At 72.7% G+C, this 56,330-nt stretch carries 50 protein-coding genes (2 of these 50 running past the window's edge); 14 read left to right on the plus strand and 36 right to left on the minus strand.

What is annotated here, in order from left to right:
- On the minus strand, positions 1-611 hold the 5' portion of the coding sequence (locus OHS17_RS33505; protein ID WP_161209504.1) for an aminotransferase class I/II-fold pyridoxal phosphate-dependent enzyme. It extends 607 nt beyond the left edge of the window; 611 of the gene's 1,218 nt are visible here — the first part of the coding sequence; it begins with the start codon at positions 609-611; its stop codon lies off the left edge, out of view.
- Between the two features lie 378 nt (positions 612-989).
- Between OHS17_RS33505 and OHS17_RS33510 the strand changes: the two genes are divergently transcribed.
- Positions 990-1,847 (plus strand): AfsR/SARP family transcriptional regulator, encoded by an 858-nt coding sequence (locus OHS17_RS33510; protein ID WP_161209503.1) that lies wholly within the window; start codon positions 990-992, stop codon positions 1,845-1,847.
- A gap of 134 nt (positions 1,848-1,981) precedes the next feature.
- Here the strand turns inward: OHS17_RS33510 and OHS17_RS33515 are convergent, their stop codons facing one another.
- Genes OHS17_RS33515 through OHS17_RS33525 form a run of 3 tightly spaced genes read right to left on the minus strand, consistent with a single transcriptional unit; the run spans position 1,982 to position 3,985 of the window.
- Complete coding sequence (locus tag OHS17_RS33515) at positions 1,982-2,737, minus strand: SDR family NAD(P)-dependent oxidoreductase (protein WP_018105945.1); 756 nt, start codon at positions 2,735-2,737, stop codon at positions 1,982-1,984.
- Positions 2,734-3,720 carry a 3-oxoacyl-ACP synthase III family protein gene (locus OHS17_RS33520; RefSeq protein ID WP_330315567.1) on the minus strand — a complete coding sequence of 329 codons (987 nt, stop codon included), beginning with the start codon at positions 3,718-3,720 and terminating at the stop codon, positions 2,734-2,736. The genes OHS17_RS33515 and OHS17_RS33520 overlap by 4 nt, the downstream gene beginning before the upstream one ends.
- Positions 3,721-3,730: 10 nt before the next feature.
- Positions 3,731-3,985, minus strand: coding sequence for a hypothetical protein (locus OHS17_RS33525; protein ID WP_018105947.1), 255 nt, complete (start codon positions 3,983-3,985; stop codon positions 3,731-3,733).
- 193 nt (positions 3,986-4,178) lie between these two features.
- On the opposite strand from OHS17_RS33525, the gene OHS17_RS33530 reads away from it, so the two are divergent.
- From OHS17_RS33530 to OHS17_RS33550, 5 genes are all read left to right on the plus strand, one after another.
- Positions 4,179-5,057 carry a class I SAM-dependent methyltransferase gene (locus OHS17_RS33530; protein ID WP_018105948.1) on the plus strand — a complete coding sequence of 293 codons (879 nt, stop codon included), beginning with the start codon at positions 4,179-4,181 and terminating at the stop codon, positions 5,055-5,057.
- A 9-nt stretch (positions 5,058-5,066) separates the two neighbouring features.
- Positions 5,067-6,623 (plus strand): flavin-containing monooxygenase, encoded by a 1,557-nt coding sequence (locus OHS17_RS33535; RefSeq protein ID WP_018105949.1) that lies wholly within the window; start codon positions 5,067-5,069, stop codon positions 6,621-6,623.
- Positions 6,624-6,642: 19 nt separating this feature from the next.
- Positions 6,643-8,136: an FAD-binding protein gene (locus OHS17_RS33540; protein WP_330315568.1), complete on the plus strand. Its 1,494-nt coding sequence runs from the start codon at positions 6,643-6,645 to the stop codon at positions 8,134-8,136.
- A gap of 71 nt (positions 8,137-8,207) precedes the next feature.
- Complete coding sequence (locus OHS17_RS33545; protein WP_330315569.1) at positions 8,208-8,738, plus strand: SRPBCC family protein; 531 nt, start codon at positions 8,208-8,210, stop codon at positions 8,736-8,738.
- Complete coding sequence (locus OHS17_RS33550; RefSeq protein ID WP_330315570.1) at positions 8,735-9,583, plus strand: alpha/beta fold hydrolase; 849 nt, start codon at positions 8,735-8,737, stop codon at positions 9,581-9,583. The genes OHS17_RS33545 and OHS17_RS33550 overlap by 4 nt, the downstream gene beginning before the upstream one ends.
- A 68-nt stretch (positions 9,584-9,651) precedes the next feature.
- On the opposite strand, the gene OHS17_RS33555 is transcribed toward OHS17_RS33550, so the two are convergent.
- The 15 genes from OHS17_RS33555 to OHS17_RS33625 form a co-directional block, all read right to left on the minus strand.
- Positions 9,652-10,185 carry an anthrone oxygenase family protein gene (locus tag OHS17_RS33555; RefSeq protein ID WP_330315571.1) on the minus strand — a complete coding sequence of 178 codons (534 nt, stop codon included), beginning with the start codon at positions 10,183-10,185 and terminating at the stop codon, positions 9,652-9,654.
- On the minus strand, positions 10,182-10,850 hold the full coding sequence (locus tag OHS17_RS33560; protein ID WP_330315572.1) for a hemerythrin domain-containing protein: 669 nt from the start codon (positions 10,848-10,850) through the stop codon (positions 10,182-10,184). The genes OHS17_RS33555 and OHS17_RS33560 overlap by 4 nt, the downstream gene beginning before the upstream one ends.
- An 84-nt stretch (positions 10,851-10,934) precedes the next feature.
- Positions 10,935-11,744 (minus strand): NmrA family NAD(P)-binding protein, encoded by an 810-nt coding sequence (locus tag OHS17_RS33565; protein WP_330315612.1) that lies wholly within the window; start codon positions 11,742-11,744, stop codon positions 10,935-10,937.
- A gap of 269 nt (positions 11,745-12,013) precedes the next feature.
- Positions 12,014-13,465 (minus strand): adenosylhomocysteinase, encoded by a 1,452-nt coding sequence (ahcY, locus tag OHS17_RS33570; protein WP_330315573.1) that lies wholly within the window; start codon positions 13,463-13,465, stop codon positions 12,014-12,016.
- The gene (gene metF, locus OHS17_RS33575) at positions 13,455-14,330 is read right to left on the minus strand and encodes a methylenetetrahydrofolate reductase [NAD(P)H] (RefSeq protein ID WP_073865789.1); all 876 of its coding nucleotides are present in this window, start codon (positions 14,328-14,330) and stop codon (positions 13,455-13,457) included. The genes ahcY and metF overlap by 11 nt, the downstream gene beginning before the upstream one ends.
- Entirely contained in the window at positions 14,330-17,800 is a 3,471-nt protein-coding gene (gene metH, locus OHS17_RS33580) for a methionine synthase (protein ID WP_330315574.1), read from the minus strand. The genes metF and metH overlap by 1 nt, the downstream gene beginning before the upstream one ends.
- Positions 17,797-18,780 (minus strand): carbohydrate kinase family protein, encoded by a 984-nt coding sequence (locus OHS17_RS33585; protein ID WP_330315575.1) that lies wholly within the window; start codon positions 18,778-18,780, stop codon positions 17,797-17,799. Before OHS17_RS33585 ends, metH begins: the two co-directional genes overlap by 4 nt.
- 39 nt (positions 18,781-18,819) lie before the next feature.
- Positions 18,820-20,031 (minus strand): methionine adenosyltransferase, encoded by a 1,212-nt coding sequence (gene metK / locus OHS17_RS33590; protein ID WP_018106341.1) that lies wholly within the window; start codon positions 20,029-20,031, stop codon positions 18,820-18,822.
- 47 nt (positions 20,032-20,078) lie between these two features.
- Positions 20,079-22,184 carry a condensation domain-containing protein gene (locus OHS17_RS33595; RefSeq protein ID WP_330315576.1) on the minus strand — a complete coding sequence of 702 codons (2,106 nt, stop codon included), beginning with the start codon at positions 22,182-22,184 and terminating at the stop codon, positions 20,079-20,081.
- A 280-nt stretch (positions 22,185-22,464) separates the two neighbouring features.
- The gene (locus tag OHS17_RS33600; RefSeq protein ID WP_330315577.1) at positions 22,465-23,295 is read right to left on the minus strand and encodes a 4'-phosphopantetheinyl transferase family protein; all 831 of its coding nucleotides are present in this window, start codon (positions 23,293-23,295) and stop codon (positions 22,465-22,467) included.
- A complete protein-coding gene (locus tag OHS17_RS33605) occupies positions 23,292-25,061 on the minus strand; it encodes an acyl-CoA dehydrogenase (RefSeq protein ID WP_330315578.1) in 1,770 nt (589 codons plus the stop codon). Before OHS17_RS33605 ends, OHS17_RS33600 begins: the two co-directional genes overlap by 4 nt.
- Before the next feature lie 131 nt (positions 25,062-25,192).
- Positions 25,193-26,149: an aromatase/cyclase gene (locus OHS17_RS33610; RefSeq protein WP_330315579.1), complete on the minus strand. Its 957-nt coding sequence runs from the start codon at positions 26,147-26,149 to the stop codon at positions 25,193-25,195.
- 61 nt (positions 26,150-26,210) lie between these two features.
- Entirely contained in the window at positions 26,211-27,005 is a 795-nt protein-coding gene (locus tag OHS17_RS33615) for an SDR family NAD(P)-dependent oxidoreductase (RefSeq protein ID WP_330315580.1), read from the minus strand.
- Positions 27,002-28,705 (minus strand): FAD-dependent oxidoreductase, encoded by a 1,704-nt coding sequence (locus OHS17_RS33620; protein ID WP_330315581.1) that lies wholly within the window; start codon positions 28,703-28,705, stop codon positions 27,002-27,004. The genes OHS17_RS33615 and OHS17_RS33620 overlap by 4 nt, the downstream gene beginning before the upstream one ends.
- 43 nt (positions 28,706-28,748) lie before the next feature.
- On the minus strand, positions 28,749-30,332 hold the full coding sequence (locus tag OHS17_RS33625; RefSeq protein ID WP_330315582.1) for a class I adenylate-forming enzyme family protein: 1,584 nt from the start codon (positions 30,330-30,332) through the stop codon (positions 28,749-28,751).
- Positions 30,333-30,489: 157 nt separating this feature from the next.
- On the opposite strand from OHS17_RS33625, the gene OHS17_RS33630 reads away from it, so the two are divergent.
- A complete protein-coding gene (locus OHS17_RS33630) occupies positions 30,490-30,978 on the plus strand; it encodes a nuclear transport factor 2 family protein (RefSeq protein WP_161210568.1) in 489 nt (162 codons plus the stop codon).
- A 16-nt stretch (positions 30,979-30,994) separates the two neighbouring features.
- On the opposite strand, the gene OHS17_RS33635 is transcribed toward OHS17_RS33630, so the two are convergent.
- The 6 genes from OHS17_RS33635 to OHS17_RS33660 form a co-directional block, all read right to left on the minus strand.
- On the minus strand, positions 30,995-31,894 hold the full coding sequence (locus tag OHS17_RS33635; protein WP_330315583.1) for an MBL fold metallo-hydrolase: 900 nt from the start codon (positions 31,892-31,894) through the stop codon (positions 30,995-30,997).
- Entirely contained in the window at positions 31,895-32,158 is a 264-nt protein-coding gene (locus tag OHS17_RS33640) for an acyl carrier protein (RefSeq protein WP_330315584.1), read from the minus strand.
- A gap of 57 nt (positions 32,159-32,215) precedes the next feature.
- Positions 32,216-33,466, minus strand: coding sequence for a beta-ketoacyl synthase N-terminal-like domain-containing protein (locus OHS17_RS33645; RefSeq protein ID WP_330315585.1), 1,251 nt, complete (start codon positions 33,464-33,466; stop codon positions 32,216-32,218).
- Positions 33,463-34,728: a beta-ketoacyl-[acyl-carrier-protein] synthase family protein gene (locus tag OHS17_RS33650; protein WP_330315586.1), complete on the minus strand. Its 1,266-nt coding sequence runs from the start codon at positions 34,726-34,728 to the stop codon at positions 33,463-33,465. Before OHS17_RS33650 ends, OHS17_RS33645 begins: the two co-directional genes overlap by 4 nt.
- Positions 34,725-35,480: a thioesterase II family protein gene (locus OHS17_RS33655; RefSeq protein ID WP_330315587.1), complete on the minus strand. Its 756-nt coding sequence runs from the start codon at positions 35,478-35,480 to the stop codon at positions 34,725-34,727. The genes OHS17_RS33650 and OHS17_RS33655 overlap by 4 nt, the downstream gene beginning before the upstream one ends.
- 94 nt (positions 35,481-35,574) lie before the next feature.
- Complete coding sequence (locus OHS17_RS33660) at positions 35,575-36,396, minus strand: AfsR/SARP family transcriptional regulator (RefSeq protein WP_330315588.1); 822 nt, start codon at positions 36,394-36,396, stop codon at positions 35,575-35,577.
- Between the two features lie 305 nt (positions 36,397-36,701).
- On the opposite strand from OHS17_RS33660, the gene OHS17_RS33665 reads away from it, so the two are divergent.
- Positions 36,702-37,628 carry an AfsR/SARP family transcriptional regulator gene (locus OHS17_RS33665; protein WP_330315589.1) on the plus strand — a complete coding sequence of 309 codons (927 nt, stop codon included), beginning with the start codon at positions 36,702-36,704 and terminating at the stop codon, positions 37,626-37,628.
- A 7-nt stretch (positions 37,629-37,635) separates the two neighbouring features.
- Here the strand turns inward: OHS17_RS33665 and OHS17_RS33670 are convergent, their stop codons facing one another.
- The 8 genes from OHS17_RS33670 to OHS17_RS33705 all read right to left on the minus strand — a co-directional run bounded on the left by OHS17_RS33670 (position 37,636) and on the right by OHS17_RS33705 (position 45,530).
- The gene (locus OHS17_RS33670; RefSeq protein ID WP_330315590.1) at positions 37,636-38,157 is read right to left on the minus strand and encodes an acyl carrier protein; all 522 of its coding nucleotides are present in this window, start codon (positions 38,155-38,157) and stop codon (positions 37,636-37,638) included.
- 1 nt (position 38,158) lies between these two features.
- Positions 38,159-38,797: a ScbR family autoregulator-binding transcription factor gene (locus OHS17_RS33675; RefSeq protein ID WP_330315591.1), complete on the minus strand. Its 639-nt coding sequence runs from the start codon at positions 38,795-38,797 to the stop codon at positions 38,159-38,161.
- A 32-nt stretch (positions 38,798-38,829) separates the two neighbouring features.
- The gene (locus OHS17_RS33680) at positions 38,830-39,663 is read right to left on the minus strand and encodes an AfsR/SARP family transcriptional regulator (protein WP_330315592.1); all 834 of its coding nucleotides are present in this window, start codon (positions 39,661-39,663) and stop codon (positions 38,830-38,832) included.
- A 108-nt stretch (positions 39,664-39,771) separates the two neighbouring features.
- Complete coding sequence (locus tag OHS17_RS33685) at positions 39,772-41,358, minus strand: acyl-CoA carboxylase subunit beta (protein ID WP_330315613.1); 1,587 nt, start codon at positions 41,356-41,358, stop codon at positions 39,772-39,774.
- 40 nt (positions 41,359-41,398) lie between these two features.
- Positions 41,399-41,596, minus strand: coding sequence for an acyl-CoA carboxylase subunit epsilon (locus OHS17_RS33690; protein WP_330315593.1), 198 nt, complete (start codon positions 41,594-41,596; stop codon positions 41,399-41,401).
- Positions 41,597-41,680: 84 nt separating this feature from the next.
- Positions 41,681-43,696: a condensation domain-containing protein gene (locus OHS17_RS33695; protein WP_330315594.1), complete on the minus strand. Its 2,016-nt coding sequence runs from the start codon at positions 43,694-43,696 to the stop codon at positions 41,681-41,683.
- A 62-nt stretch (positions 43,697-43,758) separates the two neighbouring features.
- Positions 43,759-44,565, minus strand: a complete 807-nt coding sequence (locus OHS17_RS33700) for an AfsR/SARP family transcriptional regulator (RefSeq protein ID WP_330315595.1) — start codon at positions 44,563-44,565, stop codon at positions 43,759-43,761.
- Positions 44,566-44,945: 380 nt separating this feature from the next.
- Positions 44,946-45,530, minus strand: coding sequence for a ScbR family autoregulator-binding transcription factor (locus tag OHS17_RS33705; protein ID WP_330315596.1), 585 nt, complete (start codon positions 45,528-45,530; stop codon positions 44,946-44,948).
- A gap of 505 nt (positions 45,531-46,035) precedes the next feature.
- Between OHS17_RS33705 and OHS17_RS33710 the strand changes: the two genes are divergently transcribed.
- The gene (locus OHS17_RS33710) at positions 46,036-46,992 is read left to right on the plus strand and encodes a ScbA/BarX family gamma-butyrolactone biosynthesis protein (protein ID WP_330315597.1); all 957 of its coding nucleotides are present in this window, start codon (positions 46,036-46,038) and stop codon (positions 46,990-46,992) included.
- A 217-nt stretch (positions 46,993-47,209) separates the two neighbouring features.
- On the opposite strand, the gene tpg is transcribed toward OHS17_RS33710, so the two are convergent.
- Together tpg and tap are read right to left on the minus strand one after the other, a co-directional pair.
- A complete protein-coding gene (gene tpg, locus OHS17_RS33715; RefSeq protein WP_161211703.1) occupies positions 47,210-47,764 on the minus strand; it encodes a telomere-protecting terminal protein Tpg in 555 nt (184 codons plus the stop codon).
- Between the two features lie 12 nt (positions 47,765-47,776).
- Positions 47,777-50,014, minus strand: coding sequence for a telomere-associated protein Tap (tap, locus tag OHS17_RS33720; RefSeq protein ID WP_330315598.1), 2,238 nt, complete (start codon positions 50,012-50,014; stop codon positions 47,777-47,779).
- A 682-nt stretch (positions 50,015-50,696) separates the two neighbouring features.
- On the opposite strand from tap, the gene OHS17_RS33725 reads away from it, so the two are divergent.
- The 4 genes from OHS17_RS33725 to OHS17_RS33740 all read left to right on the plus strand — a co-directional run bounded on the left by OHS17_RS33725 (position 50,697) and on the right by OHS17_RS33740 (position 55,168).
- Positions 50,697-51,665 (plus strand): bifunctional DNA primase/polymerase, encoded by a 969-nt coding sequence (locus OHS17_RS33725; RefSeq protein WP_383168657.1) that lies wholly within the window; start codon positions 50,697-50,699, stop codon positions 51,663-51,665.
- A 17-nt stretch (positions 51,666-51,682) separates the two neighbouring features.
- Positions 51,683-53,170: a DNA primase family protein gene (locus OHS17_RS33730; protein WP_018106288.1), complete on the plus strand. Its 1,488-nt coding sequence runs from the start codon at positions 51,683-51,685 to the stop codon at positions 53,168-53,170.
- Entirely contained in the window at positions 53,167-53,559 is a 393-nt protein-coding gene (locus OHS17_RS33735) for a DUF6009 family protein (RefSeq protein ID WP_330315600.1), read from the plus strand. Before OHS17_RS33730 ends, OHS17_RS33735 begins: the two co-directional genes overlap by 4 nt.
- Positions 53,560-53,671: 112 nt before the next feature.
- Positions 53,672-55,168 carry an FAD-dependent monooxygenase gene (locus OHS17_RS33740; protein ID WP_330315601.1) on the plus strand — a complete coding sequence of 499 codons (1,497 nt, stop codon included), beginning with the start codon at positions 53,672-53,674 and terminating at the stop codon, positions 55,166-55,168.
- Between the two features lie 31 nt (positions 55,169-55,199).
- Here OHS17_RS33740 and OHS17_RS33745 read toward each other — a convergent pair whose 3' ends face one another.
- A complete protein-coding gene (locus tag OHS17_RS33745) occupies positions 55,200-55,871 on the minus strand; it encodes a ScbR family autoregulator-binding transcription factor (RefSeq protein WP_330315602.1) in 672 nt (223 codons plus the stop codon).
- Between the two features lie 125 nt (positions 55,872-55,996).
- On the opposite strand from OHS17_RS33745, the gene OHS17_RS33750 reads away from it, so the two are divergent.
- On the plus strand, positions 55,997-56,330 hold the 5' portion of the coding sequence (locus tag OHS17_RS33750) for an NAD(P)H-binding protein (RefSeq protein ID WP_330315603.1). 533 nt of this gene lie beyond the right edge of the window; only the first 334 of its 867 coding nucleotides appear in the window; the start codon lies at positions 55,997-55,999; the stop codon falls past the right edge of the window.

Here is a 56,330-nt window from a genome sequence, read left to right on the forward strand (position 1 = left end):
CGGAGTTCGGGCAGCGGGGCGATGTCGCCGTCCATGGAGTAGACGCTGTCGACGATGACGAGCCGCACCCCGTCGGGCGAGGCGGCGGCCAGGCGCCGGTCGAGGTGGTCGACGTCGTTGTGCCGGAACCGGGTGACGGTGGCGCCGGAGAGCCGGCAGCCGTCCACGATGGAGGCGTGGTCGTACTTGTCGATGAAGACGGTGTCGCCGGCGCCGACGAGTCCGCCGACGGTGCCCACGTTCGCCGCGTAGCCCGAGCTGAAGACCATGGACGCCTCGCGGTCCGCGAAGCTGGCGACCTCGGCCTCCAGCTCCTCGTGCAGCGGGATCGTCCCGGCCAGGGCGCGCACGCCGTGGTTGCCGCTGCCGTAGAGGTCGAGCGCGGCCTTGGCGGCGGCGACGACGCGTTCGTCGCCGCCCAGACCCAGGTAGCTGTAGCCGGACATCATCAGCAGCCGTTGCCCGTCGAGATCGGCGTACGCGCTGTCCCGCTCGACGGTGTAGGAGACGAAACTGTTGCGGCGCTCCGGCTCGGACTCCAGTGCCGCCACGCGCCTGTTCGTGACGGCCAGCTTCGGCGCCAGCCGTTCCCAGCCTCCGGTTGCGTTCACGTGAGTCTCCTCAGACTGATTCAGTCGGCCGGCGAACGGCCTATTCATGACAGGATTTCTACGCCGCGCTCCGCAACGCGGCCGCAACAAGGAAGCCGGAGCCCTTCTCGAATTACGCTCGAAGCCGCTCGGGATTCACTAGAAATCCCCTGGTGAACGCATGGAGAAGGGCGGAAACATGGACCCTCGATTCAGCGGAACTTGGGCTTCCACTCATTCCCCCCGGTATGTTCCCGGGCTCAATTGACACGGCCTGAACGCCCCTGCGAGGGTCACGACGACATCACGGGGAATGGCGAGAACCGAACGGCGCAAAGAGAAAGCAACGGCGCCGTGTTCCCCGCTCGGTTCCTGATCTGCCGCAGGGGGAGTGTCGACGTGTTGATCCGGCTCGTAGGACTTGTCAGCATCGAGCACGAGGCGGAACCGCCCCGGCACCTGTCGAGCGCACAGGCCCAAATCGCCTTCGCCCGGCTCGTCCTGGAGCGTTCCGCGGGCACCAGCCGCGACCAGCTCGCGGACACGCTGTGGCCACAGGGCCTGCCCGACACCTGGGCGTCCGCGCTGCGCAGTGTCGTCAGCCGGGTGCGGTCCTTCGTCACCAGCGCGCACCAGAAGCCCGGCGAGACGCCGCTGGTCGCCCAGAGCGGGCGCTATCTGCTGCATCTGCCGAGCGACGCGCTCACCGATGTGGAGACGGCCGAGGCGTCGGTCTCCGAGGCCCGGCAGGCGTGCCGGGAGGGCGCCCACGCGGTGGCCCTGCAACTGGCCTCCGGCGCGGTCGCCAATCTGCGCGGCGCGTTCCTGCCCGCCCACGAGGGCGAGTGGGTGAACACCACCCGCGAGCGCATCGAGGCGGTACGCCTGAGCGCCCTGGAGCTTTCCAGCGCCTCGGCCGCCGCACTCGGCAACAGCCACCACGCCCTGCGGTACGCCGACGAGGCGGTGCGCAGGGCGCCGTTCCGGGAGAGCGCGCACCGCTGCCGGATGACGGCGCACGCCGCCGCCGGCAACCGGGCCGACGCGCTGCGGGTCTACCAGCAGCTGCGCGAGCTCCTGTCGGACGAGCTCGGCATCGAGCCCGCCCCGTCCACCCAGTCGCTCTATCTGGGCCTGCTCCGCGAGCCCGGCCCGGCCCGCGAGACGGCCCGGGCCATGGCCCCGTACGGCGGCCCGGCGACCATCGACCCGCTCCTGATGAGCGCGTACGAGCCCCTGCTCCCGCCGGCCGCGTAGGCGGCCCTGCCCGGGCAGGGAAACGTCCGCGGAATGCTCCTGCGAAATCCGGTTCGCAGGAGCATTCCGCGGACGTTTCGTGCGGAATTTTTTTCCCCGGGGGGCTTTCTCGGAAAGCCCCCCGGGGGTGGATATCAGGTGATGGTGACGCCGCTGTCGATGCTGATGACCTGGCCGGTCATACAGTCCTGGTCGAGGAAGAGGGCGGAGCTGCGCGCCACCTCTTCCACGGTCACGAAGCGGGGCACCGGTGCCTTCTTCTCCATCGATTCCACCACGTGGTCGGGGAGGGTCTGCGTCATGCCCGTGATCATGAATCCGGGCGAGAGCGCGTTGACCGTGACGCCCCGCCGTCCGCACTCGGCGGCCAGCGTCCGGGTGAAGCCGATCAGGCCGGCCTTGGACGCGGAGTACGCCGTCTGCCCGGCCGTCGCGATCAGACCCGACGGCGAGACCACGTTGATCACCCGGCCCCACCGCTTGCGCAGCATGTGCGGGACGCACACCCGGGCCGTGTGGAAGGAGCCGATGAGGTTGGTCTGGATCACCGCCGCCCAGTCCTCGGGCTTCTGCATCGCCATGACCTGGTCACGGCGGATCGCGCCGTTGTTGACGAGGACGTCGACCGGGCCCAGTTGCTCGGCGATCTGCGCGTGCATCGCCGTGACGGCCTCGTACGAGCCGACGTCGCCGGTCACCAGGACGGAGTCGTTGGAGAGCTTCTCCTGCACCGCGAGCGCGGCGTCCTTGGCGCTGTTGTAGTGGACGGCCACCTTGCAGCCGAGGGCGTCCAGTTCGATCGCCAGCGCCTGGCCGAGCCCGCCGGAGGCGCCCGTCACCAGGGCGACGGGGTGCTCGGGCCGGGTGCCGGCGGGCTTCTGCGTACTCATCGTGTCCCTCCGCGCCATTCGAGGAGCATGGAGCCCCAGGTCATGCCTGCGCCGAAGCCGGCCAACAGGACCAGGTCGCCGTTCTCGATGCGGCCCTCGTCCAGCGCCTCGGCCAGCGCGATCGGGATGGACGCGGACGCCGTGTTCCCGTACTTGTGCAGGTTCGCGACCAGGGCCTCGGGCCGCAGCCCGGTGTGGCTGAGAATCGAGTTGATGATGCGGATGTTGGCCTGGTGCGGGATGACGTGGCGGACGTCGGCCGCCTCGACCTTGGCGTTCTTCAGCGTCTCCCGGACCGTACGGACCGTGTACCGCACGGCGTTCAGATAGATCTCGTTCCCGTTGATCTGCGCGTAGTGCAGACCCTGGCGCACCGTTTCCTCGGTGGTCGGCATACGGCTGCCGCCCGCGAGGACCTTGAGGCTGCCGGTGCAGCTGCCGTCCGCGCCCAGGTTCCAGGCCAGGACGTTGCTGTCGGCCGCGGGGACGAGCACGACGGCTCCCGCGCCGTCCCCGACCAGGATCGACAGGTCCCGGTCGGCGGGGTTCGCGGTCAGCGTGTGGGTGTCGGAGCCGATGAGCAGGATCGGCCGCGGGTCGATCGCGATGAGGGCCATCGCGGAGACGAGCCCGTAGACGAAGCCCGCGCACTCGGAGTTGACGTCGTGCGCGCTGCCGGCGATGCCCAGTTCGTGGTGGACGAACGCGGACGTCGCCGGCGAGGGCTGCTCGGGCGTGGCGGTGGCGACGATCAGATGAGCGATGTCGCCGCCGCTCAGGCCCGCTTTGGCGAGGGCGCGCCGGCCGGCCTCGACGGCCAGCGAGGCAGTCGTCTGGCCGGGCCCGACGGCGCGCCGTTCACTGATCCCGCACCGGCTGGTGATCCAGTGCTCGTCCACGCCGAAGCGCTCGGCGAGCTCCGCACTGGTGACCACCTTTTCGGGGACGGATATGCCCCATCCGGTGATGTCGAAGCCGTTCATGCGCGCCCGCTCAGGCCTGCGCCGGCACGAGTGCCAGGATGCGGTCGTAGACGTGGCGCAGCGTGGTGGTGTCGTCCAGGTCGGCGAAGAGCGACTCGTCGGCCGGGATGTCCGGGTAGGTGTTCTGGAACCCGTACAGCCACTCCATGAGGTCCAGCGAGTCCACGTCCGGGATGTGCTGGAGCGGGTGGTCCGGGTCGACCTTCTGGGCGCCGGACACGGCCTCGAGCTGGCTCGCCAGTTCTTCGATGGTGGGCAGAGACATGGGGTGAGGTCCTTCCTCCGCAGGGCTTGGCCTTTTCGAGACGCATGGAACCCGTACGCACGCAACCGGCGCGCAACAGCCGGCGCCCCGGTCGTGTTGCACGTCTCTTGCGACGCGGGGGTTTTCTTCGTCTCGCGATGACATCGCAGGCACCACGCCATGAGCATGAGCCGGACGGGAGTTGAGGACGAAGATGACCACGGTCGCAAACCAGTCGGTCCCCGAGGTCGACGCGATCAGGCACCACTACGAGGTGAGCAACGACTTCTACCGCCTCCTGCTGGGCCCGACGATGATGTACTCCGGCGGTTACTGGGAGGAGGGCGAGGGTCTCACCGAGGCCCTCGACGAGGCCCAGGAGCGCAAGCTGGACAAGTTCGTCGAGCTGGCCGGAGCGGCGAACGCCCGCCGCGTCCTGGACGTGGGCTGCGGGTGGGGCACCATGCTCAACCGCGTCACCACGGTGCACGGCGTCGAGCAGGCGGTCGGGCTGACGCTCAGCCGCACGCAGGAGCAGTTCATCGCCGGCCTGGACAACCCGCGGATCACCACGCGGGTGGAGTCCTGGGAGGACCACACCACCGACGACCCGTACGACGCGGCGTTCTGCATCAACGCCCTGGAGCACTTCGTCTCCTCGACGCTGCCGCCGCGCGAGCGCACCAAGAAGTACCGGGTGTTCTTCCAGAAGGTCGGCGCCACCCTGAAGCCGGGCGCCCGCTTCGTGCTGCACACCATGACGGCCGAGGCGCTGCCCATGAACCGGCAGCTGCTCGACGACCTGAAGTTCCTGCAGCGCTCGGAGTTCGAGAACTGCCACATCCCGCACCTGCACGAGCTGACGCAGGCCGCCGAGGGCCTGTTCGACGTGGTCGAGGTCGTCAACGAGCGCGAGTCGTTCGCGGTGGCCTGCCGCGCCTGGCTGAAGCTGCTCGCCGAGCGCCGTGACGAGGCCGTCGCCATGGAGGGCGAGGAGGTCGTGGCCCGCTTCGAGCGCTACCTCGACATCTTCGCGTACACGCTCGAGGACAAGTTCTTCAACAACTTCCGCGTCACCATCGCGCGCCGCTAGGAGGCTGACGTGACGAGCACTCTAGAGCCGCCGCGCAGCGACGAGGACAGCCGCCCGGCCGGCGGCGGCGGACCGCAGCGGCATCTGCGCGTCGCCGTCATCGGCAGCGGGTTCTCCGGCCTCGGCATGGCGATCCGGCTGCTGCAGAAGGGCGTGGACGACTTCCTCGTCTTCGAACGCGCCGACGAGGTGGGCGGCACCTGGCGGGACAACTCCTACCCGGGTGCTGCCTGCGACGTGATGTCCCACCTGTACTCGTTCTCGTTCGCGCAGAACCCGGAGTGGAAGTCCACATTCGGCAAGCGCGACGAGCTGTACGCGTACCTGCGGGACACCGCCGACCGGTTCGGGGTGCGTCCGCACATCCGCTTCGGCCACGAACTGCTCGGGGCCCGCTGGGACGAGACGACCCGCCGCTGGCACATCGAGACCTCGCAGGGCGACTACACCGCGCAGGTCCTGGTGAGCGGCACCGGCTATCTCAGCGAGGCGGCGGTCCCCGACATCCCGGGCCTCTCCGACTTCGAGGGCGCCGTCTTCCACTCCTCCCGCTGGCGGCACGACCACGACCTGAGCGGGCGCAACGTCGCCGTGATCGGCACCGGCGCCTCCGCCATCCAGTTCGTGCCGAAGATCCAGCCCGAGGTGGGGCGGCTCGACCTCTACCAGCGGACCCCGCCGTGGATCGGCCCGAAGAACGACAAGGAGACGAGCCCGCTCCAGTCCAAGCTGCTGCGCGGGGTCCCCGGCTACCAGAACTTCCGGCGGAACTTCAACATGTGGGGCCGGGAGATCCTGGCCTTCGTGATGAAGCGGCCCAAGGTCGCCGGGAAGATGCAGAAGATGGCCAGCGACCACCTGAAGAAGTCGGTCGCCGACGAGAAGCTGCGCGCGAAGCTCACCCCGGACTACGTGATGGCGTGCAAGCGCCTGCTGTTCTCCAACACGTGGTACCCGGCGATCCAGCAGCCCAACGTGGACTTGGTCACCGACGGCATCGCCAAGGTCACCGCCCACTCGATCGTGACCGCCGACGGGGCCGAGCGGGAGATCGACACGATCATCCTGGGCACCGGCTTCAAGGCCACGGACCGCCCGGTCGCCGGGCGGATCACCGGCCGCGAGGGCAGGTCGCTGCGCGAGGTGTGGCAGGAGGACGGCATGGCCGCGCACCGCGGCACCACCGTCGCCGGCTTCCCGAACCTGTTCCTGCTGCTCGGCCCGAACACCACCCTGGGGCACTCCTCGCAGGTCGTGATGATCGAGGCGCAGATCGGCTACGTGCTGGACGCGCTGAAGGTCATGGACCAGAAGGGCCTGGCCTCGGTGGAGGTTCGAAAGACGGTCCAGGACGACTGGAACGAGCGGCTGCAGGCCCGCCTCGATGGCACCGTGTGGAACGCAGGCAACTGCAAGAGCTGGTACCTCGACGCACACGGGCGCAACCCGTCGATCTGGCCGACGTACACCTGGCGCTTCCGCCGCCAGACCAAGCGCTTCACCCCTTCCGAGTACCAGCTCGCCACCCTCGCGGGCGCCGGCCTGCCGGCCCTGAACCACACGTAATGGACGGGAGACAGACCGAATGAGAAGCAGCAGCACCCCCATCACGCGGCGCAGCATCCTCGGGGGCATGGCGGCCGCCACGGTCATCGGCTGGAGCACTTCGCACCAGGCGTGGGCACGTGAGTCGGACTCCTTCGCCCATACCGCGGCGAGCCTGCCGGCGCTCGACGGCACGCTGGAGACCTCGGCGGGTGTCAAGTCCACGTTCAACCACGACTTCGGCCACATGGTGACCGGCGCGTGCTGGGCGGTGCTGCGTCCCGGCTCGGTGCAAGACATCGTCAAGATGGTCAACTACGCCCGGGCCAACGGGCTGAAGATCGCGATGAACGGCCGCGGCGGGCAGAACGGCGACGAGGAGTCGCACTCCTGCTACGGGCAGGCGCAGGTCCCCCAGGGCGGCATCGCGATCGACGCGCGCGGTCTGACGAAGATCGTCCGCATCGGCTCCTCGTCCGCCGTGGTGGAGACCGGCGTCACGTGGGCGCAGCTCACCGACGCCGCCCTCGCCCGGGGCCTGACCCCGCCGGCGCTCACCGACTACCTGCACCTGTCGATAGGCGGCACGCTCAGCGTCGGCGGCATCGGCTCCACCGTGGCGCGTTACGGGCTGCAGATCGACACCGTGAAGTCGATCGACATCGTCACCGGCAACGGTGACCTGATCACGGCCAGCCCCAGCTGCCACGCCGATCTGTTCAACACGGCGCTCGGCGGCGGCGGCCAGGTCGGCATCATCGTGCGGGCCGAGGTCGCCCTGATCCCGGCACCGCCGAAGATGACCGTCTTCACCCTCTACTACAACGACGTGTCCGCGTTCCTCGCCGACTCCGAGAAGCTCATGGCCGAGAAGCGGTTCGAGGGCCAGGTCGGCGAGATCGCCCGCACCCCGGACGACTCCGGCTGGTGGTACAAGCTGGAGGGCCAGGCGTACTGGAAGGGCAGCACCGCGCCCAACCGCACCGCGCTGCTCACCGGTCTGCACGATGTGCGGGCGTCCGCGACGATCGAGGACCTGCCGTTCCGCGAGGCCGTGTTCCGTACCGACGGCGACGAGGCGTGGCTCAAGGAGAACGACTTCTGGGGTCAGCCCAAGCCGTGGCTGAGCCTGTTCGTCCCGGCCTCGAAGGCGAAGGCGATGGCGGACCTGCTGACCGCCGAGCTGAACAGCGACGACCTGGGCGCGGGCTTCCTGCTCTACTACCCGTACCCGACGTCGAAGCTGACCCGCCCGCTGTCGGTGCAGCCCTCCGAGCCGACCGCGTACCTGTGCGACGTGCTCCGCTTCCCGGCCCCGGGCGCGGACATCGCGCGGATGCTGGACCAGAACCGCCGCCTGTACGACAAGGCGGTCGCGCTGGGCGCCAAGCGGTATCTGGTGGGCGCGATCCCGAACATGACCTCGGCGGACTGGCGGGCCCACTTCGGCATCCGCTGGAAGGTCCTCGTCGCGGCGAAGCGGCGTTACGACCCGGCGGGCATCCTCACCCCCGGTCAGGGCTTCTTCGGCTGATCCGGGACGCCCCGGGCCCCGGCCGGCGAGACCCAGACCGCCACCCGGAACACCCCGACAGGAGAATCGGCATGACAGTTTACGACTTGATCGACGAGGCGATCGTGGACGCGCCGCCGGAAGCGGTGTGGGCGGCGCTGATCGCCGAGTTCCGCGGCGCCGGCCGCTGGTGGGTGCCGGCCAACACCTTCGCCACCGTGTCCGGTTCGCCGGACGAGGTGGGCGCCGAGGTCGCGGTCACGGTGCACACCAAGGGCGTCGACAAGGGCGGCCCGAAGCTGCGGTTCACCGCGCGCACCCGGGCCGTCGAGCCCCAGCGGCTGCTGTCGGTCGACTACGTGTCCGGGGTGTTCCGGGGCACCAGCGACTTCTACGTCGAACCGCTCGACGGGGGCCGCACCAAGGTCGGCATGCACTTCGTTGGCCGGCCGAACGGCTTCCTGAAGCTCCTCGCGAAGGTCGCCGACATCGGCGCGGAACACTCCACCGCCACCAGCGAGGCGTTCGTCCGGCTCGGCGAGATCCTCGCGGCGGAGAGCGCTCCGGCCGCACGGTCCGGTGAGGCGGCACAGGCCCGGAAGCTGGAGGGCAGTACCCGATGACGACGGTGGCCGCCGCACCGGCGACCGAGACGCAGGTGCGCACCGACGACGGGGCCCGCCTGGCGGTGTCCGTCCTGCCGCCGCTCACGCCCCCGACCGGCGTGACCGTGGTGCTGGTCCACGGCTGGGGCGCGTCGCGCCGGGTGTGGAGCACGGTGGCCGACCGGCTGATCCGCCTCGGGCACCGCGTCGTCTCCTACGACCTCCGGGGCCACGGCGCCTCCTCGCAGGGCGCCGAGCCCTTCGGGATCGCCCGGCTCGGGGCGGACCTGGGCGCGGTCCTGGCGCACGTGGAGGCGCCGGACGCGGTCGTCGTCGGGCACTCCGGGGGCGGGTTCGCCGCCCTGTCGTACGCCGCGTCGGAGGACCGGAACGCCGCCGCGCTGAGCGGCCTGGTGCTGCTGGCCACGGCGGCGCACGACCAGGAGACCCCGGACAGCGAGGTCCGCATGATGGGCAGCGCGCTGTTCCAACGGGCGGTCTCGCGGCCGGCCCTGGGCCGCAAGCTCCTCGGGCAGAACATGCTCGGCCCGAAGGCGGACCGGCGGCTGAGCGAGGTGAACCGCCAGATGTTCGCCGCGGCCGGGCCCGCGGTGCGCGCGGAGGCGTTCCGCTCCTCGCGGGGCATGGACCTGCGCGAGGCCCTGGTGTCGGTGACCGTGCCGGCGGTGGTCCTCGCGGGCACCGCCGACAAGGTGATCGCGCCGAAGCTCGGCCGGGTCGTCGCGGAGGCGCTGCCCCGGGCACGCTTCGAGGAGGTGCCGGACGCGGGGCACATGCTGCCCCTGGAGGCGCCGCAGACGGTGGTGGGCGCGGTCAGCGAGCTGACGCGCGATCACGGATAGCGCGGCGCACGCGGAAGGGCGGCCGGTCCCGGGCGGGGGCCGGCCGCCCTTCCGCGTATGCGTAGGGATCAGCCGCGGGCCCGCAGCGTGAGCGCCCGCCCCAGGCAGGCGAGCGCCGCCGTGCAGGCCAGGGTGCGGGCGGCGTTGGCCGGGGTCCAGGTGCCGCGGAAGCGGTCGCGGATCAGGGCGATCTCGGGGCCCGACGCCTCCGCGGTCAGCTGGGCGAGCCGGCGGTTGAGGGGGATGTTGACCTTCATCGTGACGGCGACGGCCGCCGAGTAGAGGGCGAGGGCGGCCCAGGTCCAGCGGGCGGCGCGGGTGTGGCCGAGGCGGCGCAGGGAGACGCCGGAGACCCCGGTGGCCAGGAACGCGCCGAAGAAGACGAGCCCGAAGAACCCGTTCTCGATGGCGTCGTTGATGTGGCCCATGGCGCTTGCGAAGGCCGCGTCGTCGGTGCGGTCGAGCCCGGGCATGACGGACACGTCGAACGCGAAGTACAGCCCCGCGCTCAGCCCCATCGCGATGGTGGCCGCGTACAGCGAGGCTTCGGTGCGTCCGCCCGGCCGGGCCGGGAGGGAGGTGGTCGGCGCGGTGGCGGTCATGGCTTCTCCTCGGCGGTGCGCAGTACGGGGGCGAGCAGGCGTTCGTAGCGGCGGCGCAGCACCGTCCGGCCGAGCAGCCGTACCGGTGGCGGGATGGTGGCGGCGACGTGGGCCGCGGAGGCCGGGTCCGCCCCGTCGAACATCCAGGGCTGGAGGCGGGCGAGCACGCCGGGCGGCGCGGTCCGCAGCAACCGCCGTTCCACGGACGCGTAGCGCGAGGCGCCGAGCGCGGTGAAGGCGGGGAAGGCGATGCGCTCCTCGGCGGCGAGGTGGTCGCGCAGGACGGCGGCGAAGGCGTCGGCCGCGGGGCGCAGCGCCCCGGGGTCGGCGCCCGGGCGGAGCGCGGCGCCGACGGCGTCCATCGCCGCGTCGAGGCGTTGGTGGTCGCCGTCGATGGCGTCGGCCGCCTGCGCGAAGCCGGGGACGGCGCTCCGGAGTTCGGGCCAGAGGACGGCGTCCTCGCTGTGGTGGTGCCAGTCGATCACCTCGCGCAGGCTGTGCCACCAGGTGACCGTTCCGCCGGTGCGGGCGCCGGGCCCGGAGCGTGCGACGGCCACGAGGCGGGCGGCGTCACGGCGCATCGCGATGTGCATCAGCGCGAATCCGTGGAAGTGCCCGGGCAGCGACGGGAGGTGTTCGCTCGTCATCGGTTCGGTACCGGTCATGGTGCCTCCTCACACGAGGGGGTACGGGGACAGGGACGGGCGGCCGCGGTGTGCGGCCGCCCGTCCCACGGGTCCCGGTGTCGGTCAGGCGTTCCAGACACCGCTGGCGGCGGCGTCCCGGGCGAAGTCGGCGAAGTCCTTCGGCTTGCGGCCGGTGGCCTCCTCGACCCCGTGCACGAGGTGGGCGTTGCGGCCGTCGAGGATCAGCCCGAACAGGTCGGCGAACTCGACGGGGAGCCCGTTCTCCTCAAGCGCCTGGCGGTACTCGTCCACGCCGACGGGGATGTACGTGATGGTGCGGCCGGTCGCCTTGCCGAGCTCCTGGGCGATGTCGCCGAAGCTGAGCAGACGCGGGCCGGACAGCTCGTACGTCTTGCCGATGTGCTTGTCGTCGGTGAGCGCGGCGACGGCGACGTCCGCGATGTCGTCGGCGTCCACGAAGGGCTCCACCGCGTCCCCGGTCGGCAGGACGATCTCGCCGGCCATGACCAGGTCGTGGAAGAAGCTCTCGCTGAAGTTCTGGTTGAACCAGCTGGCGCGGACGACGGTCCAGTCCGCGCCCGACTCCTTCACCTTGTCCTCGCTGATGACCGCGCCCTCCTCGCCGCGCCCGGACAGCAGCACCAGGCGGCGCGCCCCCTTGGCGACGGCGGCCTTCGCGAACGCGCCGACGGTCTCGGCGGCCCCCGGGAAGGCGAGGTCGGGGTAGTAGGTGATGTAGACGGCGCTCACCCCGTCGAGGGCGGCGTCCCAGGTCGCGGGGTCCTCCCAGACGAAGGGGGGCGTGCCGGAGCGCGATCCGATGCGTACGGGGAGCCCTTTGGCGGACAGCCGATCGGCGACCCGCCGCCCGGTCTTGCCCGTGCCGCCGATCACAAGGGTCGTGTTCGTCATGTTCGTCCCGTCTGTCGTGGCCTGCGTGGTGGTGTGGTGCTCGTCGTTACTCGTCATGAGGGAGTGGGCGCGTGCGGAGGGATATGGGGGTCCGCACGGTGGCGGCGGTGGCGGCGCTCTCCGGTGGGGGGTGGCTGCGGAAGGACCGTCGGGTACGGCCTTCATCCGCAGCGTAGGCAGCCCCTCGCCGCACGAGCCACGTCACCGGGCCTCGTCTCTAGCGGTTCTCCAGGGGGTCTCTGGGCGATCACCTCGTACGGCTGTGGGGGTCAGTAGCGGTAGTGGTCGGGCTTGTACGGGCCGTCGACCTCGACACCGATGTACGAAGCCTGCTCCGGGCGAAGGGTCGTCAGCTTGACGCCGAGGGCGTCGAGGTGGAGACGGGCGACCTTCTCGTCCAGGTGCTTGGGCAGCACGTACACGTCGGTCGGGTACTCCTCGGGCTTCGTGAACAGCTCGATCTGGGCCAGGGTCTGGTCCGCGAACGAGTTGGACATGACGAACGACGGGTGGCCGGTCGCGTTGCCCAGGTTCAACAGACGCCCCTCGGACAGCACGATCAGGACCTTCCCCTCCGGGAACGTCCAGGTGTGGACCTGCGGCTTGACCTCGTCCTTGACGATGCCATCGATCTTCGCCAGACCGGCCATGTCGATCTCGTTGTCGAAGTGGCCGATGTTCCCGACGATGGCCTGGTGCTTCATCCGGGCCATGTCCGAGGCCATGATGATGTCCTTGTTGCCCGTCGTCGTGACGAAGATGTCGGCCTGCTCCACCACGTCGTCCAGGGTGGCGACCTGATAGCCGTCCATCGCCGCCTGCAACGCGCAGATCGGATCGATCTCCGTGATGATCACCCGGGCACCCTGACCGCGCAGCGACTCCGCGCAGCCCTTGCCCACATCGCCGTAACCGCAGACCACGGCGGTTTTCCCGCCGATCAGGACGTCGGTGGCGCGGTTGATGCCGTCGATCAGCGAGTGGCGGCAGCCGTACTTGTTGTCGAACTTCGACTTCGTCACCGCGTCGTTCACGTTGATCGCGGGGAACAACAGGCTTCCGTCGCGATTCATCTCGTACAGGCGGTGGACACCGGTCGTGGTCTCCTCCGTGACGCCACGGATCTCGGACGCCAGCTGCGTCCACTTCTGCGGCGACTCACCCAGCGTCCGGTTCAGCAGCGTGAGGATGTAGGCGAACTCCTCGCTGTCCGCCGTCGCCGGGTCCGGAACCGCACCCGCCTTCTCGAACTCGACGCCCTTGTGGACCAGGAGCGTGGCGTCACCACCGTCGTCCAGGATCATGTTCGGACCACCGGTCGGCGTGTTCGGCCAGGTCAGCGCCTGCTCCGTGCACCACCAGTACTCCTCCAGCGACTCACCCTTCCAGGCGAAGACCGGGACACCGGCGGGCGCCTCGGGCGTGCCGTCCGGGCCGACCGCGATCGCGGCGGCCGCGTGGTCCTGGGTCGAGAAGATGTTGCAGGACGCCCAGCGCACCTGCGCACCCAGCGCGACCAGGGTCTCGATCAGCACCGCCGTCTGCACGGTCATGTGCAGCGAACCGGTGATACGGGCACCCGCCAGCGGCTGCGCGGCGGCGTACTCCTTGCGGATCGACATCAGACCGGGCATCTCGTGCTCGGCCAAGGTGATCTCCTTGCGCCCGAAAGCGGCGAGGGAGAGATCGGCGACCTTGAAATCAATGGTCTCAACTGGCATGGAGGCTCCTAGTGCTCATGACGTTGCGGTGGATGTCGAGGGTCGCCGTCGACTTGTTCAGCGTGATGTAGTGCAGCCCGGGCGCGCCTTCGGCGAGCAGCCGGTCGGCCATCAGCGTCGCGTGGGCCACGCCGATCTCGTACGCGATGTCGGGCCGGTGCTGCGCGGCTTCCAGGCGGTGGGCCAGGTCCTCGGGGAACGCGGCGTCGGAGAGTTCCGCGAAGCGGCGGATCTGCCGGACGTCGGTGGCCGGCATGATCTCCGGGATGATCGGGGTGGTGCAGCCGGCCGCCGCCACCCGGTCCCGCAGCCGCAGGTAGTCCTCCACGTCGAAGAACATCTGCGTGATGGCGTAGTCGGCGCCGGCGCGGCACTTGGCGACGAAGTGCCGGATGTCGCTGTCCCAGTCGGCCGAGCGCGGGTGCCGCTCGGGGAAGGCGGCGACACCGATGGTGAAGTCCCCCAGCGAACGGACCAGTTCGACCAGCTGGTAGGCGTGGTGGAAGCCGTCCGGATGCGCGGTCCACTCCCCCTTGGGGTCCCCGGGCGGGTCGCCCCGCAGGACCAGTACGTCCCGCACCCCGGCGTCCGCGTACTGGCCGATGATGTGCCGCAGCTCGGCCACCGAGTGCCCGACGGCGGTCAGGTGGGCGACGGGCCGCAGGGTCGTCTCGGTCACCAGGCGCTTCGTGACCTCGATGGTGCGGTCCCTGGAAGACCCGCCCGCGCCGTAGGTGACGGACACGAAGTCGGGGCCCAGCGGCTCCAGGCGGCGGATGGCCTGCCACAGGGTCCGCTCGCCCTGGGCGGTGCGGGGCGGGAAGAACTCGAAGGAGTACGTCGGACGGTCCGCGACCGGGCCCATCACCGGCCACCCCCGGCCCGGCCCGCGTTGAAGTACGAGGCCTCGGGGTGGTGGACGACGATGGCGTCGGTGGACTGCTCCGGGTGGAGCTGGAACTCCTCGGACAGGTGCACCCCGATCCGCTCCGGCCGCAGCAGGTCCGCGATCTTGGCCCGGTCCTCCAGATCGGGGCAGGCCGGGTAGCCCAGCGAGTAGCGGCAGCCCTGGTACTCGGTGCGCAGCATGCCGTCTAGGCCGTCGGGTTCGCGGTCGGCGATCCCGAGTCCGGCGCGGACGCGCGCGTGCCAGTACTCGGCCAGCGCCTCCGCCAGCTGCACGGAGAGGCCGTGGAGTTCGAGGTAGTCGCGGTACGAGCCGGAGGCGAAGAGCTCCGCGGTGGCCTCGCCGATCTTCGAGCCGACGGTCACGATCTGGAGCCCGACGACGTCCGTCTCGCCGGACTCCTCCGGCCGGAAGAAGTCCGCCAGGCACAGATGGCGGCCGCGCGACTGGCGGGGGAAGGTGAACCGGGTCCGTTCGTGCCCGTTCTCGTCCAGGATGATCAGGTCGTCGCCCTTGGACACGCACGGGAAATAGCCGTGCACGACGGCCGCTTCGAGCAGGTTCTCCGTACGCAGCCGGTCCAGCCACATCCGCAGCCTCGGCCGGCCCTCCGCCTCGATCGTGTCGCCCTTCAGCCCCCACTGGCCCTTGAACAGGGCGGCCTCGTCCAGCCAGGAGGCGTACTCCTTGTGCGGGATGCCCTTGACGACCCGGCTGCCCCAGAACGGCGGGGCGGGGACGGGGTTGTCGACCGCGACGTCCGACCGGCCGACGTTCACCGGCTCCTCGAACTGCGGCTCCCTCAGCGGTACGCGGCGCTGCTTGAGCGGGGGCAGGGTTGCGCCGGGGACGCCGCGCTTGACGGCGATCAGCGCGTCCATCAGGCGCAGGCCCTCGAAGGCGTCGCGCGCGTAGCGCACCTCGCCCTCGTACAGCTCGTGCAGATCCTGCTCGACGTAGGCGCGGGTCAGAGCCGCGCCGCCGAGGATCACCGGGTAGTCGGCGGCCAGCTTGCGCTGGTTCAGCTCCTCCAGGTTCTCCTTCATGATCACCGTGGACTTGACCAGCAGCCCCGACATCCCGATGACGTCGGCCTTGTGCTCCACCGCCGCGTCGAGGATGGCCGAAACGGGCTGCTTGATGCCCAGGTTGACCACGTTGTAGCCGTTGTTGGAGAGGATGATGTCGACCAGGTTCTTGCCGATGTCGTGGACGTCGCCCCGGACGGTGGCCAGCACGATCGTGCCCTTGCCCTCCTCGCCCTCGGCCCGCTCCATGTGCGGTTCGAGGAACGCCACCGCGGCCTTCATGACCTCGGCGGACTGGAGGACGAACGGCAGCTGCATCCGGCCGGAGCCGAACAGCTCACCGACGACCTTCATGCCCTCCAACAGCGTGTCATTGACGATGTCCAGGGCCTTGCGGGTGGTCAGCGCCTCGGAGAGGTCGTCCTCCAGGCCGTTCTTCTCCCCGTCGATGATGCGGCGCTGAAGCCGCTCGTCCAGCGGCAGGGCGGCCAGCTCCTCGGCCCTGCCCTCCTTCATCGACTTCATGTTGACGCCCTCGAACAGCTCCATGAGCTTCTGCAGGGGGTCATAGCCCTCGGCGCGCCGGTCGTAGATCAGGTCGAGGGCGACCTTGACCTGCTCCTCCTCCAGGCGGGCGATCGGCAGGATCTTCGACGCGTGCACGATCGCCGAATCCAGGCCCGCCTTCACGCACTCGTCCAGGAAGACCGAGTTCAGCACGACGCGGGCGGCCGGGTTGAGGCCGAAGGAGATGTTCGACAGGCCCAGGGTCGTCTGCACGTCCGGGTGACGCCGCTTCAGCTCGCGGATCGCCCCGATGGTGGCGATCCCGTCCTTGCGGGACTCCTCCTGACCGGTGCAGATCGTGAACGTCAGGGTGTCGATGAGAATGTCCGACTCGCGGATGCCCCAGTTGCCCGTCAGGTCCGCGATGAGCCGTTCGGCGATGGCGACCTTGTGCTCGACGGTGCGGGCCTGGCCCTCCTCGTCGATCGTCAGCGCGATCAGCGCCGCGCCGTGCTCCGCGGCCAGCTCGGTGACCTTGGCGAAGCGGGACTCGGGCCCGTCCCCGTCCTCGTAGTTGACCGAATTGACGACGGCCCGCCCGCCCAGCCGTTCCAGGCCGGTGCGCAACACGTCCACCTCGGTGGAGTCCAGCACGATCGGCAGGGTCGACGCGGTCCCCAGACGACCCGCGAGCTCGTCCATGTCGGCGACCCCGTCACGGCCCACGTAGTCCACGCACAGGTCGAGCATGTGCGCGCCCTCACGGACCTGCTCCCGGGCCATCTCCACGCAGTCGTCCCAGCGGCCTTCGAGCATGGCCTCCCGGAACTTCTTCGACCCGTTGGCGTTCGTCCGCTCACCGATCGCCAGATACGCCGTGTCCTGACGGAACGGCACCGTCTGGTAGAGCGAGGCGGCACCCGGCTCCGGCTGCGGGACGCGGTCCGGCGGCACGCTGCCGCGTACCCGCTCCACCACCGCCCGCAGGTGGTCCGGCGTCGTCCCGCAGCAGCCACCGACCAGCGACAGGGCGTAGTCCCGTACGAACGCCTGCTGCGCGTCCGCCAGGCCGTCGGGCCCGAGCGGGAAGTAGGCGCCGTCCGCGCCCAGCACCGGCAGACCCGCGTTGGGCATGCACATCAGCGGGGTCGCCGAGTGGCGGGCCAGGTGGCGCAGGTGCTCGGTCATCTCGGCCGGACCGGTCGAGCAGTTCAGGCCGATGAGGTCGATGCCCAGCGGCTCCAGGACCGTGAGCGCCGCGCCGATGTCCGAACCCAGGAGCATCGTCCCGGTCGTCTCGAAGGCGAGCGAGCAGATCAGCGGGACCCGCACCCCGGTCGCGTCCATCGCCCGGCGCGCGCCGACCAGACCGGCCTTCGTCTGGAGGAGGTCCTGCGTCGTCTCCACGATCAGCGCGTCGGCGCCACCGGCGAGCAGCCCCTCGGCGTTCGCCTGGAAGCCGTCCCGGATCGTGGCGTACCGGATGTGACCGAGCGAGGGCAGCTTGGTGCCCGGGCCCATGGAGCCGAGGACCCACCGCTGTTCGCCGGTGGACGCGGTGAACGCGTCGGCGGCCTCCCGGGCGATGCGCGCACCGGCCTCCGACAGCTCGTGGACCCGCTCGGGGATGTCGTACTCGCCGAGCGCCGCGTGGTTCGCCCCGAAGGTGTTCGTCTCGACGCAGTCGACGCCGACGGCGAAGTACGCGTCGTGGACCGAGCGCACGATGTCGGGGCGGGTCACGTTGAGGACTTCGTTGCACCCTTCCAGCTGCTGGAAGTCCTCAAGCGTCGGGTCCTGGGCCTGGAGCATGGTGCCCATCGCGCCGTCGGCCACCACCACACGGGTGGCGAGCGCGTCCCGGAGCGCGGCGACCCGCTCCCCCGCGGTCATGACGCACCGCCCAGGACGGGGGCGAGCGCGGTCGCCGCCTCGGAGCCGTACTGCCGCCGCAGGATGTCCAGCAGCCGCCCGGCCTCCGGCTCGTACGCCTGGGACCCCACGGCGGCCAGCGCCAGCGAGGCGACCGCGCAGCCGAGGCGCGCAGCCTGTTCCGGGCCGGCTCCCCGGACCGTCGCGGCGAGGAAGCCCGCGCGGAACGCGTCGCCCACCCCGGTCGGGTCGGCCGTCTCGACGCCCGCAATGCCCGGCACGGTCAGGGCGGGGGCACCGGCGCTCTCGATGCGGACGCCCCGCGCGCCGAGCGTGGTGACCCAGGTGCCGACGCGGCCCAGCACGTCGTCGCGGTCCCAGGAGGCGCGTTCCAGCAGGAGGGCCGCCTCGTACTCGTTGGTGAACAGCCACCGGGCGCCGTCGACCAGTTCGCGCACCTCGTCACCGCCGAGGCGGGCGAGCTGCTGGGAGGGGTCGGCGGCGAAGGGGACGCCGAGGGTCCGGCAGGCCGCGGTGTGCCGGAGCATGGCGGCCGGGTCGTCGGGGGCGACGAGGACGAAGCCGACGCCACCGGCCCGGGCCGCCTCTGCGGTCAGGTCGATCTCCCGGGCCTCCGCCATGGCGCCCGCGTAGAACGCCGCGATCTGGTTGTCGTCCTGGTCGGTGATGCACGAGAAACGGGCGGTCTGCCGCTCGTCGCTCACGCGCACCGCACCGGTGTCGACCCCGTGCTCCTTGAGCCACACCTCGTACGTGGCGAAGTCGCTGCCGACGGCGCCGACCAGCAGCGGATCCAGTCCGAGCGAGCCGAGCCCGAAGGCGATGTTGGCCGCCACTCCGCCGCGCCGCACCTCCAGGTCGTCCACGAGGAACGAGAGCGACACATGGGCGAGCTGGTCGGCGATGAGCTGGTCCGCGAACCGGCCCGGGAAGACCATCAGGTGGTCGGTGGCTATGGAGCCTGTCACCGCGATACGCATTCGAACTCCTGTCCTCTCGACTGGGCCGGTGGACGCCGGTCAGAGACCGGCGGCGGCCTTGAGCTGCTCGACGCGGTCGGTGCGCTCCCAGGTGAAGTCGGGCAGCTCGCGGCCAAAGTGCCCGTAGGCGGCGGTCTGCCGGTAGATGGGGCGCAGCAGGTCCAGGTCGCGGATGACGGCGGCCGGGCGCAGGTCGAAGACCTCGCGGATGGCACTCTCGATCCGGGCCTGCGCGACCTTCGCGGTGCCGAAGGTCTCCACGAAGAGACCGACCGGCTCCGCCTTGCCGATCGCGTAGGCGACCTGGACCTCGCAGCGGGTGGCGAGGCCGGCGGCGACGACGTTCTTGGCGACCCAGCGCGTCGCGTACGCCGCCGAGCGGTCCACCTTCGACGGGTCCTTGCCGGAGAAGGCGCCGCCGCCGTGCCGGGCGTAGCCCCCGTAGGTGTCGATGATGATCTTGCGGCCGGTGAGACCGGCGTCGCCCATAGGGCCGCCGATCTCGAAGCGGCCGGTCGGGTTGACCAGGAGCCGGTAGTCGTCGGTCTCCAGCTTGATGCCCTCGTCGGCGAGTTCGTTCAGGACGTGCTCCACGACGTGCTCGCGGATGTCGGGGGCCAGCAGGCCGTCGAGGTCGATGTCCGCGGCGTGCTGGCTGGAGACGACGACCGTGTCCAGGCGCACCGGGCGGCTGCCCAGGTAACCGATCGTCACCTGGGTCTTGCCGTCGGGGCGCAGGTAGGGGACGGTGCCGTTCTTGCGGACCTCGGTGAGGCGCCGCGAGAGCCGGTGCGCCAGGTCGATCGGCAGCGGCATCAGGCTGGGCGTCTCGTCGCACGCGTAGCCGAACATGAGCCCCTGGTCGCCGGCGCCCTGCTGGTCGAGCGTGTCGTCGCCGGAGCCGTCGACGCGCTTCTCGTACGCCGTGTCGACGCCCTGCGCGATGTCCGGGGACTGCGCGCCGATGGAGACGGAGACCCCGCAGGAGGTGCCGTCGAAGCCCTTGGCGGAGGAGTCGTAGCCGATGTCGAGGATGGCCTGGCGCACGATGCCCGGCACGTCCGCGTACGCCGACGTCGTCACCTCGCCCGCGATGTGGACCTGTCCGGTCGTGATCAGGGTCTCCACCGCGACGCGGGAGCCCGGGTCCTGTGCGAGGAGCGCGTCCAGGATCGCGTCGCTGATCTGGTCGGCGATCTTGTCGGGGTGTCCCTCGGTCACGGACTCCGAGGTGAACAGACGTGTCGTCATGACTCTCCTGAGGTGTGAGGTGGGGCGGTTGACGGTGACCGCGGCGGTCACCGGATGCGGCGGACCACCGCTTCGAGGGTGTGGGCGAAGGCCCCGGCCGGGGTGGCGGTGCCGGTGAGGACCACTCCGGGCGGCCGGGAACCGGCGGCGACGAGTTGCCCGGCGAGCGCGTGGGCACGCTCGCCGCCCCCGCAGAACGCGCCGAGCACGAGCGGGCCGCCGAGGTCGGTCAGCGCCCCCACCACGGCGTCGTCGGCCGGGGCCGAGGCGTCCGCGTACGGCGGCGGCCGCAGCAGCACCACGGCCTCGGGCCCCCGGTAGGCGTAAGCGACCCGGGTCAGCGCGGACAGCGGGGTCCCCGGCGCCCGGACCAGGCAGACGGTGCCGGTGCCGGGCCGCGCGGCGGGGCGCAGCTCGGTCAGGGCGGCCCCGCGCCGGGTGCCCGGCCGTCCGCGCGGCGTCCGGTCCCGCGGTCCCGCGAGGAGCGCGAGCGCCCCGCCGACCGTCGTCGCGGGCGTTGCCGTGCGCGGCAGTTCGCGCAGGGCGTGCGCGGTCCTGGTGAGCAGGTCCTCGGCCTGGGCGAGGCCCGTCCCGAGGCAGCCGGCGGTGAGCACGAGGCCCCCCTCGTCGTCCCGGTGGGCGACGAGCGTGAGCGGGAATCCGGTGCGCGCGCCCAGCGTCTCCGGGGTGCTGACGCGGACGCCCAGCGCGGCGAGCGCCGGTGCGAGGTCGCCGGGCGGGCGCGGCCGGTTCTCGAAGACGACGAGGCTGCCGGTGCGCGGGACGGCGGCCGGGGCGGGCGCGGAGCCGGACGCGGCCGTGCGGCCGGACGCGGCCGGGCCGCCGGGGCGGGTCCAGGACCGGATGCGCCCCTGCGACACCCACTCGTACCCGGCGACGTCCAGGGCCTGGTCCCGCAGGCCCGCCGGGAGTTCGGCGAGCGGGGCGTACGGGTTGACGCGCGCGGTCATCGGCAGCGGGTTGCGCAGGGCGGCGGGCAGCCGTTCGACGCCGTCGAGGAGGATGCCCCGGCCGGAGACCGCCGCGCTGAAGCCGATGTCGGCCGCGCCCTCGTGGCCGCCGGCCCGGTAGAGCGCCAGCGCCCACACGGCGTGCAGGGCGCTGCTCTCCGGGCAGCCGAGGCTCCCCGCCCACGCGGCGAGCCGTTCGCTCTCCTCGGGCGTGATCCGGGCGCGGACCTGGCCGGTGCCGTCGCCCGCGGGCGGAAGCGTGGCGGGGCCGGGCGGGGTGTCGCGCCAGAACTCGCGGGCCGGGGCGGTGTCCTGGGCCGCGAGCCAGCGCGTGTAGTCGCCGAGGTCGGGGCGGCGGGCGCCGCCGGGCAGCTCACCGCCCGCCAGGTAGGCGCGGTAGAACTCGTGCAGCAGCAGCCGCACGCTCCAGTCGTCCAGGAGCGCGGGGTGGAAGCTCAGCAGGACGCGGGTGCTGCCCGCCGCGTCCGGGCCGCCGCCCAGGAAGGTGACGCGCAGCGGTCCCGGGCGGCGCGGGTCGAGCCCCCGGCGCCGGTCGGCCTCGACCAGCGCGTGCCAGTCCACGCTGCCGTGCGGGAAGCGCAGCACTTCGGGCCCGGCGCTCTCGTGGCAGACGATCCACGGCTCGGGCCCCTCCTCGAAGGCGGCCCGCAGCACGCTCTCCCGTTCGGCGACGGACTGCCAGGCGGCAGCGAGCCGTTCCGGGTCGAGCGGCCCGTACCAGGTGACCGCGAGCTGTTCGCACCAGCCCTCGGTGCCGGGGTGCGCGTCCGCGTCCGCGAGGAGTTCGCGTTGCAGCGGGGTCGGCTCGATCCGGGGCGCGGGCCCGGGGCCGCTCTCCGTGACGGTGAGCAGGTCCGCGAGGAGCCCTGCGGGGAAGGGCGCGGCGGCGTCGGTGGCCGGCGGCCCGTCCGGGGTGAGGCGCAGGGTGTGGTGTCCGTCGTCGGCGGGTTCCAGGCTGGGCCGCCAGGAGGGGGCGGGGCGCGGACCGAGCCGGGCCAGGCGGTCGAGTGCGGCCTCGACGCGGTGCGGGTCCACGGGGCCGCGCAGCTCCAGGACGGGCGGTGCGGCCGGGTCCTGGCCGGTGGGGTCGAGGACGACGGTCATCGGGCCGCCGGGGGTGGCCCGGGCGGGGGTGGGGTGCGAGGAGTGGTCGGTGGTCATCGTCCTGCGGGGCACGCATGCGGGAGCGCGGCGGACCGGCTGCGACGCGCATGCGGGAGACCCCCTCCCTCCCCTCTGTCGGCGAATGCGGAACGAGTATGCGAGGGCCCGCCCACACGGGACCGACACGGCACTGACACGGCGGTGGTCCGGTGGTGGGGCGCCGTGGTCCCGCAGGGTTCCGTCGGGGGAGGCGACCGGGCCCGTACCGTACGCGGGCATGCGAAGGCCCCGCGTCCTCCTCCAGCGGGACTGGACGCGGGGCCGAGCGGGACACGATTCAGAGCAGTTCGGTGACCGCCCCCGCGAACCCCGTGTCGAGCATGGTGCGGACCGTCGTGTCGGCGGAGCCGGACAGGCCGGTGTCGTGGCAGGCGACGCTGAGCATGTACCGCCCGCCCAGGACCCGGTGGGTGTCGAAGGACCATTCGCCGTCGGCGGCGGGCCGGCCGTCGGGCGCGAGCAGTTCACCGCCGCCCTCGGCGAAGCCGAACTCGGTGAAGTCGAGCCGCAGCCCCTGCCCGAGCGCCTTGGTGTACGCCTCCTTGAGCGTCCACAGCCGCAGCAGCCGCGCCGCCCGCTCCCCCTCCGGAAGGTGTTCCAGCGCCCCGCGCTCGGCGGGCGTCAGCACGTGTCCCTGGAGCAGGTCGTACGACATGGGCCGGGTGGCGGGTTCGACGTCGACGCCGATCCGGCCGTTGCGGCTGATGCCGACGGCGATCATGTCCTCGGTGTGGGTGAGGCTCACGTCGATCTGGTCGAGGCTGCGCAGATAGGGCCGGCCGCCGATCCGGTACGCGAGGTCGAGCTCGGCCGGTCCGGTGCCCAGGGCGGCGGCCGCCGTGTACTTGGTGACGAGACGGGAGGCGAGGAACCGGTAGCGGAGCGTGGGGTCCTGGGTGCGCCGGTAGCGCTGCCAGTCGCCGCCGAGGAGCTGGCGCAGGGCGGGCCGGGTGACGGCCGCCCCCAGCCACTCGCCCCAGGTGGTGTGGACGACGGCGTTGCCGTGGCGGTCCATGGCTTCGCGCACCAGGTGCCAGGGCGCGCCGGGCCCCGCGACGTGAAGGGGTGCGCTGATCCGCCCGGCACCGGGCGCGGGGATGCTCGTCATGGCCTGCCTTCGTACGGGAGCGCGTCGAGGTCGTAGCCCAGGCCCTGGCCGTGACGGCGGATCAGCTCGGCGAGCACCTGGTCCTGGACGCCGTCGGGCAGTGCGGGCACGGGGACGCCGAGGCGCTGCCCGGCCCGGGTGAGGGCGAGCACGGCCCAGGCGGGGTCGGCGAGGAACGGGTCGGCGCCGTCCTGGCCCTCCCAGACGGCGAGCACGGCCGCGGCGCCGACGATCCGGCTGTAGCGGTCGCTGAGCCGGACGACGGCCGGGGCGGCGAGGGCGGCGGGGCCGGGCGGGATGCGGCGGCACTGGGCGCGCAGCCCGCGCAGCTCGGTGGCGAACGCCTCGGCGAGCCCGGCCAGCGCGCCGGTGTGCCCGCCGGAGTCGCGGAGCGGGGCGAGCCGTTCGGCGGTCGCGACGAGCGAGGCGGCCATGAAGTCGCCACCGCCCGCGATGCCGAGGAGCCGGTAGTCCAGGTGGGGCAGCGCGGCGCCCGGGGTGAACAGCTCGGCGGGCGGCTCGGGTTCGGCGAACCAGGAGCGTTCGGCGAGGCCGCGCAGCTGGGGCACCAGGACCGACTGGCAGGACGCGCTTCCGGCGTGCCCGAGCCCGGCGACGGGCAGGTCGCGGCTGAGCTTGCCGAGTGCCCCGTACGCGGGGTTCGTGTGGTCGTAGCCGCGGGCGCCGAGCACCGTGGCGAGTTCTTCCAGGTTCTCCCGCAGCAGTTCGGGCACCACGTATTTGACGGCGGCGGCGAAGAGGTGGGCGCTCGCGGGCAGCAGGCTGAGGGCGCGCAGGACGGTGGTGGACATCGCGTCGCAGGCCAGGAGGTCGGCGAAGACCCCGGTGAGCGGCTTGTGCCAGCGCCGGGCGACCCCGCTCGCGCGGCCCTCCGTCGCGGCGCGCGCCGCGGAGTGCAGGACCGTTCCGGCGGCGGCGGTGACGAGCCCGCAGATCAGGCTCCGGTTCACCTGGAAGGCGCGCAGGGCGATACCGGCCCCGTCGCCGGGGTGGCCGACGAGCGCGTCCCCGGGCACGGGCAGCTCGGCGAACTCGAGCCCGGAGAAGAGGGCCCCGCGCATCCCGGAGCTCTCCACCCGGGGCAGGTGGCGCAGGTGGACCGGGTCCTGTCCGGCCGGGTCGAGCAGCAGGACGGAGTGGCTGCGCGGGCCGGGGGCCTCGTCGGTGCGGGCGTAGACGACGTGGAGGTCGGCGCGGGACGCGTTGAGGATGACGTCCTTGCGGCCGCTGATCAGGCGGCCGCCGGGGGCCGGGCGGGCGGTGAACTCGTGGCGCAGGATGGCGTTGGCGTGGGCGAGTTCGTGGTGCAGGATCGCGATCCGGCCGCCGCCGAGCAGCAGCCGGGCGGTCGCGCGGCGCTGCGGCTCGTCCCCCGCCGCCCACACGGCGCCCGCCGCGAACAGCGAGATGAGGCCGTGGCCCATGCCGAGCCCCAGGTCGCGCCGGAACACCGGCCGCAGGGCCCGGGCCAGCAGATCGGCGCGGGTCAGCAGGCCGCCCAGCGCGACGGGCACGAACTCGGCGCCGAGTCCCGCCTCGGTGAGCAGCGCCTCGGTCGCCTCGGGCGGGGTGCTGCGGGCGTCGGCGTCGAACAGGGCGGCGAACCCGTGCGGGTTGCCGGGGTCGTAGGGGTCGCCGAGCCGTGCTTCCAGGCGTCGCGCCCGTGCGAGGGCGTCCGCGTCCGCACGGTCCGGGGCGGGGGAGGAGGGGGCGGGGCGCCCGGGGATCTCTGCGAGGGTGGTCATGACGGCGGCGTCCGCCTCCTTCGTCGTACGGGCACGGGGTGCGGGTGGGCGTGGCTCGACCCTGCGGGCGGCCGCTCGTGACGCGGTGGAGAACGGCTCGGGAACCGCTCCGGACACAGCCCAGGGGTGTCTCACAGCATGCGGATCGCGGTCTCCGCGTGCCGCTTCGCCAGGTTGAGCGTGGCCGTCGAATTGCGGCCCAGCGCCTCGCGTATGTAACGGCGGGCCTCGGGCAGTCCGGCGCCCGCGCCCAGGACCTGTTCGACGGCGGTCTCGCGGAGGACGACGGTGTGCTGGGAGACGACGGTGACGCCGGTCGCGTCGGGCACCACGGACCACTCGCCGGTGTGCGCCTCCATCAGGGCCGGGGTGGCGGTCTGCTTGTAGACGATGCGCCCGGCGTGCGGGAAGCAGATGCGGACGGACTCGGTGGTGTGCGTACTGCCGTCGGCGGTGACGGTGTCCATGGCCATGACCTGGACGCCGGGGGCCGGTTCGGTGAAGTCGAGGCGCGAGACGTGCGGGACCAGCTCGGGCCAGTCGCCGACGCGGTAGAGGAAGTCGTAGACCAGCTCGGCGGGGCCGTGGACGCGCACCGAGTCCTCGAAGGACAGGACGAGGTCGTCCAGCAGGGTCCAGCGCTCCGCGATCCCCTTCAGACTGGCCAGCTCCGCGCGGGAGTTGGTGTCGCACGCGGTCTCGACCCACTCCACGTCCCCGGGGCGGTCGCCGGCGACGGTGAAGTCGTGCAGCAGGACCAGCCGGGTGCCGCCGCCGGGGCGTTCCTCCACGATCCAGGTGCCCTCCATGGTCTCGACCGGGGCCTGCGGCCGGGTCTGCCGGAAGGTGATGCGGCGCGCCGCCGGGTCCTGGGTCCGCTCGGAGAGCCAGGACCGCACGTCGCCGTTGGCGGTCGCCCACATGCGCAGCCGCTCGTCGCGGCCGTCGAATTCCAGGCGCTCCACGTGCACGTTGGGCGGGAAGAACAGCGGCCAGCGCTCGGCGTCCGCGATCAGCCCGTAGACGACGCCCGGCTGGGCGTCCACGTCGACACTGTGCCTCGTCCGGTGCACACGTACGTCCGACACCACACACCTCTTTCTCGGTTGTTCGTGGACCCGCCCGCGCGGCGCGGGCGGTCCGGGAGGGTCAGAAGTTGCCCAGGCCGCCGCAGACGTTGAGGGCCTGCGCCGTGATGGAGGCTGCGGGCCCGGACGCCAGGTAGCCGACCAGGGCCGCGACCTCCTCCGGGGTGGAGTAGCGCCCGAGGGGGATCTTCGCCTCGAACCGGGCGAGGACGTCCTCGTCGGTGGTGTCCCAGGCGGCGGCGTATCCCGCGCGCACCCGCTGGGCCATCGCGGTCTCGACGTAGCCGGGGCAGACGGCGTTGACGGTGACCCCGGTCGGTGCCAGCTCGCGGCCGAGCGCCTTGGTGAAGCCGACGACGCCGTGCTTGGAGGCGCTGTACGGGGCGCCGAGCAGGACGCCCTGCTTTCCGGCGGTGGAGGCGATGTTGATGATCCGCCCCCGGGCGGCGGCGTCCTGGAGCCCGCCGTTCGCCAGGGCCTCGCGGGTCACCAGGAACACGCTGTTGAGGTTGGTGTCGATGACGTCGTACCAGAGCTCGTCGGTCAGCTCGGCGGTCACCCCGCCCCCGCTGCGCCCGGCGTTGTTGACGAGGACGGTGAGCGGCCCGTACGCGGTGACGGCGGCGCGCACCAGGGCGGCGACGTCCTCGCGGGACCGCACGTCGGCGGCCTGCCCGGAGACGTCGAGGCCCTCGTCGCGCAGGGCGTCGACGGTCTCCTTGACGGCCGCGTCGGTGCGGGCGCACAGGAAGACGCGGTGTCCGGCGCGGCCGAGCGTACGGACCACTTCCAGGCCGATGCCGCTGGTACCGCCGGTCACCAGGGCGACGGGACGGTTCTCGGAGGTGGCGGTCATGAGCGGTGCTCCTTCGTCGTGGCCGGGTGTACGGAAACGGCGCGCGGCTCCACACGGGCCGGCAGCGCGAGCGGGGCGGACGGCCCGACGGGGGCCAAGGCGCGGTCGAGCGCGGTCCGGCTGAGCACCGGGCCGCGCGCGGCGACGTATCCGTCGGGGCGCACCAGGAGCCAGGAGCCGGGGCGCAGGCCGAGCGCGGTGCGCAGCGCGGCGCCGGGGTCGGCGAGCGGCGCGGGGCCTTCGGAGCCGTCGGCGCGGCCGCCGAGGGTGCGCACGGAGAGCCATTCGGCGTACTGGGCGGCCGCGGTGACGGCGACGCCCACGGGCACGTCGCCGGGTCCGGAGCCGCCCGCCCCGAGCAGCAGGCTCCACCGCACGTCCCGCAGCTCGGCGGCGAACGCCTCGCGCACGGTGGGCTCCAGGCCGTCCAGCGCGACGGCCCTGGCGCGGCCGCCCGGGGCGGGCCCGGTGGCGGCGGCCCCCGCGGTGGTGAGCGGCGAGTCGCCGTAGCCGATGCGCAGCCCGGACATCCCGCCGAGGACCTTGCGCTGAATGGCGCGGCGCAGCGGGGTGACGTTGCGTACGACGGTGAAGACGACAGGCAGCACGGCCGCGGCGAGCAGGTTCTTCAGCTGCACCAGGACGGTGGCGGTGCGGGTGGAGTCGAGCAGGGCGGCGCCGATGGGCACGCGCTCGGCGCCGTAGCTGTCGAGCAACCGGTCCGCCGCATGGCCCTGTTCGACCTGGGCGAGCTTCCAGGCGAGGTTGTACGCCTCCTGGATGCCGGTGTTCATGCCCTGGCCCGAGGCGGGGCTGTGCACATGGGCGGCGTCGCCCGCGACGAAGACCCGGCCGTCGCGCATCCGGTCGACCCTGCGCTGCTGGAACGTGAAGACGGACGTCCACTCGCTGGGACCGACGGCGACCTGACGGCCCAGGCCCTTGGACAGCTTCGCGCCGAGACGTGCCTCGGCACCGGCGGGGTCGCGGTCCGGCACGGTGTCGAGGAGGCGCCAGTGGCCCTCGCGCGCGTACGGCACCATCATCAGGGCCTGTCCGCCGGTGTGCGCCCAGTAGATGGTGTCGGGCGGCAGGTCCATCGTGACGGGCACGTCGGCGAGCATCCAGGTCTCGCTGCTGGTGCCGGCGAGTTCGAGGCCGAGGAGCTTGCGGACGGTGCTGTGGCCGCCGTCGCATCCGACGAGCCAGGAGACGTCTTCGGTGCTCCGGGCGCCGCCGGCGTCCTCCAGCGTCACGCGCACCCCGTCCGGGTGCTGGTCGAGGCCGGTGAGCCGGACGCCCCACTCGATGGCGACGCCGAGCCGGGCCACCGCCTCGCGCAGCACGGCCTCCGTGTCGGTCTGGCCGATGATCAGCGTGAAGGGGTACGCGGTGGGCATCGACGCGTAGTCGGCCTGGAGGCGGACCAGGCGGCGGCCCTCGGCGTACATGGTGAAGGCGGCGTTCCGGCGGCCCCGGGCGAGCATGGCGTCCACGACGCCCATCTGGTCGTACGTCTCCAGGGTGCGCGGGTGCGTGGCGACGGCGCGGCTGGTGCGCGCGGGTCCTGGGGCCGCGTCGACGAGGCGGACCCGCAGGCCGCGGCGGGCCAGTTCGTGGGCGGCGGTCAGGCCGACGGGGCCGGCGCCCGCGATCAGCACCTGCGGCGGGGCGGCCGGCTCCGTGCCGGAGTTCACCATGATCGGTCTCCCGGGGTGGGTGGCGGAACGGATGGTCGGGCGGTCACAGCGCCGCGCTGGCCCGCAGCTTCTGCCGCACGGCGCGCCGCCGGGGCTTCCCGGTGGGCGTGCGCGGCACGGTGTCGATCGCCTCGGCGAAGCGGATCTGCTCGAAGCGGCCGAGGCGGTCGTTGGCGCGCTCGGTGATCGCGTCCAGCACGTCGAGCACGCCGTGGCCGTACGAGTCCCCCTCCACCCCCGCGTCCTCGCGCAGCACGATCCCGGCCCAGACCAGGGCCCCGTGCTCGGGGTCGGGCCAGTCCGCGACCAGGCAGTCGGCGACCCGGGGGTCGTCGGCGAGGATCCGCTCGATGCGGCTGGGCGAGACGATCTCGTTGTCGTACTTGAAGACGTCGGCGAGCCGGTCGACCAGGCTGAGGTTGCCCTCGTCGTCCAGGCGGCCGACGTCCCCGGTGGCGAAGAAGCCGTCCGCGTCGACCCGGGCGGGGTGCTCCTCGCCCAGGTAACCGGCCATCAGCTGCGGCCCGCGCACCAGGACCTCGCCGACCGACCAGGGGCCGAGCGGGCGCCGGGTCGTCAGGTCCACGATGCGGCACTCGGTGTCCGCGACAACGGAGCCGACGGTGCCGGACCGGTAGCGGCCGGGCCGCTGGCTGTGGGTGAGCGGGGACAGCTCGGCCATGCCGTAGCCCTGGATGACGGGCACACCGAGCCGTTCCTCCAGGGCCCGCGCCGTCTGCGGCCGCAGCGCCGATCCGCCGGAGAGCACGGCGGTCAGCCGCAGCCCGTCCGGCGCACCGCCCGCCGCCAGGCGCTCGTCGGCGGCCAGGACGTGCAGCCGGGCGGGCAGCCCGTAGTAGTGCGTGGCCCCCGCGTCGGCGGCGGCGCCGAGCGAGGCGTAGGGGTCCGGGTCCTGGCAGAGGACCTGGCACGCACCCGCGTACAGGGCCGAGTTCAGGTGCATGACGTGGTAGAGCGGCAGGTGGTTGAGGGTCACCGACGCATCCGTCAGGCCGTGCGCGTCGGCGGTCTGCCAGGCGTTGGCGACGACGTTGCGATGGGTCAGCAGGACGCCCTTGGGGGCGCCGGTGGTCCCAGTGGTGAACTGCACGCACGCCACGTCGTCCGGCGAAGCGGCGGGCCCGGCGTACGGCCGCGCCCCGGCGATCAGCTCGTGCAGGGGGACGGTTCCGGCGGGCGCTCGCCCGTGGGGGGCGTCCACGACCACGACGGTGCGCAGGGCGGGCAGCCCGGGCGCGATCCGCGTGAGGGACGCGGCGGTGGCGGCGGGCGCGAGGACGATCTCGGCGCCCGAGGTGCCGAGCACGTGGTGCAGCCCCTCCGGCGGGAGCAGCGGGTTGACCAGCACGACGGTGGCCCCGGCCCGCATGACCCCGTGGTACGCGGCGGCGAACTCCGGGGTGAGGGTGTGGGTGACCCCGACCCGGGTGCCGCGGCCGGCGCCCGCCGAGGAGAGCCAGCCGGCGATCCGGTCGGCGTAGGCGTCGAGTTCGGCGAAGCGCAGCACGCGGGTCGCGGTGCGCACGGCGGTGCCGTCGGGGTCGCGCCGCGCGGCGCGCCGCAGCAGTCCGTCCACCGGGAGGTCGCTGTACGGGGTGTCGCGCACCGGGGTCCCCTTCCGTCGTCCACCGGCGGCCTTTACCTCCGGATTGCCTTCACCCTCCGCCGGTGCGCTTGAGGAATCTTCGAAGAGCGCTCGATCAGCACCACGGAAGGTGACGGAGAACCGCCCGAAGACCCCTGCGGAGGAAAAGGAAGACACCATGACGGCCGACACCACGCACCTCACCGGACACGCGCCGGACACCTCGGAATTTGGTTCGCTGTACGCCGAGGTGCAGCAGTTCTACGCCCACCAGATGCAGCTCTTCGACCGGCACGAGGCCGAGCGCTGGGCCGCCACCTTCACCGAGGACGCCGTGTTCAGCGTGCCCACGCTGGACAGCCCGGTGCACGGACGCGCGGAGCTGGCCGCCAACGTCCACCACAACCGGGCCCGGCAGGAGCGCGAGGGCGGGCAGCTGCGCCACTGGATCGGCATGCTCGACGTGGACGTCCGCCCCGGCGGCGTCCTGCACACCCGCGCCTACGCCCTGGTCTTCGCGACGCCCCGGGGCGGTGTGCCGGTGGTGTCGCGGTTCTGTGTGATGGCGGACGAACTGGTGCGCTGCCGGGGCCGGCTGCGGGTCCGCAGCCGCGTGGTGTCGCGGGACGACCTCACGGCCGGCTACCCGGCCCCGGTGCTCGTCTGAGGGGTGCGCGGAGGCGTCAGGCGCGGCAGACCGGCAGACCGCCGTGGTACCGCGCCATCTCCTGGAACAGCGCCCCGATGTCGAGGGGCGCGCCCGGGAGGGCGCCGCGCTCCTCCGCGTACGCCCGGTGCAGATTGGGCACCAGCCGCTCGGAGTCCAGGAGCCCGGCGTACGGGCCGGGCCCGGCCTCCCGGGCGACGTCGTACGGGGTCAGCCCGGCGGCGACGCCCGCGCGGGCGAGCTCCTGGAGGCGGCGGAAGTACGCCGCGTCGGCGTCGAGGAGTTCCGGGCCGCCGACGGGCCCGTGCCCGGGGACGACCGTGAGCGGTTCCAGGGCGCGCAGGGCGGCGAGGGCGCGCAGCGAGCCGCTGACCGAGCCCATGGGGCAGAACGGGGTGACGCCGTTCATCACCACGTCACCGGCGAAAAGGACGCGCGGCCCCGGCAGCCACACCACGGTGTCGCCGCAGGTGTGCGCGGGCCCCACGTGCAGGAGTTCGGCCCGCAGCTCCCCCACGTACAGCGTCATCCGCTCCTCGAAGGTGACCTGCGGGACGACGACTTCCAGGTCCCCCCAGCGCACTTCGGGCCAGAGCCCCGTCAGGTGCAGCCCCGCCGCGGCGGCCTCGTCCCGGGCCCGCGCGTGGCCGACGACGACCGCCTCCGGGAAGACGCAGTTGCCGAAGGTGTGATCGCCGTGGAAGTGCGTGTTGACCAGGTACCGGGGCGGCCCGGCCGTCACCGCCAGGACCCGGGCGCGCAGGGCGCGGGCCCGGTCCAGGGTGGCGACGGTGTCGACCAGGGCGCTCTCACCGCCGTCGGCGAGCAGCCCGGAGTTGTTCAGACACCAGCCGCCGTCGCCCTGGAGGTGGGCGTGGACACCGTCGGCGATCTCGGTGAGCCGGCCGTCCGTCATTCAGGCCGCCGACCGGGCGTCCGGCGCCCCGTTGACGAGGTCCAGGTACGCGCGCGGGGTCTGCGCCTCGTCCAGCGCCTCCTCGTCCAAGGCCACGTCGTGGTCGCGCTCCACGATGCCGGTGACCTGGAGCAGGGCCAGCGAGTCGTAGCCCAGGTCGAGAAAGAGGGTGTCAAGGGCGGCCTCGTCAAGCGGCACGCCCTCGTCGCTGCCGGCGGCGTCGCGCAGCAGGGCGGCAAGGTCGGTCAGGTTCAGGCGGTCCACGGTGTTCCCCTCCTGGTACGGGTGTGCGTTCGGGTGGTGCTCAGAGGTGTACGGCGCTCACGCGCGCGGCGCGCGTACGACCGCAGCCGCGTTGAAGCCGCCCCGGCCCCGGGCGAGGACCAGCGCGTGCCGCAGCCGTGCCGGGCGGGGCGCGCCGGTCACCAGGTCCACCGGGCAGTCGTCGGCGAGCCGGCCGACCGGTGCGCCCGGCGGGACGACCTGGTCGCGCAGGGCGAGCAGGGCCGCCGCCAGATCGAGGGCGGACCCGCCCGAACCAAGGCGCCCGAACAGCGACTTCGGGGCCGTCACCGGCACCCCGTACGGGCCGAAGAGCTCGGTGAGCGCGGCGGCCTCGGCGCGGTCGGCGTCCCGGTCCCCGGCGGCGTCCGCGAAGACCACGTCCACGTCGGCCGCGTCGGTCCCGGCGTCGGCGAGGGCGAGGCGTGCGGCGTCGAGCAGCCGGGGCGCGCCGCGTCCGGGCGCCGGGTCGAAGGTGGCGGCGCAGCCCTCGACGGTGCCGAGGACGCGCGCTCCCCTGGCGTGCGCGGCGTCGCCGTCCTCCACGACGAGCAGGGCGCCGCCCTCCCCCACGACGTGCCCGGAGGCGTCGGCGGAGAACGGCAGGTAGGCGTCGGCCGGGTCGCGCCGGGTGCTCAGGCCCCCGGCGGCCAGCTGGGCGGTGAAGCCCCACGGGCACACCGTCGCGTCGAAGCCGCCGGTGAGGACGGCCCGGCCGCCCTGGCGCAGCTGGCGCCGGGCCTGGGCCATCGCGTCGAGGCCGCCCGCCTGCTCGGAGACGACGACACCGCTGGGTCCGCGCAGCCCGTGCCGGATGGAGATCTGCCCGGAGTTGGCGGCATAGAACCAGGCGAAGGACTGGAAGGCGCCGACGTACCGGCTGCCCTTGCTCCACAGCTCCTGCAGCTCGCGCTGGCCGAACTCGAAGCCGCCCGCGCCGTTGGCGGTGACGACGCCCATGCCGTACTCGGGCAGGGCCGACGGGTCGATGTCCGCAGCGGTGATGGCCTCGGCCGCCGCCGCGAGGGCGAGCCGGGTCACCCGGTCGGTCTGCGGCAGCAGCTTGGCCGGCACGTGCGCCGCGTCCTCGAAGCCGGTGACCTCACCGGCGAGGACGGCCGGGTAGCCGGAGGCGTCGAAGCGGGTCACGGGGCCGATCGCGCGGTGCCCGCGCAGAACCGCCGACCACCAGGTCTCGGTGCCGACGCCGCCGGGTGCGGCGATCCCGATGCCGGTGACGGCCGCGGTCGCGGTACGGGCGGGGGCGGCCGTCGGTGCCGGGGCGGTCATCGGCGTGCCTCCGTCCGGGGTGCGGTGAGCACCATCGCGCTCTGGAAGCCGCCGAATCCGCTGCCGACGCTGAGCACGGTGTCGGTGCGCTGCTCGCGGGCGACGAGCGGTACGTAGTCGAGGTCGCAGCTCGGGTCGGGCTCGTGCAGATTGGCGGTGGGCGGCACGGTGTCGTGCTCGATGGCCAGCGCGCACGCGGCGATCTCCAGGGAGCCGATCGCGCCGAGCGAGTGCCCGATCATCGACTTGATGGAGCTGACGGGCACCCGGTAGGCGTGCTCGCCCAGGCTCGCCTTGAAGGCGGCCGTCTCGTGCTTGTCGTTCTGCTTCGTGCCCGAGCCGTGCGCGTTGACGTAGTCCACGGCGGTCGGGTCGAGCCGCGCCTCGTCCAGGGCGATCCGGACGGCCTCCGCCATCTCCCGCCCGTCCAGGCGCAGTCCGGTCATGTGGTAGGCGTTCGAGCGGCTGGCGAACCCCGCGATCTCCGCGTACACGTGCGCCCCCCTGCGTACCGCGTGCGTGTACTCCTCGAGGACGAGTACGGCGCTGCCCTCGCCGAGGACGAAGCCGCCCCGGGTCCGGTCGAAGGGGCGCGAGGCCGTCTCCGGCTCGTCGTTGCGCGCGGAGGTGGCCCGGATCGCGTCGAAGGAGGCCAGGGTGATCGGGGTGATCGGCGCCTCGGACGCCCCGGCCAGCATCACATCGGCGCTGCCCTCGCGGATGAGCTCCGCGGCGTGCCCGAGCGAGTCCAGGCCGGAGGTGCACCCGGTGGAGACGACGGCGACGGGGCCGAGCGCCCCGGCGTCCCGGGCGACCTCGGCGGCCACGGAGCTCGGCACGAGGTAGTCGCCGAGCCGTTCCTCCGCGCGGCCCGGGTCCAGCAGCCAGTGTGCGCCGCCCTCGCTGACCTGCGCGTACACCTCGTCGAGCCCGCTGCTGCACCCGACCGCGGTGCCCAGGGAGACGCCGGTGCGCTCGCCCCCGGCCGCCAGGTCGATGCCGCTGTCGGCGACGGCCTCGCGGGCGGCGGTGAGCGCGAACTGCGCGACCCGGTCCAGGCGGTGGGCCTCGCCCGCGTCGAAGCCGTGGTGCGCGGGGTCGAAGTCGGCCTCGGCGGCGATCCGGGACCGGAACGACGTGGCGTCGAAGCGGGTGATGCGGCGGGTGGCGGTGCGGCCCTCCGTCAGCAGCGACCAGAACGCGGCGGTGCCGGTGCCGCCCGGGGCGACCACCCCGACACCGGTGATGACGACCCGCCTCATCGGACACCCGCCGGCTGCGGGGCGAGCCGGCGCACCACACGTGCGGCGCGGCCCACCAGACGGGGCAGGTCGTGGCCCCGCAGGAAGAAGTGGTCGCCGGGCACGGTGCGGACGGCGAACGGGCCGGTGGTCCAGGCGCGCCACTGCGCCATGGCCTCCGGCTGCGCCAGCGGGTCGTCCGCACCGGCCACCGCGAGGACGGGGACCGTGAGCGGCCCGGCCGTCGAGGGTTCGCGGGCGGCCGTCCGCAGCTCGTGGGCGAGGACGAGGTCGTCGCGGAGCACCGGCAGGACGACCTGGTGCCAGAAGTCGCCGGGCCGGGCGCGCGCGGGCAGGGCGTTGGCCTCCCCGAGCAGGCGCAGCAACTCCTCGTCGCCCGCCCGGCACTGGTCGGCCAGGGCGGACAGCTCGTCGGGCGGCGGGCAGGCGCCGACGACGAGCAGCGCGGGCCCGGGGAGCCCCGCCTCGTGCAGGGCCCGGGTGACGCTGTACGCGACGAGGGCGCCGAGGCTGTGCCCGTAGAGGATGTACGGTGCCTCGCCACCCTCGCCGGTGAAGTGGGGCAGCTGGTCGGCGAGCAGGTCCGCGGGGCGGGTGAGACGCGGCTCGGAGCGCCGGCGTTCGCGGCCGGGCAGCAGGTGCGGCACGGTCTCGACGCCGGGCCCGAGGCGCGGGCCCCAGCCGTAGAAGGCGGAGACGCCCGCTCCGGCGTGCGCGAAGCAGTGGAGCCGTACGGGCCGTTCGTCGGACATGGGCCGTCCTCTCGCGTAGGAGTCCGGGCCCTCGGCCTGGGCCCTCCCCGACCGCAGCCTGGCAACTCCCACTCGAACGGTGCTGGACCTCGGCTCAGGCCGCGTACAGATCGAACGTGGACAGCCCGCGCGGCCCGCTGAGCACGTCGAGCGCCGGATCGACCGTGAGCATGGCCCGGTGGAGTCGCTGCATCTGCGGCGACGGCTCGACGCCCAGCTCCTCCACGAGCCTCAGCCTCAGCCTCCGGTAGACGTCGAGGGCGGTGGCCTGGCGGCCCGAACGGTAGAGGGCGACCATCGCCTGCGAGTGCAGCCCCTCGTGCTGGGGGTGACGCATGATCAGGTCGGTGAGCTCGGCGAGGACCTCGGTGTGCCGACCGCAGCGCAGATCCGCGTCGATACGCCGTTCGACGGTGACCAGGCGCGACTCCTCCAGCCTCATCACCTCGATGTCGAGGACCGGGCCCAGCCGTACATCGACCAGCGCCGATCCCTGCCACATGGCGAGCGCCTCGCCGAACAGCGCCGAGGCCCGGACGTCCTCGCCCCGGTCGAAGGCGCCGCGCCCGGCCGTCACCAGCTCCTCGTAACGGTGCACGTCGACGGCGTCCGGCGGAACCTGGAGCAGGTAGCCGCCGTGCCGGGTGGCCAGGACCTCCTTGGCGGCACCGGGGGTGTCGGGCCCCATGGCGGTGCCGAGCCGGCGGCGTAACTGGAGGATGTACGTCTGAAGGGTGGTCATGGCGCTCTGCGGCGAGTTGCTGCCCCAGATCTCTTCCATGAGGGTGGGCACGGGCACGACGCGGCCCGGATGGAAGGCGAGCAGCGCGAGGAGCTGTCGCGGCTTGCCCGCGGTGGGCACGATCGACATCCCGTTGACCTCGGCACTCAACGGACCCAGAACCTGTATGCGCACGGTGGCCTCCCCAAGGACCGGCCGGGGTGGGCCCGGCCGTGATCGCGTGCGCCGGCGCCTTCGCCCCCGTGGCCGAAAGCCGTCGGCGCCAGGCACGCTAGCCCCGGGCACACCGTGCGCCTCATTCTCTCGATCGGCGTTCGAGCAGCCCTCCAAGCAGGCATTGCGGCCTGATTGCGGCCCCCCGGAGCGCCGCCTCAAGAACACGCAGACGACGGCTGGAGGGGCGCTCGGGCGGTCTCCCCCGGCCATCGGGTGGTCGTTACCGTCCATGCCGTGACCGGATTCCGAGGGAGAGCCACCCGATGAGCGTCCTCGCCACTCCGCGCCCGAAGGCGGCGCGTGCCGCCGCGAACAGCCCCGTGGAGTTCCGGCTGCTGGGCCCGGTCATGGTCCACGACGCCACCGGGGGCGCGGACATCGTCCCGGCCGGCTCCAAGCAGCGGGCGCTGCTCGCCGCGTTCGTCACCCACGCCGGGGTGCTGCTCGACGTGGACCGGCTGGCGGCGGAGCTGTGGGACGGGGCGCCTCCCGGCAACGCGGCGAACGCCCTTCAGGCCCATGTGGCCCGGCTGCGGCGGCTGCTGCCCGCGCCCGGCGACTACGGCCATGCCTGGATCAGCACGCTGCCGACGGGCTACCTGCTCGACCTGGGCGGCGCCTCCACCGACGTCCTGCGCTTCACCCGGCGCTCGTCCGAGGGGCGGGCGGCCGTCGCCACCGACCCGGCCCGGGCGGCCACGATCCTGCACGGCGCTCTGGAGTTGTGGCGCGGCCCGGCGCTGCAGGACTGCCGCCGGGGACCGGTGTGCGCGGCGGAGGCCGACCGGCTGGACGAGATGCGGCTCACCACGCTGGAGGCGCTGTACGAGGCGCGGCTGCGCTGCGAACGGCACGGCGAGTGCATCGGCGACCTGGAACGGCTGACCGCCGACCACCCGCTGCGCGAGCGCTTCTACGACCTGCTCATGGTCGCCCTGTACCGCAGTGGCCGTCAGGCGGAGGCCATCGGCGTGTACGAGCGCGCCCGGCGCCGCCTGGTCGCCGCCCTCGGCATCGAACCGGGCCCGGCGCTGCGCGGCCGCCTGGAGTCGGTGCTCACCCACTCCCCCGGCCTCGTGGCCCCCGGCGTCCTGGACGAACTGGACCGGCTGCGCCGCCGGGTGGACGAGCTGGGCAGGCAGCAGCTGGAGCTGACCCGCCGGCTGAACGCGGCGACGGCGGGCGCTTAGGACCTCGTCAGGCGGCGGCGAGGTGGGCAGCGAGTGCGGTGAGGTCCGGGTGGTCGTGGAGGACGACGGCCCGCTCCCGCAGCCCGTACATCCGGTTGACCGCCGTCATGAACTCCGCGCCCGCCCGGGCGTCGACGCCCAGATCACTGAACGGGGTGCACGGGTCCAGGTCCCACGGATCGCAGGCCAGGATCTGCGCCAGCTCGTCACGCAGCTCGTCGGCGGACGGCAGCAGACGGCACGGCGGCGCGGCCGGGGCCGCGACGGGTGCGGGGACCGGCCCGCACCCCGCCTCCCGCGCCACGTGCACGGCGAACGCCTCCAGGCTGGGGTGGTCCAGGACGGCCGCGCCCTTGATGGCGGTGCCGAAACGGGCGTTGACGGTCGCCACGAACTCCGTGCCGAGCAGCGAGTCCAGGCCGATCTCCGGGAAGGGCCGCCAGGGGTGCAGGGTGCACGCGTCGCGCCGGATGACGTCGGCCAGCAGGCCGGTCAGCGTGGCCAGGACATCGGCGGAGGCGGAGTACATGTCACGCGGCCCGCACGGCTTCGGCGCGGGGCCGCGGCGGCGCCGTGCGGTAGCGGCCGGTCCGCCCGGGGCCCACGAGCGCCGGCAGCAGCAACTGCCACAGCGCCCCGCCGTCCCCCGGCCGCGCCCCGGCGGCCCCCTCACCGGGCGGCGCGATCCCGTACAACAGGGCGGCGAGCAGCGCCTCGGCGCCGCCGTCCCGGGCGTCCCCGGTCAGCTCCCCGGCCGCGTCGGCCTCGTCCAGCAGGCGCCGGGCCTCGGCGAGCCAGGCCCGGCGCAGGCCGCCGGTCCCGGCCGGACCGGCCACACCGTCGTCGGCCAGCCGGAACGCGGCCCGGGCGACCGGGTCCTCGCACCGGGCCAGGGTCAGCCAGTGCGTCAGGTCGATGAGGCGCTGCACCGGCCCGTCGCCGGTGGCCCGCCGCTCGTCCAGGAACGCCCCGAGCAGGGTGTGGCCGTGCAGCGCCACCGCGTCGGCCAGCGCCTCCTTCGACGGGAAGTGGAAGTACAGCGCGCCCTTGGTCACGCCCGCGGCGGCGGCGATCTCGCCGAGCGTGGCGCTCGCGTACCCGCTCCGGGTGAACAGCTCGGCCGCCGCGTCGACGAGCCGTCGCCTGGTGCGTTCCGACCTCTCCTGCATTCAGCCCTCCCAGGACCGTGGGTCCCCTGCGTTCAGCCGACCTGGGTCAGCCGCTCGCCGGTGGCGGCGGCGGCCGTCCCTGGTGCCGGTGCGGACCCGGCCTTCAGAATGGAGCGCTGCAGTCGTTGCAGCCCTGCGGATGGCTCGAGCCCCAGCTCACCGACGAGCCTGGCCCGCAGCCGGTGGTAGGCGTCCAGCGCTTCGCTGCGCCTGCCCGAGCGGTGCAGGGCGACCATGTAGTGGGCGTGCAGGTTCTCGTGCGTGCGGTAGCGGCTGACCAGGACCGTGAGTTCGCTCAGCAGCTCGCGGTGGCGGCCGAGGCGCAGGTCGGCGTCGATGCGCCGGTCGAGGGCGCACAGCCAGGTCTCCTCTAGGCGCCGGATCTCCATGTCCAGCCGCGGCCCCGTCCGTACGTCCACGAGGGCGGACCCGGTCCACAGCGCGAGCGCGTCCCGCAGTTCGCGCGCGGCGCGCGGGAAGTCGCCCGCGTCCCCCGTGCGGTAGCCGCAGCCGGCGAGCCGCTCGAACTCCCGGACGTCGACGGTGCCGCCCGAGGTGTCCAGCATGTACCCGCCGGGCGTGGTGACCAGGACGTCCTTGGCGGTACGCGACGAGGCGTCACCCGGGGCCTGTGCCAGAGCCGCGGCGATGAGCTCGCGCACCTGCAACACGTAGGTCTGCAAGGTGGTACGGGCGCTGCGCGGCGGGTTCTCGCCCCACAGCTCTTCGATCAGGTCGGATACGGAGACGACACGGTCGGCGTGCACGGCCAGGAGCGCCAGTACCTGCCGGGCCTTCGGCGCCGTCGGGGTGACCGAGATCCCGCCCTCGGTGACGACCAGCGCGCCCAGTACTTCGATGTCCATGGTGCTCCCCCTTTTCACGCATGAGTCATCAGCGAAGCTAAAAACAGGACACGCGGTTTGTCAATACCAAACCGCGTGCCCTGTTTACAAGGGGGATCAAGGGAGCCTCTACTGCGGGGGGTTTCCGTGCTTGCGGGCCGGCAGGTCGGCGTGCTTCGTACGGAGCATCGCGAGCGAGGCGATCAGCACCTCGCGCGTCCCGGCCGGATCGATGACGTCGTCCACGAGCCCCCGCTCGGCGGCGTAATAGGGGTGCATGAGCTCGGTCTTGTACTCCTTGACCATGCGGGCGCGCATCGCCCCGGGGTCCTCGGCCCCCGCGATCTGCCGCCGGAAGATGACGTTGGCGGCGCCCTCCGCGCCCATGACCGCGATCTCGTTGGTGGGCCAGGCGTAGGTGAGGTCCGCACCGATGGACTGGCTGTCCATGACGATGTAGGCGCCGCCGTACGCCTTGCGCAGGATCAGCGAGATGCGGGGCACGGTGGCGTTGCAGTACGCGTACAGCAGTTTGGCGCCGTGCCGGATGATCCCCCCGTGCTCCTGGTCCACGCCGGGCAGGAAGCCTGGCACGTCGAGGAGCGTCACGATCGGGATGTTGAAGGCGTCGCAGAGCTGCACGAAGCGCGCGGCCTTCTCGGACGCCTCGATGTCGAGCACCCCGGCCAGCGTCTTCGGCTGGTTGGCGACGATGCCCACCACCTCGCCGCCCAGCCGGGCCAGGACGCAGATGATGTTGCGCGCCCAGTGCTCGTGGACCTCCAGGTATTCGCCGTCGTCCACCAGTTCCTCGATGACCTCCGCCATGTCGTACGGGCGGTTGCCGTCCACCGGCACCAGGTCGAGGAGGGTGTCCGAGCGACGGTCCGCCGGGTCGGCGGTCGGTGCCACGGGCGGGTTCTCGCGGTTGTTCTGCGGCAGCAGGGACAGCAGGTAGCGGACCTCGGCGATGCAGGTCTCCTCGTCGTCGTACGCGAAGTGCGCGACGCCCGAGGTCTCGGCGTGGACGTCCGCGCCGCCCAGGCCGTTCTGCGTGATCTCCTCGCCGGTGACCGCCTTCACGACGTCCGGACCGGTGATGAACATCTGCGAGGTCTCACGGACCATGAACACGAAGTCCGTCAGGGCGGGGCTGTAGGCCGCACCGCCCGCGCACGGGCCGAGCATCACCGAGATCTGCGGGATGACACCGGAGGCGCGCGTGTTCCGCTGGAAGATCCCGCCGTACCCCGCGAGCGCCGAGACACCTTCCTGGATACGGGCGCCCGCGCCGTCGTTCAGGGACACCAGCGGCGCACCGGCCGAGATGGCCATGTCCATGATCTTGTGAATCTTCGTCGCGTGAGCCTCACCCAGCGCCCCGCCGAAGATCCGGAAGTCGTGCGCGTACACGAAGACCGTCCGGCCCTCCACCGTACCCCAGCCGGTGACGACACCATCGGTGTACGGCTTCTTCGCCTCCAGGCCGAAACCCGTCGCCCGGTGCCGCCGCAGCTGCTCCACCTCATGGAAGGAACCCGGGTCGAAAAGGAGCTCGATGCGCTCACGCGCCGTCAGCTTGCCCTTGGCGTGCTGCACCTCGGTCGCCCGGTCACCGGGCCCGCGCTCCGCCGCCGCGTGGATCTCGCGCAGTTCCGCCACGCGGCCGCGGAGACCGGCCTGCCCCAGCAGTTCCGGGACGGGGGAAGTGGTCATCGACATGTCGTCAGGTCCCTTCCTGGAATGCGTTGCCGCACTATCGCCAGCTGCGCGGAGCTCGGTAGACGGGCTCGGGGCTCCACCCCGGGACGCGCCCGGCCGGGGGCTTCTCCCGCTGCCCGTCGGCGTCCGCGCGCAGGGCGAGCAGCACCACCGTGAGCGCGGCGAGCTCCTCCTCGGTGGCCCGCCCGCGCTCGATGCGCAACGCGGACACCGCCGTTTCCGGACCGCCCATACCCCACCTCCAGCGTTTACGGCAGCATCGGCCACCCGGCTAGAGCACCGCTCCGGCTCCACTGGAGAACCGCTCGGCAACGGGTCAACGGCTCCCCGCACGCACGGACTTCAGCCCCGCCGCCAGCGCGCCGGCACAGCCCGGACCGCTGCCGACCCCCGTCATGACGACGGCCGCCACCGTGCCCTCGTCGGCCGCGCAGGCCATCTCGTACGCGGCAGCGCCCCCCGGCCCGGCACCGCACAGCACCAGCCGCCCGGGCCCCTCCGGCCGCCCGGCACCCCGCAGCCCGGGCAGCGCGGAGGGATCCCCCGGCCGCGCCGCCCGCAGGCTCACGATCCGTTCCGGGCCCCGGTGATGACGGACCAGGGCCTCGTACGCGCCCACGGGCACACCCGGCGTCCGCACCAGCACGATCGTGTCGGCCGACGGGTCCCCGGCGCGCAGCACCGCCATGTCCGGTCCCTCCGGCACGGGCGGCCGGGGCAGCACGCGGGGCACCTCGAAGCCCTGGAGGAGTTCGAGGAGATCGCCGACGGCGGACTGCGGGTCGCGGTGGTCCGGCAACGACCTCAGCAGGCGTACGCAGTGCGAGAGCAGCGCGGACGCCTCCACGTCCCCCAGGCACCGTCGGTCGTAGCGCACCGTGAGGGCGAGCCCGCCGTCCGCGTCGTGCCGGGCCGCGAGGGTGAGCGGCAGTCCGGGGTGCGCGCTGATGCTGCGCGGGGCGTCCACCTCGACGTCCTGGGCGCGCAGCTCCGCCAGCAGCGCGGCGGGCAGCTCGACCCGGTTGTCGAACACGATGCCGGTCTCGAAGAGTTCGGCGTCGGGGTTCCGGCCGGTCCAGACCCGGACCCGGTCGCCCGGCACCCAGGCGTGGACGGCCAGGTCCAGCGCGGCGTCACGCGCCTGCCCGAGAAGGCCGGCCACCGGTTCGGCGGGGTCGACGGTGACCGTCATCGGCAGCGGGTTGCCCAGCAGCCCCGGAATGCCCGCGGCGCCCTCCATCGGGATGTCCCGGGCCGACAGGTGCACGCCGAAGCTGACCGGCACCGGGCCGGCCGCACCGGCCGCCCGGTACAGCAGCAGCGCCCACACGGCGTGCAGGGCGCTGGACTCCCCCGCGCCGCGCATCGCGGCCCAGGTGCGCAGGCGGGTGGTCTGGGGCGGCCGCAGCCGCCGGTGGACGCGTCCGGTGCCGAGCGGCCCGGCCGGGGACCCGTCGTCCGGGACCTCGGGCGCGGCCGTCTCCGGGGGCGCGGTGGCCGTCGCCCAGTAGGCGCGGGCGCCCTCGGTCCGCTGCCGGGCCAGCCACCGGGCGTGGTCCCGCACATCGGGGCGCCGCTCGCGTCCGGGCAGGGCGCCCCCGCGGGCGTACGCCCGGTAGAACTCCCGCAGCAGCAGGTGGACGCCGCGCTCGTCCAGCAGCGCCCGGTGGTAGGTGAGCAGGACCCGGGTGGGCGCGCGGGTGCCCCCGGGGCGGGGCGGCCCGTCCATCAGGGTCACGCGCAGCAGGCCGGGGCGGTGCGGTGCGAAGCCGCGCAGGCGGTCGCGCTCGATCAGGTCGCTCCAGGAGACGACGCCGTGTGCGAGGTGGGCGACGTCGATCGCGGCCCAGTCGTGCAGCACCAGCCGGGGCAGGTGCGTCCAGTCGAAGGCCGCCCGCAGGACGGTCTCCCGGTCGGCGACGGACAGCCAGGCGGCGGTGAACCGGGCGAGGTCGACCGGCCCCGTCCAGTTCCAGGCGACCTGGCCGACGTGCCCGCCCGCCGGCTCCTCGACGGCCGCGCGGATCAGGTCCTGCTGGTGCCCGGTCACCGTGACGGTGTCGCGTGCACCGCCCGCCAGCGCCAGGACGTCGGCGAACACCTCGGCTCCGGGCCGGGCCGGACCGCCCTGCGCGTGCGCGACGCGCAGGGTGAGGCGCCCGGCTCCGGACGGCTCCGCCGTCACCGTGTACGCATGACGCTGGGTCACCCGGGCCGCCACCGCCTCGGCCGGGCCGGGGTCGAGGGGGCCGCACAGCTCCGCCTCGACGGACGGACCGGAGGCGGCAGGCACCGGTGCGAGGACCACCGCAAGCACCAGATCGTCACTCATCGGGGCCCTGAGCCCGCGTGCGCCGCATCACTTGCCCTCCCTCAGCCGGTACGGCTGCCCTCTCAGGCGAGCCGCACTCCGCTCGCCCCCGCGACGCCCTCGGGCCGGGCCATGAGGATGGAACGCTGCAACTTGGCCAGCGCGGGCGAGGGTTCGAGCCCGAGCGTGCGGACCAGCGTGGAGCGCAGCCGCTGGTAGGCGTCCAGCGCCTCGCCGCGCCGCCCGGAGCGGTAGAGGGCCAGCATGTACTGGCCGCACAGGCTCTCATGGGTGGAGTACCTGCTGAGCAGGACGGTGAGTTCGGAGAGCAGTTCGCGGTGGCGGCCCAGCTTGAGATCGGCCTCGATGCGCTGGTCCAGGGCGCACAGCCGACTCTCCTCCAACCGCTTGATCTGGGTGTCGAGGTGCGGCCCGGTGTGGACGTCGGCGAGTGCCGGGCCGGTCCACAGGGCCAGCGCCTCGCGCAGCAGCCGCGCGCCCTCGGGAAAGTCCTCGGCGTCCATGGCCCGGTACCCCATGCCGGCCAGCCGCTCGAAGTCCTGCACGTCGTGGCTGCCTTCGCCGCCCTTGAGTAAGTAGCCCCCGGGGACGGTGAGCAGGACGTCCTTGGCCGTGCGGGTGTCGTCGCCGTGCTCGTCGAGCGCGGCGGTGATCAGTTCGCGCAGCTGGAGGATGTACGTCTGGAGGGTGGGCCGGGCGCTGCGCGGCGGCTCGCTCCCCCACAGCTCTTCGGTGAGGGTGCCCACGGGCACCACCTCGTCGGCGTGCAGGGCCAGCAGGGCGAGCACCTGCCGGGGCTTGGGCGCGGTCGGTGTGATCGAAGTGCCCATTTCCCGCACGACGAGCGTGCCGAGTACGTCGATGTCCACGCGGTCTCCCCGTCATCCCCTGGCCGCCGGGACGGCCTGGAACTTCTGCTGACGGAACGATTTAAAAACAGCACGAGCGGTATGTCAATACCAAACCGTGCGCCCTGTTTACTCTCGTGCGGACCGCCAGCGATCCTTGAGGAACGACCGCCTTGATCCGATAAGTTTCCCCAAAAACGGACAAAGAGAAGGGGGTTGGAGCACCCGAGGGGGTCCGCATCGAGGCAACGAGGGTTCGAATTACCAGACCGCACGGACTGTTTTGCCAGGTGGGGGCGCGAGTGAGGACGCGGGCGAGGACGTGCCGGCAACGCGCCGGAGACGCGGCAGCGGCCCGGCGGCCAGGCACCCGGGAGCGCCCCGCCCGCAAGACTGCGGTGCTACTCCGCCGGGATCAGCCGCGGCAGCGCGAACGACCACAGCTGGACCAGCCGTTCCGCGGACCGCCAGTACCGGTCGGCCGCGCCGAGGGTTTCCAGGCCGAGCGTCGCCGCCACGATGACCACCGCCGCGTCCTCGGCCGAGACGTCCTCGGCCAACTCCCCGTCGGCGCGGGCCTGGACGAGGGCGTTGCGCACCCACTCGTACCACCAGTCGTGGAGCTTGGCCTCGCTCTTGCGCGAGGGGTCGCCGCCCAGCCGGAAGCCCGCGCGCACGACCGGATCGTCGGTGACCGCGTCCATCAGCCGGCCCGCGGCGGCGACGAGCTCCTGAAGCCGGCCGCCCTCGGCGGTGCGCGCGGTCTCCTCGGTCAGCGCGAGGGCGGCCGCCGCGGCGGCGTCCTCCACGGCGGTCGCAAGCGCGTCCTTGTTGGGGAAGTGGAAGTGCAGGGCGCCCGAACTCACCCCGGCCCGACCGCTGATGACCGGAAGCGTCGCCATCGCGTACCCGTCGGCACCGAAGACCTCCGCCGCGGCCGAGATGAGGGCCTGACGCGTCACAGCCGCTCGCGCCTGCTTCACCATCGTGTCCTCCTCCGGGCGGGCGGGGAACCGGCGTAAAGCCGTCCGATTCACCCAGGATTCTCCATACTGACTCGTGCACACCCTAGCAAACCGCACGGCTGGTTGGTTTAGTGCCGCGACGTGCGCCTCACGGGGTTCAGCTGATCATTTTGCATGCGGCCGAGGGGCTCGCGAGCTCCGACCTTGGAAACAGTTGGTTTCTCCAGTCGTTCTCCCCGAAAAATGCACCGTGAACCAACAAAAGAAACCGCCCGATAGGTTTCTTCTTCCGGCGGCCGGGGCGGGGAGCGCGAGCGACGCGAGGCGCCATGCGCCCTATGTCCATCTTTCTGTCCTATTGCGAGGGCGCATATGCCCGCTGGAGGCAGCGAAACGGAACCTGTTATTCAAGCAAACGCTTAGCTCTTGGTAAAGTCTTTACTTTTGGGCCGATTGAAGAAAACCGGTAGGTCCGTATCTTAAGTGGCGTCGCCGAACCCAGGTTTCACGTCCAGACGGGGGCCCCATGAGTCTCACCACCGCTGAAGCCAGAACCGCACTCCCGGCCGCGCCGCGGCTGACCAGCACGGTCGCGAAGGAGTACGTGCACCGCGACTCCGTCGCGGAGGTGTTCCTCACCGGATGCGACTCCCGGGACGGGATGAGCTTCGCGCTGACCGGCCAATGGCCTCGCGCCCACACCATGTTCCGGAGTCAGGACGGCACGAGCCACGATCCGCTCCAGATCGCGGAAACGTTCCGGCAGGCGGGCATCTACGTATCCCACGTGGAGCTGGGCGTGCCGCTCGGCCACAACTTCGTGATGTCGAGCATCACGTACACGGCCGATCCCGAGAACCTGCGCATCGCCTCGGGGCCCACCGACTTCGACCTCGACACCCGGTGCACGGACATCGTCCGGCGCAGGGGCATCGCCAGCCGCGTCGCCTTCGAGTTCGCGCTCCGCCGGGGCGGCCGCTCGCTGGCCGGCGGCACCGGGCAGATCTCCGTGATCCCCCCGGCCGTCTACAACCGGTTACGCCAGAACCGCGCCGCCCTGCCGCCCGTCACCGAACCGCACCCGGCCCGCAATCCGCTGCCGCCGGCCGTCGTCGGACGGCCGTACACCACGGATGTGGTGCTCTCCCCCGTCCCCGGCTCCGCACCCGGCGGAAGGCCGCGCTGGCTGCTCACCCCGGACCTCGACCACCCGATCCTCTTCGACCACAAGGGCGATCACGTGCCCGGCATGGTCCTGCTCGAAGCCGCCCGCCAGGCCGCCTGCGCCGTGATGGCACCCGGGACGTTCACCCCGGCCGCCGCCACCAACGACTTCCACCAGTACGCCGAACTCGACCGGCCCTGCTGGATCGAGGTGACCCGGGTGGAGCGCGAAGCCGGCAACATGGTCACGATGGAGATCACCGGCCACCAGGACGGCAAGAACGTCTTCACCTCGGTGCTGACCGGCCCGGTCGACTAGGCGGGCCCTGCCCGCCGCCCGGGACCTCACCCCCGTACCGCCTTGGGTCGCTGACCCACCCGTGCGAGAAAATCGCAGGTTACGCCCGTACGCGCCGCACCACAGCGACCGAAGCGACCGAAGAACCCGCTCGCCCCTGTACGCGGAAGTCTGCGCCCGCAAAAGGGCCACGCCTTCCGCGTACAGGCGTGGCCAACGGCCTCTGCGCGACACCCCGTCAGAGGTCGAAGGCGACGTGTTCCAGGTCGGTGTACTCCACGAGGAGCCCCTGTGCCCGGCGCCCGCCGTCCTTGAAGTAGATCTCCTGCAGTCCCTCGGCGGCGACCTCCTGGAGCTGGCGGTCGCTGCCGCCCTGCTCCCGGAGTTCGAAGAGCCGGGCCGCGTACGCCGGCGGGAGCGCCACGGTGAGATGGCGCAGCCGGGCGTCGTCGGTGGAGCCGGGCGCCGCCGTGTAGCCGAACCGGGCCCGGGTGTCGATGACGATGCCCCCGGTGGTCGCCGCGGCCTTGCGCGCCTTCGCCTGGATCTGCGGCTGCCAGCGCCGCTTGACCTCCCGTTCCAGGCGGGCGGCCAGCTCCGGACGGGGCTTCTTCAGCTGGTCGCGCACATACCGCTCGACCGTGCGCTGAGTGATCCCCAGGAGTGCGGCGGCGGCCCTGGTGCCCTTGAGCTGCTTGACGAGATACCGCATCTGCGCACCGGCCGACTTGGGCGCGGGCCGGGTGAACGCCCGCTGGACCGCCTCGTCGAGACCTTCCCCGACCGTGTTCATCGGCTGGTTCCCCTACTCTCCGTCGTCCTTGGCGGTGACCGCGCCGTCCTTGATGTACCGGGCCAGGTTGAGTTCCGGACCGTACTCCTCCCGGACCGCCTCCGCCCACAGCGTGGTCTGCGAGCCCTCGTGCTTCACCATTCCCGGGCTGACCCCGAGCCGGAAGCCCCCGGGCAGCGGCTTGCCGTCCCGGTACGGCAGGAAGTCCAGCGGGGAGGGCCCGTCGGAGGCGTACACCGCGCAGTCCGAGAGCACGGCGACCGGGTACTGGCCCGTCGCGGCCGCCAGCCGGACCATCTTGCGGTGCATGTTGATCCGGGCCCGCGAGATGACGGTCGCGCGGATGTCGGGGCGCCAGGTCGGCCGGCTCAGCGCGGGCCACGGCTTGCCGGGCCGCCACCCGCCGCCGCGCGGCCGCTCCCGCAGCTTGCCGATGCCGCCCTTGACCGTCGCCTTGACCGCCGACAGCACGACCGCGAGCTGCGGATCACGGTCCCGATACCCTTCCATCGCCGCCAGGAACGCATCGGGCGCCAGCCCGTCGGCCACGCCCAGGTCGGCCATGGTCGCCACGTACGCGTCACGCAGCCGCTTGTACCAGCCGTCCAGATAGCGCCCGTTGGCCGGTCGCACCCACGCCTCGACAGGCGCAACCTCGTAGCCGAGCTCCACCGCGTACGCCACGGTCGGCGTCGCGTACCAGGCGGGCCCCTCCGGGCGGTCGCCCTTCGGCGTGAACGGGTTCGGCAGCAGATCCCCGTCGAGCCGCCGCCACTCCTTGCCGATCACGACGTGCGACGGATCGACGTGCGACAGGTCCACCAGCCAGGAGCCGGGCAGCGCCGGGTCGAACGCGGGGCTGTTCACGTGCACGGGCGCCTCCAGGCCGACGACAGCCCCGTTGGCGGCCGCGCCGAAGGCAAGGTTGACGTCGATGCCGACCAGATGCCGCTTCAGGCACTCGTCGTCGGTGAGGGGCCGCGCCCAGTCGTACGCCTCCTCGAACAGCATCTCGGCCGGGCCGCGCTGGTGGAAGCGGGGCAGGTCCGCGAGGAGCGGGTGCCCGTCGGGGGCCTCGCAGGGGGCACACTCGACGGGCTCGGAGCCCAGCGAGCCGGGGTTGCGCTCGCTGTGCCGCTTGCCGTCCGCGTCGGGCGCGCTCGCCCGGGTCGGCGGGTGCAGCGAGGTCATGAGTTCCAGCCCGGTGACGGCGGTGGAACCCCGGGGCGTCATCACGCGCGACGCGTACGTGCCGAGCAGCCGTACGAGTTCGGCGGGCGGGAGCTGCGCGGCGCCGTTCCAGTGGCGGACGTCGAGCGCGTTCCAGGCCGGGATGCAGAGCTGGAGACAACTGCGGCGCGCACCGCGCGCGGGCCGGTAGATCCGGGCCCACGGGCCGAACCCGCGCCGGGTCAGCTTCCACTCCGCCCGCGCCAGCTGCTTGAGCACCTTGTGGTCCTCCGGCAGTCGCCCGGCCAGGCCCTCCTCCCGCGACAGCCGTACGGGCAGCCCGAACCGCTCGCACGCCGCCTCGGTGAGAACGAGCAGCGGATCGGCGTCCTGCCCGCTGGGGTGCAGCCGCTCGGCACCCAGGCGCCCCTCGCCCAGGGCCCATTCCACCAGGGCGGACAGCGACTTGGCGGGCACGTCGAGCACCAGCCCGCCCACGCAGTACGCGAACACCTCACCGCCGTCCGCGTCGACAACGGCGAGCGGCCCGTGCTCGTAGGAGGAGGTGTCGGCCCGGGGCTTACGGGGCACGGGGACGGGTCCTGCGGCAGGGACTGCAGCTTCGGCGACGACTGTTTCGGCGGGTGCGGAGTCGACAGGCGCGGAGTCGACAGGCGCGGGGCCGACAGGCGCGGGGCCGACAGGCGCGGGGCCGACAGGCGCGGGGCCGACAGGCTCCTCGACAGCGGGCGCGACGGTTTCGGCGACGTCGACGGACTCCGTGGCCTCGGCAGCCTCCGCGACCGGCGCGGCCACCGCCTCCTCCGGATACCGGGCGGCGAGCCCCTCAAGCAACCGGGCGTACGCGGCGCGCTTCGGCGGCCGGGGCTCGCTGCGCCCGGACTCCCAGTTGCCGACCGACTCCCGGCGGCTCCTCAGCGCCTTCGCGATCTGGTCCTGGCTCAGCCCCGCGGCCTCGCGCAGCCGCTTGCGTTCGGCCGGCGGCGGCAGCGGGTCCTGCGCGATCTGCTCCAGCAGCGCGTCCACCGCGCTGAACAGCAGCTGCTCCTCATGGGACAAAACGATCACCTCGTGCGCCACCCTATCGAACCGCTCAATGGAACACTCATGGATGTCACACGGATTGCGCATACCCGGTCGGCGTCACTGGAACCGGGATTCAGCCCGGCTGGAGACGACGGGACCGTTTTCCCGCATCCGGCGACCGGACCGGAGCGACCGGGAGTCCGCTCGGTAGCTGGAGCTTCGGACAGAGAACCGCAGGTCACGTCCCTGACCAGGGGGCGGAGCGACCGAAGCGACCCATCGGTCAGATATATGCAGCCATTGGCGTGTGCGCGCGTGTGCGTCATATATAGAAAGCTTCGGTCGCTTCAGTCGCTTTTCCTTCGGCCATACGACTGTGACCTGCGGGTTCGCGGACACCGCGGGGAGCGACCGACAGACCGGGCCGCGGAGGGGCCCGGTCGCTGGGTCGCTGCGGGCACGTTTCGATGCGCACATCAGTTCTGCCGCATGGGCCTCTACTCCCCCGTGGGTTTCGCTAATCTGATTTTGCGAGTTGAGTCGCTTCAGTCGCTGATGGGGGAAGTGAATGGCAGCTGAACTGCGGGTCTCGCGCGGCGACTCACGGCAGTTCACCGGGTCTGAGCCAGTCGCCGCGCAGCCTTTGACGACAGCGTGGTGGTGTGCGCGCCAGGGGTGGCCGGTTCATCCTCTTGCGCCGGGCCGCAAGACACCGGTGGCCAACTGCGAGGCATGCCGCCGCCCGGACCACGACCGCGCCCGGTGCGGCTGTCTGCGGGCAGGCCGCTGGTGCCACGGGTTCCACGCCGCGACGCTCGACCTCGACCGGATCGGGCAGTGGTGGAGCATCCGCCCGGACCTCGGGGTCGGCGTCGCCACCGGCCCGGCAGGCCTCGTCGTCATCGACGTCGACGCGCACGCCCGCAAACTCCCGCGCCGGGACCGCCTGTTGCCGGGCGTCGGGATAGCCACCGGAATCGACCTGACCGGCCTGGCCAACGGCTTCCACACCCTGGGCCTGTTGGCCGCCCTGCGCGGCGTCACCAGTCCCGCGGACGACGCGTCCACGCTCCGGGTCCGCACCCCGTCGGGCGGCATGCACGTCTGGTACCGCAACGATGGCGGCCACCGCTGGCAGTGCTCGGCCGGTTCGGGCAGCGGGCGGGCCCTCGCCTGGCAGGTCGACGTCCGGGCGCACGGCGGGTACATCGTCGCGCCCGGCACCGTCACCGCGGCCGGGACCTACCGTCCGGTCGGAGCCGTACGCACCCCCGCCCCGCTGCCCGCCTGGCTCGCCCGGGAGCTCCAGCGCACCGGCCACCTGCCCACCAGCCCCGCGCCGGGGCCGAGACCCGTGCCGCCCCGGGCCCGGCAAGCGGTGCTCGCGGCGGGCGGCCGGTCCGACGCGCCGGGCGAGCGCCTGCTGACGGGCCTCCTCGCCGAGGTCGCCGCCTGCGCGTCCGTGCCCGAGGGCGCCGCGTTCTCCGAGAAGCTGAACCGGGCCGCGTACACGGCGGGCGGTCTCGTCGCCGCCGGATACCTCCCCGAGGACGAGGCGGTACGGCAGTTGCGGGAGGCCGCCGGGCTGGCCCGCCCGGACCAGGAGCGGCGGAGCCTCGCCATCATCCGGGGCGGGCTGGGCGCGGGGCGGCTGCGGCCGCTGGCCCTCGGGGGGCGCGCGTGAGTGCGGACCAGGACAGAGTGCTTCCCTCACCCTCCTTCGACGTACGGGCCGTGGCCGCGCAGATCCTCGCCCAGCCCGTGCCCCAGACCCGGCAGCGCGACGACGCGTCCACGCCGTACGCCACGTCGGACGGGCTGCTGCCCGACACCCTCACCGACCGGGGCAACGCCAAGCTGTTCGTCAGGCTCTACTGCAACGACTACCGGCATGTGCCCGGCATCGGCTGGTTCCGCTGGGACGGCACCCGCTGGCAGTTCGACGAGGACGACACGGTGATGTGGTCGGCGGGCGACCTGGCGGAATCCCTCGCCACCACCGACCCGCGCGGCGTCTTCACCCCTGCCGCGCTCCAGCAGCACCGGCGGCGCACGCTCAGCACGAGCGGGATGAACGCGATGCTGACCCAGGCCAGGTCCGCCCCGGGCATGGTTCTCAACGCGGCGCTCCTGGACGCCGATCCGTACGCGCTGTGCACTCCGGCGGGCGTGGTGGACCTGCGGACCGGCTTCATCCGCCCCGCCGAGCCCACGAAGGACTTCCACTCCCGCTCCACCTCGGCGGCCCCCCAGGCGATGCCCACACCGCGCTGGGACCGCTTCCTGGCCGACACCTTCGGCGAGGGCCCGGACGGCGAGGAGATGATCTCCTTCCTCCAGCTGCTGCTCGGCTACTCCATCACCGGTGACGTCGGCGGCCAGGTCATGCCGTTCCTGTTCGGCTCCGGCAAGAACGGCAAGTCGGTCCTGCTGGACGTCCTGATGAAGCTCCTGAGGGACTACGCGGACGCGGCGCCGCCCGGCTTCCTGATGTCACGCCCGTACGAGGGCCACCCCACGGACCTCGCCGAACTGCACGGCCGGCGGGTCATCGTGTGCAGCGAGGTCAAGCCGGGCGACCGCTTCGACGAGGCCCGGGTCAAGCTCCTGACCGGCGGGGACCGGATCAAGGCCCGCCGGATGCGGCAGGACTTCTTCAGCTTCGAACCGACCCACAAGATGTGGCTGCTGGGCAACCACCGCCCCGAAGTCGGCACGGGCGGCTTCGCGTTCTGGCGGCGCATGCGCCTCATCCCGTTCGAACGCGTCGTCTCGGACCACCGCAAGATCGACAACCTGGCGGACATCCTGGTCACCCAAGAGGGGCCGGGCATCCTCAACTGGCTGATCGAGGGCGCCCGTCGCTACCTGGGCGGCGACAAGGACCTCTCGGGGCCCGAGCGGGTACGGATCGCGACGACCGTGTACGCGGAGACCGAGGACCACACCGGGCGGTTCGTCGGCGAGACCTGTCGGCTCGACGCCGGGCTCCGCGCCGAACAGGCACACCTCTACGCGGCGTACAAGCGCTGGTGCCAGAATGAGGGCGTTCCGGCGATTTCGTCGCGAGCCTTCGCGGCGCACATCCGCGAAGTGGTGGGGCTGGCATCACCGAAGGAAATGATCTTTTCCAACCAGCGCAAGTACTACCCGGGCATCGGCCTGCTCGCGGACGAGGAGACAGTATGAGCGCCCTCATCGCAGAAGACGAGATCGTCCACGAGGTCGACCTCGTGTGGCTTGAGGACATCACCGTGCTCGACTACGTCCGTCAGAGCCTGGACCGCCTCCCGACCCGCCGGGGCAAGCCCGCCTACCACCGCGACGGAAGAATGGTCGGCTACGCCCTCCTCGGCCCGAAGGCCAAGCCGTCGCGCTCCTCGGGCACCTTCCGGCGCCGGGTGTTCTGGCTCCTCCCCCACGACCGGGACACCGAACCCGAGGGGCTGTACGCGCGGGGCGCACCGGCCGAGGCCGTGGACGTACGGACGCTTGCCCCGGGCAGCAAGGGGCACAAGACCGAGCGTTCGGAGGGCGGCCCGATGTCGTCGGCGGCCGCCCGGGAACTTCAGCCATAGCGGTACGCCCACGGCGGTTCCTGGTCCGGATCCGGGCCAGGATGGTTAAAAAACAGCATGTCCGGTATATTTCTGTCGTCGGGGGACAACCACGGACAGGGAGGGCACCGCCGTGCAGGGGGAACGTCTCATCCAAGCCCAGGTGCTCATCGCGGGCGGAGGCCCCGTCGGCCTGCTCGTGGCGGCCGAACTCGCGGCGTACGGCGTCGACACCGTAGTGCTCGAACCCAGGTCCGAGGTCTCCGACCAGCCCAAGGCGACCACGCTGCACGCCCGCGCGGTGCAGTCCCTGGCCCGCCGGGGCCACCTCCCGGGGCCGCCCCCGCCCTCGTACGCGGCCGAACCCGCCACCAGCGCCTTCCACTTCGCAGGGCTCCCCGGCCTGACCATCACCGCTCCCCCGGACGAACCGGAGCCGGTCCTGAAGTGCGCCCAGGCCGTCCTGGAACGGCACTTGGAGGCCCGGGCGCGCGCCGCCGGGGCCCGTATCCTGCGCGGCCGCCGCCTCACCGACGCCGTCCAGGACGCGGACGGCGTACGCGTCACGGCGGAGGGCCACGAGGGGCCTGAGCACTTCCAGGCCGGGTACCTGGTCGGCGCGGACGGCGCCCGCAGCACGGTCCGCGCCCGGGCGGGCATCGAGTCGGACACCTTTCCGGCCACGGTGTCCGCGCTGATGGGGACCGTGACTCTGGCCGATCCGGGTGCCCTGCCCAAGGGCTGGCACCGCACCCCGCGCGGCTGGATCGTCGCCAAGCACGAGGGTGACCGCACCCACCTGCGGACGCTCAACTGCGCCGGTGCCCACCCGGACCGGCACCGGCCCGTCACACTGGAGGAGCTGCACCGCGAGGTGGCGCACCTCGCGGGCCGGGACATAGCGATGCACTCCCCGCACTGGCTGAGCCGCTTCAGCGACTTCGCCCGCCTGGCCCGCACGTTCGCCCGGGGACGGGTCTTCCTGGTCGGGGACGCCGCGCACGTCCACTTCCCCATCGGCGGCCAGGGCCTGAGCACCGGCGTGCTCGACGCGCTGAACCTGAGCTGGAAGCTCGCCCTGGCGGTGCACGGCTCGGCGGGCCCCGCCCTGCTGAGCAGCTACGACGCCGAACGCCGGCCGCTCGCCCGCCGCGTGATCGACGGCACCCTGGCCCAGCTCGCCCTGATGCGCCCCGGCCCCGAAGCGGACGCCCTGCGCACGGTGTTCACCAGCCTGCTCGCGGACGAGGGCGGGAGCGGTCACCTCAGCGGCCTGATCAGCGCTCAGGACACCGTCCTGCCCGACCCCACCGGCGCGGGCGGACCGGCCGCGGGGACGTACCTCGGCAACACCGCACTCAGCACCCCGGACGGCGACACCGACGTCATCCGCCTGCTGCACGACGGACGGCCGCTCCTGCTGCTCCTCGGCGAGAAAGCGGTCCGCCACCGGGAGGAGGCCCGGGCCTGGACGGGGATCCTGCGCACTGTGGAGGTGCGGCCCACGCCGGGCGTGCCGTACGAGGCGGCACTGCTGAGGCCCGACGGCTACCTCGCCTGGGTCCCCGGCGACGGCGGCCCGCGGCGGGTCCTGACGGCGTACTTCGGCCCGGGCGCCCCGGCCGGGTGAGCCCGGCGGACGCCGGGGCGCCCGGCTGCTGTCAGCTCGCGGTCTCCAGGACATCGCGCAGGTCGGCCGCCTTCACGGCCTCCGCGTACACCTTGGCGCCCCGGGTCTCGGACAGGTCGAGCGAGGCCAGCACGGACGGCACCACCGCGCTGGGCAGCAGATGCCGCATCAGGGCGGACACCCGCACCACCAGATCGCGGTACTCGCACACGGCCTGCGACATGGACTGGATACCGGCGAAGGAGCCCACGATGACCTCGGCCGTCTCAGGCGGCGAGATGTGCGGCAGCAACTCGCCCTGGGCCTGCGCCTGCTGGAGCAGGTCGAGACCGACCTCGCCCCACCGCAGGAACGGGCCGCTGCGGTCGAGGTTCTGCGTCAGCTGGTCCATCGTCAGCCGGACACCCGCCCGGACCATCGGGTCGGTCTGGAGGCGGTGCGCCTGGAGCATCACGACGTCCACGACCTCCTGCACCTTGGACGCGCGGATCGGCACGATGATCCGCTGGTCCTGCTCGGAGAGGACGCCCTGCGCCAGGTCTTCCTTGGAGTGGAAGTGGAAGTACAGCGCGCCCTTGGTCACCCCCGCCTCGGTGAGGATCTGGGAGATCGTGGCCGCTTGGTACCCGTGCTCCTCAAAGATCTTGGCAGCCGCCGAAAGAATCGTCTGCCGGGTACGGATGGCCCGCAGCTGCTCAGCCACTGTGTCTCCTCCCTCCTCGGGGTGGTCGAACGTGGGGGGATAAATAAACCGTCCAGTTCGTATCTTACAGGCCGGCCTCTCCCCTCCACCCTCGTCGGGGAAATGTCCGGCAGGAAAGGGAAACCATGATCCTCGTCACGGGCGCAACCGGGACGATCGGCCGTGAAGTGCTCCGCCGTCTCCCCTCGGACCGGCCCGTACGCATCATGGCCAGACAGCCCGGGCGGGTCACCGGCGCCCCTCCGACTGCCCGGATCGTCCACGGAGACTTCACCGACCCCGCCTCCCTGACGGACGCTCTGCACAACGTCCACACGGCCTTCCTGGTCACGAATCCCGATGGCGACGACGACACACGCTTCCTGGACCCGGCCCGCGCGGCCGGCGTCCGGCACATCGTCAAGCTCTCGGCGGCCGCCGTCACGGACCCCGCCGCCGCCGACCTGATCACCCGTCGCC

The organism is Streptomyces sp. NBC_00523, from assembly GCF_036346615.1.
Lineage (GTDB): Bacteria > Actinomycetota > Actinomycetes > Streptomycetales > Streptomycetaceae > Streptomyces.

What these genes read in the sequence shown, in the direction of transcription:
- OHS17_RS33630 (WP_161210568.1), top strand. Translation starts at nt 30,490, where the DNA reads ATGACGGCCGACACCACGCACCTCACCGGACACGCGCCGGACACCTCG.
- tpg (WP_161211703.1), bottom strand. Translation starts at nt 47,764, where the DNA reads ATGAACACGGTCGGGGAAGGTCTCGACGAGGCGGTCCAGCGGGCGTTC.
- OHS17_RS33520 (WP_330315567.1), bottom strand. Translation starts at nt 3,720, where the DNA reads ATGAACGGCTTCGACATCACCGGATGGGGCATATCCGTCCCCGAAAAG.
- metF (WP_073865789.1), bottom strand. Translation starts at nt 14,330, where the DNA reads ATGGGCCCGGTCGCGGACCGTCCGACGTACTCCTTCGAGTTCTTCCCG.
- OHS17_RS33710 (WP_330315597.1), top strand. Translation starts at nt 46,036, where the DNA reads ATGAGTCTCACCACCGCTGAAGCCAGAACCGCACTCCCGGCCGCGCCG.
- OHS17_RS33620 (WP_330315581.1), bottom strand. Translation starts at nt 28,705, where the DNA reads ATGGTGAACTCCGGCACGGAGCCGGCCGCCCCGCCGCAGGTGCTGATC.
- OHS17_RS33530 (WP_018105948.1), top strand. Translation starts at nt 4,179, where the DNA reads ATGACCACGGTCGCAAACCAGTCGGTCCCCGAGGTCGACGCGATCAGG.
- OHS17_RS33555 (WP_330315571.1), bottom strand. Translation starts at nt 10,185, where the DNA reads ATGACCGCCACCGCGCCGACCACCTCCCTCCCGGCCCGGCCGGGCGGA.
- OHS17_RS33650 (WP_330315586.1), bottom strand. Translation starts at nt 34,728, where the DNA reads ATGAGGCGGGTCGTCATCACCGGTGTCGGGGTGGTCGCCCCGGGCGGC.
- OHS17_RS33515 (WP_018105945.1), bottom strand. Translation starts at nt 2,737, where the DNA reads ATGAGTACGCAGAAGCCCGCCGGCACCCGGCCCGAGCACCCCGTCGCC.
- OHS17_RS33690 (WP_330315593.1), bottom strand. Translation starts at nt 41,596, where the DNA reads ATGGGCGGTCCGGAAACGGCGGTGTCCGCGTTGCGCATCGAGCGCGGG.
- ahcY (WP_330315573.1), bottom strand. Translation starts at nt 13,465, where the DNA reads ATGCCAGTTGAGACCATTGATTTCAAGGTCGCCGATCTCTCCCTCGCC.
- metH (WP_330315574.1), bottom strand. Translation starts at nt 17,800, where the DNA reads ATGACCGCGGGGGAGCGGGTCGCCGCGCTCCGGGACGCGCTCGCCACC.
- OHS17_RS33655 (WP_330315587.1), bottom strand. Translation starts at nt 35,480, where the DNA reads ATGTCCGACGAACGGCCCGTACGGCTCCACTGCTTCGCGCACGCCGGA.
- OHS17_RS33525 (WP_018105947.1), bottom strand. Translation starts at nt 3,985, where the DNA reads ATGTCTCTGCCCACCATCGAAGAACTGGCGAGCCAGCTCGAGGCCGTG.
- OHS17_RS33550 (WP_330315570.1), top strand. Translation starts at nt 8,735, where the DNA reads ATGACGACGGTGGCCGCCGCACCGGCGACCGAGACGCAGGTGCGCACC.
- OHS17_RS33615 (WP_330315580.1), bottom strand. Translation starts at nt 27,005, where the DNA reads ATGACCGCCACCTCCGAGAACCGTCCCGTCGCCCTGGTGACCGGCGGT.
- OHS17_RS33635 (WP_330315583.1), bottom strand. Translation starts at nt 31,894, where the DNA reads ATGACGGACGGCCGGCTCACCGAGATCGCCGACGGTGTCCACGCCCAC.
- metK (WP_018106341.1), bottom strand. Translation starts at nt 20,031, where the DNA reads ATGACGACACGTCTGTTCACCTCGGAGTCCGTGACCGAGGGACACCCC.
- OHS17_RS33605 (WP_330315578.1), bottom strand. Translation starts at nt 25,061, where the DNA reads ATGACCACCCTCGCAGAGATCCCCGGGCGCCCCGCCCCCTCCTCCCCC.
- OHS17_RS33540 (WP_330315568.1), top strand. Translation starts at nt 6,643, where the DNA reads ATGAGAAGCAGCAGCACCCCCATCACGCGGCGCAGCATCCTCGGGGGC.
- OHS17_RS33565 (WP_330315612.1), bottom strand. Translation starts at nt 11,744, where the DNA reads ATGACGAACACGACCCTTGTGATCGGCGGCACGGGCAAGACCGGGCGG.
- OHS17_RS33670 (WP_330315590.1), bottom strand. Translation starts at nt 38,157, where the DNA reads ATGTACTCCGCCTCCGCCGATGTCCTGGCCACGCTGACCGGCCTGCTG.
- OHS17_RS33735 (WP_330315600.1), top strand. Translation starts at nt 53,167, where the DNA reads ATGAGCGCCCTCATCGCAGAAGACGAGATCGTCCACGAGGTCGACCTC.
- OHS17_RS33695 (WP_330315594.1), bottom strand. Translation starts at nt 43,696, where the DNA reads ATGAGTGACGATCTGGTGCTTGCGGTGGTCCTCGCACCGGTGCCTGCC.
- OHS17_RS33600 (WP_330315577.1), bottom strand. Translation starts at nt 23,295, where the DNA reads ATGACGAGCATCCCCGCGCCCGGTGCCGGGCGGATCAGCGCACCCCTT.
- OHS17_RS33675 (WP_330315591.1), bottom strand. Translation starts at nt 38,797, where the DNA reads ATGCAGGAGAGGTCGGAACGCACCAGGCGACGGCTCGTCGACGCGGCG.
- OHS17_RS33585 (WP_330315575.1), bottom strand. Translation starts at nt 18,780, where the DNA reads ATGCGTATCGCGGTGACAGGCTCCATAGCCACCGACCACCTGATGGTC.
- OHS17_RS33665 (WP_330315589.1), top strand. Translation starts at nt 36,702, where the DNA reads ATGAGCGTCCTCGCCACTCCGCGCCCGAAGGCGGCGCGTGCCGCCGCG.
- OHS17_RS33595 (WP_330315576.1), bottom strand. Translation starts at nt 22,184, where the DNA reads ATGACCACCGACCACTCCTCGCACCCCACCCCCGCCCGGGCCACCCCC.
- OHS17_RS33680 (WP_330315592.1), bottom strand. Translation starts at nt 39,663, where the DNA reads ATGGACATCGAAGTACTGGGCGCGCTGGTCGTCACCGAGGGCGGGATC.
- OHS17_RS33560 (WP_330315572.1), bottom strand. Translation starts at nt 10,850, where the DNA reads ATGACCGGTACCGAACCGATGACGAGCGAACACCTCCCGTCGCTGCCC.
- OHS17_RS33645 (WP_330315585.1), bottom strand. Translation starts at nt 33,466, where the DNA reads ATGACCGCCCCGGCACCGACGGCCGCCCCCGCCCGTACCGCGACCGCG.
- OHS17_RS33705 (WP_330315596.1), bottom strand. Translation starts at nt 45,530, where the DNA reads ATGGTGAAGCAGGCGCGAGCGGCTGTGACGCGTCAGGCCCTCATCTCG.
- OHS17_RS33685 (WP_330315613.1), bottom strand. Translation starts at nt 41,358, where the DNA reads ATGACCACTTCCCCCGTCCCGGAACTGCTGGGGCAGGCCGGTCTCCGC.
- OHS17_RS33545 (WP_330315569.1), top strand. Translation starts at nt 8,208, where the DNA reads ATGACAGTTTACGACTTGATCGACGAGGCGATCGTGGACGCGCCGCCG.